The organism is Streptomyces sp. NPDC047869, from assembly GCF_040704065.1.
In the GTDB taxonomy this organism is placed as follows: domain Bacteria; phylum Actinomycetota; class Actinomycetes; order Streptomycetales; family Streptomycetaceae; genus Streptomyces.
Genome location: NZ_JBEYRK010000022.1, coordinates 1 through 54,981, shown reverse-complemented (window position 1 = coordinate 54,981; position 54,981 = coordinate 1). Strand labels below are relative to the sequence as shown.

Annotated in this window: 54 protein-coding genes and 3 pseudogenes; 26 read left to right on the top strand and 31 right to left on the bottom strand. The window is 73.4% G+C overall.

From position 1 onward, the window contains the following. Positions 1 to 32 precede the first annotated feature (32 nt). Entirely contained in the window at positions 33 to 866 is an 834-nt protein-coding gene (locus AB0924_RS25840) for a polysaccharide deacetylase family protein (protein ID WP_366912646.1), read from the top strand. Between the two features lie 27 nt (positions 867 to 893). On the opposite strand, the gene AB0924_RS25835 is transcribed toward AB0924_RS25840, so the two are convergent. Further along, on the bottom strand, positions 894 to 1,577 hold the full coding sequence (locus AB0924_RS25835) for a class F sortase (protein WP_358936998.1): 684 nt from the start codon (positions 1,575 to 1,577) through the stop codon (positions 894 to 896). 332 nt (positions 1,578 to 1,909) lie between these two features. Between AB0924_RS25835 and AB0924_RS25830 the strand changes: the two genes are divergently transcribed. Continuing rightward, complete coding sequence (locus AB0924_RS25830) at positions 1,910 to 2,629, top strand: hypothetical protein (RefSeq protein ID WP_366912671.1); 720 nt, start codon at positions 1,910 to 1,912, stop codon at positions 2,627 to 2,629. Positions 2,630 to 2,743: 114 nt separating this feature from the next. Here AB0924_RS25830 and AB0924_RS25825 read toward each other — a convergent pair whose 3' ends face one another. Together AB0924_RS25825 and AB0924_RS25820 are read right to left on the bottom strand one after the other, a co-directional pair. Beyond that, on the bottom strand, positions 2,744 to 3,508 hold the full coding sequence (locus tag AB0924_RS25825; RefSeq protein WP_358936996.1) for a hypothetical protein: 765 nt from the start codon (positions 3,506 to 3,508) through the stop codon (positions 2,744 to 2,746). Positions 3,509 to 3,538: 30 nt separating this feature from the next. Next, complete coding sequence (locus AB0924_RS25820) at positions 3,539 to 3,667, bottom strand: hypothetical protein (protein WP_358936994.1); 129 nt, start codon at positions 3,665 to 3,667, stop codon at positions 3,539 to 3,541. Positions 3,668 to 4,423: 756 nt separating this feature from the next. On the opposite strand from AB0924_RS25820, the gene AB0924_RS25815 reads away from it, so the two are divergent. The 3 genes from AB0924_RS25815 (at position 4,424) to AB0924_RS25805 (ending at position 8,615) form a co-directional block, all read left to right on the top strand. Then, positions 4,424 to 5,380: an SCO0930 family lipoprotein gene (locus AB0924_RS25815; RefSeq protein ID WP_366912645.1), complete on the top strand. Its 957-nt coding sequence runs from the start codon at positions 4,424 to 4,426 to the stop codon at positions 5,378 to 5,380. A 281-nt stretch (positions 5,381 to 5,661) separates the two neighbouring features. Then, on the top strand, positions 5,662 to 6,474 hold the full coding sequence (locus AB0924_RS25810) for an SAM-dependent methyltransferase (protein WP_358936990.1): 813 nt from the start codon (positions 5,662 to 5,664) through the stop codon (positions 6,472 to 6,474). Further along, the gene (locus AB0924_RS25805) at positions 6,471 to 8,615 is read left to right on the top strand and encodes an EAL domain-containing protein (RefSeq protein WP_358936988.1); all 2,145 of its coding nucleotides are present in this window, start codon (positions 6,471 to 6,473) and stop codon (positions 8,613 to 8,615) included. The genes AB0924_RS25810 and AB0924_RS25805 overlap by 4 nt, the downstream gene beginning before the upstream one ends. A gap of 74 nt (positions 8,616 to 8,689) precedes the next feature. On the opposite strand, the gene AB0924_RS25800 is transcribed toward AB0924_RS25805, so the two are convergent. Beyond that, positions 8,690 to 9,574 (bottom strand): LysR substrate-binding domain-containing protein, encoded by an 885-nt coding sequence (locus AB0924_RS25800; protein WP_358936986.1) that lies wholly within the window; start codon positions 9,572 to 9,574, stop codon positions 8,690 to 8,692. 120 nt (positions 9,575 to 9,694) lie between these two features. On the opposite strand from AB0924_RS25800, the gene AB0924_RS25795 reads away from it, so the two are divergent. The 5 genes from AB0924_RS25795 to AB0924_RS25775 all read left to right on the top strand — a co-directional run bounded on the left by AB0924_RS25795 (position 9,695) and on the right by AB0924_RS25775 (position 14,916). After that, positions 9,695 to 10,366, top strand: a complete 672-nt coding sequence (locus tag AB0924_RS25795; RefSeq protein ID WP_358937051.1) for a succinate dehydrogenase — start codon at positions 9,695 to 9,697, stop codon at positions 10,364 to 10,366. A gap of 2 nt (positions 10,367 to 10,368) precedes the next feature. After that, entirely contained in the window at positions 10,369 to 12,318 is a 1,950-nt protein-coding gene (locus AB0924_RS25790; RefSeq protein WP_358936984.1) for a fumarate reductase/succinate dehydrogenase flavoprotein subunit, read from the top strand. Beyond that, entirely contained in the window at positions 12,315 to 13,064 is a 750-nt protein-coding gene (locus AB0924_RS25785; protein ID WP_366912644.1) for a succinate dehydrogenase/fumarate reductase iron-sulfur subunit, read from the top strand. Before AB0924_RS25790 ends, AB0924_RS25785 begins: the two co-directional genes overlap by 4 nt. A 236-nt stretch (positions 13,065 to 13,300) precedes the next feature. Next, positions 13,301 to 14,071 carry a GNAT family N-acyltransferase gene (locus AB0924_RS25780; RefSeq protein ID WP_366912642.1) on the top strand — a complete coding sequence of 257 codons (771 nt, stop codon included), beginning with the start codon at positions 13,301 to 13,303 and terminating at the stop codon, positions 14,069 to 14,071. Continuing rightward, on the top strand, positions 14,071 to 14,916 hold the full coding sequence (locus AB0924_RS25775) for a lysophospholipid acyltransferase family protein (protein ID WP_366912641.1): 846 nt from the start codon (positions 14,071 to 14,073) through the stop codon (positions 14,914 to 14,916). The genes AB0924_RS25780 and AB0924_RS25775 overlap by 1 nt, the downstream gene beginning before the upstream one ends. 18 nt (positions 14,917 to 14,934) lie before the next feature. Here the strand turns inward: AB0924_RS25775 and AB0924_RS25770 are convergent, their stop codons facing one another. Then, positions 14,935 to 17,280: an excinuclease ABC subunit UvrA gene (locus tag AB0924_RS25770; RefSeq protein WP_358936976.1), complete on the bottom strand. Its 2,346-nt coding sequence runs from the start codon at positions 17,278 to 17,280 to the stop codon at positions 14,935 to 14,937. 27 nt (positions 17,281 to 17,307) lie between these two features. After that, on the bottom strand, positions 17,308 to 17,496 hold the full coding sequence (locus AB0924_RS25765) for an antitoxin (RefSeq protein WP_358936974.1): 189 nt from the start codon (positions 17,494 to 17,496) through the stop codon (positions 17,308 to 17,310). Positions 17,497 to 17,648: 152 nt separating this feature from the next. On the opposite strand from AB0924_RS25765, the gene AB0924_RS25760 reads away from it, so the two are divergent. Continuing rightward, the gene (locus AB0924_RS25760) at positions 17,649 to 20,135 is read left to right on the top strand and encodes an AAA family ATPase (protein ID WP_366912640.1); all 2,487 of its coding nucleotides are present in this window, start codon (positions 17,649 to 17,651) and stop codon (positions 20,133 to 20,135) included. Positions 20,136 to 20,139: 4 nt separating this feature from the next. Here AB0924_RS25760 and AB0924_RS25755 read toward each other — a convergent pair whose 3' ends face one another. Together AB0924_RS25755 and AB0924_RS25750 are read right to left on the bottom strand one after the other, a co-directional pair. Continuing rightward, positions 20,140 to 21,144 carry an MsnO8 family LLM class oxidoreductase gene (locus AB0924_RS25755; RefSeq protein ID WP_358936970.1) on the bottom strand — a complete coding sequence of 335 codons (1,005 nt, stop codon included), beginning with the start codon at positions 21,142 to 21,144 and terminating at the stop codon, positions 20,140 to 20,142. Positions 21,145 to 21,203: 59 nt separating this feature from the next. Continuing rightward, positions 21,204 to 21,599, bottom strand: a complete 396-nt coding sequence (locus tag AB0924_RS25750) for a (2Fe-2S) ferredoxin domain-containing protein (protein WP_358936968.1) — start codon at positions 21,597 to 21,599, stop codon at positions 21,204 to 21,206. Positions 21,600 to 21,659: 60 nt separating this feature from the next. Here AB0924_RS25750 and AB0924_RS25745 point away from each other — a divergent pair, with 60 nt between their 5' ends. Continuing rightward, entirely contained in the window at positions 21,660 to 22,151 is a 492-nt protein-coding gene (locus tag AB0924_RS25745; protein ID WP_358936966.1) for a hypothetical protein, read from the top strand. A gap of 34 nt (positions 22,152 to 22,185) precedes the next feature. Here the strand turns inward: AB0924_RS25745 and AB0924_RS25740 are convergent, their stop codons facing one another. Beyond that, positions 22,186 to 22,404, bottom strand: coding sequence for a dodecin (locus AB0924_RS25740; protein WP_358936964.1), 219 nt, complete (start codon positions 22,402 to 22,404; stop codon positions 22,186 to 22,188). Positions 22,405 to 22,666: 262 nt separating this feature from the next. Here AB0924_RS25740 and AB0924_RS25735 point away from each other — a divergent pair, with 262 nt between their 5' ends. Continuing rightward, a complete protein-coding gene (locus tag AB0924_RS25735) occupies positions 22,667 to 23,920 on the top strand; it encodes an extracellular solute-binding protein (RefSeq protein WP_358936962.1) in 1,254 nt (417 codons plus the stop codon). A gap of 1 nt (position 23,921) precedes the next feature. Here the strand turns inward: AB0924_RS25735 and egtD are convergent, their stop codons facing one another. Genes egtD through egtA form a run of 4 tightly spaced genes read right to left on the bottom strand, consistent with a single transcriptional unit; the run spans position 23,922 to position 28,307 of the window. After that, complete coding sequence (gene egtD, locus AB0924_RS25730) at positions 23,922 to 24,884, bottom strand: L-histidine N(alpha)-methyltransferase (RefSeq protein WP_366912639.1); 963 nt, start codon at positions 24,882 to 24,884, stop codon at positions 23,922 to 23,924. Further along, entirely contained in the window at positions 24,881 to 25,657 is a 777-nt protein-coding gene (egtC, locus tag AB0924_RS25725; protein ID WP_358936958.1) for an ergothioneine biosynthesis protein EgtC, read from the bottom strand. The genes egtD and egtC overlap by 4 nt, the downstream gene beginning before the upstream one ends. Continuing rightward, positions 25,657 to 26,994 (bottom strand): ergothioneine biosynthesis protein EgtB, encoded by a 1,338-nt coding sequence (gene egtB / locus AB0924_RS25720; RefSeq protein ID WP_366912638.1) that lies wholly within the window; start codon positions 26,992 to 26,994, stop codon positions 25,657 to 25,659. Before egtB ends, egtC begins: the two co-directional genes overlap by 1 nt. Continuing rightward, positions 26,991 to 28,307, bottom strand: a complete 1,317-nt coding sequence (gene egtA, locus AB0924_RS25715; RefSeq protein ID WP_366912637.1) for an ergothioneine biosynthesis glutamate--cysteine ligase EgtA — start codon at positions 28,305 to 28,307, stop codon at positions 26,991 to 26,993. Before egtA ends, egtB begins: the two co-directional genes overlap by 4 nt. Before the next feature lie 274 nt (positions 28,308 to 28,581). Between egtA and AB0924_RS25710 the strand changes: the two genes are divergently transcribed. Then, positions 28,582 to 29,451: a TIGR02452 family protein gene (locus AB0924_RS25710; protein ID WP_366912636.1), complete on the top strand. Its 870-nt coding sequence runs from the start codon at positions 28,582 to 28,584 to the stop codon at positions 29,449 to 29,451. Positions 29,452 to 29,457: 6 nt separating this feature from the next. On the opposite strand, the gene AB0924_RS25705 is transcribed toward AB0924_RS25710, so the two are convergent. Both AB0924_RS25705 and AB0924_RS25700 read right to left on the bottom strand, forming a co-directional pair. Continuing rightward, entirely contained in the window at positions 29,458 to 29,904 is a 447-nt protein-coding gene (locus tag AB0924_RS25705; RefSeq protein WP_366912635.1) for a type II toxin-antitoxin system PemK/MazF family toxin, read from the bottom strand. Positions 29,905 to 30,055: 151 nt separating this feature from the next. After that, positions 30,056 to 30,475, bottom strand: a complete 420-nt coding sequence (locus AB0924_RS25700; RefSeq protein ID WP_366912634.1) for a hypothetical protein — start codon at positions 30,473 to 30,475, stop codon at positions 30,056 to 30,058. Positions 30,476 to 30,571: 96 nt separating this feature from the next. Here AB0924_RS25700 and AB0924_RS25695 point away from each other — a divergent pair, with 96 nt between their 5' ends. Both AB0924_RS25695 and AB0924_RS25690 read left to right on the top strand, forming a co-directional pair. Continuing rightward, positions 30,572 to 31,267: a helix-turn-helix domain-containing protein gene (locus AB0924_RS25695; protein ID WP_366912632.1), complete on the top strand. Its 696-nt coding sequence runs from the start codon at positions 30,572 to 30,574 to the stop codon at positions 31,265 to 31,267. Further along, positions 31,264 to 31,692 carry a hypothetical protein gene (locus tag AB0924_RS25690; RefSeq protein WP_358936944.1) on the top strand — a complete coding sequence of 143 codons (429 nt, stop codon included), beginning with the start codon at positions 31,264 to 31,266 and terminating at the stop codon, positions 31,690 to 31,692. Before AB0924_RS25695 ends, AB0924_RS25690 begins: the two co-directional genes overlap by 4 nt. Before the next feature lie 86 nt (positions 31,693 to 31,778). Here the strand turns inward: AB0924_RS25690 and AB0924_RS25685 are convergent, their stop codons facing one another. The 5 genes from AB0924_RS25685 to AB0924_RS25665 form a co-directional block, all read right to left on the bottom strand. After that, on the bottom strand, positions 31,779 to 33,266 hold the full coding sequence (locus AB0924_RS25685; RefSeq protein ID WP_358936942.1) for an SPFH domain-containing protein: 1,488 nt from the start codon (positions 33,264 to 33,266) through the stop codon (positions 31,779 to 31,781). 133 nt (positions 33,267 to 33,399) lie between these two features. Continuing rightward, positions 33,400 to 33,618, bottom strand: coding sequence for a hypothetical protein (locus AB0924_RS25680; protein ID WP_358936940.1), 219 nt, complete (start codon positions 33,616 to 33,618; stop codon positions 33,400 to 33,402). Positions 33,619 to 33,699: 81 nt separating this feature from the next. After that, positions 33,700 to 35,121 (bottom strand): amidase, encoded by a 1,422-nt coding sequence (locus tag AB0924_RS25675; RefSeq protein ID WP_366912631.1) that lies wholly within the window; start codon positions 35,119 to 35,121, stop codon positions 33,700 to 33,702. A gap of 141 nt (positions 35,122 to 35,262) precedes the next feature. Next, a complete protein-coding gene (locus AB0924_RS25670) occupies positions 35,263 to 36,249 on the bottom strand; it encodes an alpha/beta hydrolase (protein ID WP_366912630.1) in 987 nt (328 codons plus the stop codon). Positions 36,250 to 36,428: 179 nt separating this feature from the next. Further along, on the bottom strand, positions 36,429 to 36,992 hold the full coding sequence (locus AB0924_RS25665) for an NADPH-dependent FMN reductase (RefSeq protein WP_358936934.1): 564 nt from the start codon (positions 36,990 to 36,992) through the stop codon (positions 36,429 to 36,431). Between the two features lie 107 nt (positions 36,993 to 37,099). Between AB0924_RS25665 and AB0924_RS25660 the strand changes: the two genes are divergently transcribed. Next, complete coding sequence (locus AB0924_RS25660; RefSeq protein WP_366912629.1) at positions 37,100 to 37,780, top strand: helix-turn-helix domain-containing protein; 681 nt, start codon at positions 37,100 to 37,102, stop codon at positions 37,778 to 37,780. 37 nt (positions 37,781 to 37,817) lie between these two features. On the opposite strand, the pseudogene AB0924_RS25655 reads toward AB0924_RS25660, so the two are convergent. Further along, positions 37,818 to 38,181, bottom strand: a pseudogene (locus AB0924_RS25655) (FAD-dependent monooxygenase); the annotation flags it as partial. A gap of 189 nt (positions 38,182 to 38,370) precedes the next feature. Here AB0924_RS25655 and AB0924_RS25650 point away from each other — a divergent pair. Further along, positions 38,371 to 39,417 carry a LacI family DNA-binding transcriptional regulator gene (locus tag AB0924_RS25650; protein WP_358936930.1) on the top strand — a complete coding sequence of 349 codons (1,047 nt, stop codon included), beginning with the start codon at positions 38,371 to 38,373 and terminating at the stop codon, positions 39,415 to 39,417. Between the two features lie 94 nt (positions 39,418 to 39,511). On the opposite strand, the gene trxA is transcribed toward AB0924_RS25650, so the two are convergent. Then, positions 39,512 to 39,886, bottom strand: a complete 375-nt coding sequence (gene trxA / locus AB0924_RS25645; protein ID WP_366912628.1) for a thioredoxin — start codon at positions 39,884 to 39,886, stop codon at positions 39,512 to 39,514. 150 nt (positions 39,887 to 40,036) lie between these two features. Here trxA and AB0924_RS25640 point away from each other — a divergent pair, with 150 nt between their 5' ends. Continuing rightward, a complete protein-coding gene (locus AB0924_RS25640) occupies positions 40,037 to 41,467 on the top strand; it encodes an NAD(P)/FAD-dependent oxidoreductase (protein WP_366912627.1) in 1,431 nt (476 codons plus the stop codon). Between the two features lie 8 nt (positions 41,468 to 41,475). Here AB0924_RS25640 and AB0924_RS25635 read toward each other — a convergent pair whose 3' ends face one another. Continuing rightward, on the bottom strand, positions 41,476 to 42,120 hold the full coding sequence (locus AB0924_RS25635; RefSeq protein WP_358936924.1) for a peptide deformylase: 645 nt from the start codon (positions 42,118 to 42,120) through the stop codon (positions 41,476 to 41,478). 131 nt (positions 42,121 to 42,251) lie between these two features. Between AB0924_RS25635 and AB0924_RS25630 the strand changes: the two genes are divergently transcribed. Further along, positions 42,252 to 43,655 carry a PepSY domain-containing protein gene (locus AB0924_RS25630; protein ID WP_366912626.1) on the top strand — a complete coding sequence of 468 codons (1,404 nt, stop codon included), beginning with the start codon at positions 42,252 to 42,254 and terminating at the stop codon, positions 43,653 to 43,655. Between the two features lie 48 nt (positions 43,656 to 43,703). On the opposite strand, the gene AB0924_RS25625 is transcribed toward AB0924_RS25630, so the two are convergent. From AB0924_RS25625 to AB0924_RS25600, 6 genes are all read right to left on the bottom strand, one after another. Beyond that, positions 43,704 to 44,051, bottom strand: a complete 348-nt coding sequence (locus AB0924_RS25625; protein WP_366912670.1) for a tetratricopeptide repeat protein — start codon at positions 44,049 to 44,051, stop codon at positions 43,704 to 43,706. Positions 44,052 to 44,192: 141 nt separating this feature from the next. Further along, entirely contained in the window at positions 44,193 to 44,489 is a 297-nt protein-coding gene (locus AB0924_RS25620) for a hypothetical protein (protein ID WP_358936920.1), read from the bottom strand. Between the two features lie 108 nt (positions 44,490 to 44,597). Next, entirely contained in the window at positions 44,598 to 45,467 is an 870-nt protein-coding gene (locus tag AB0924_RS25615) for a carbohydrate ABC transporter permease (protein WP_366912625.1), read from the bottom strand. Then, positions 45,464 to 46,429, bottom strand: coding sequence for a sugar ABC transporter permease (locus AB0924_RS25610; protein ID WP_358936916.1), 966 nt, complete (start codon positions 46,427 to 46,429; stop codon positions 45,464 to 45,466). The genes AB0924_RS25615 and AB0924_RS25610 overlap by 4 nt, the downstream gene beginning before the upstream one ends. Then, positions 46,423 to 47,775 carry an ABC transporter substrate-binding protein gene (locus AB0924_RS25605; RefSeq protein WP_366912624.1) on the bottom strand — a complete coding sequence of 451 codons (1,353 nt, stop codon included), beginning with the start codon at positions 47,773 to 47,775 and terminating at the stop codon, positions 46,423 to 46,425. Before AB0924_RS25605 ends, AB0924_RS25610 begins: the two co-directional genes overlap by 7 nt. Continuing rightward, on the bottom strand, positions 47,772 to 48,752 hold the full coding sequence (locus AB0924_RS25600; RefSeq protein ID WP_358936912.1) for a GNAT family N-acetyltransferase: 981 nt from the start codon (positions 48,750 to 48,752) through the stop codon (positions 47,772 to 47,774). The genes AB0924_RS25605 and AB0924_RS25600 overlap by 4 nt, the downstream gene beginning before the upstream one ends. A gap of 455 nt (positions 48,753 to 49,207) precedes the next feature. Between AB0924_RS25600 and AB0924_RS25595 the strand changes: the two are divergent. From AB0924_RS25595 to AB0924_RS25585, 3 genes and pseudogenes are all read left to right on the top strand, one after another. Beyond that, positions 49,208 to 49,339: pseudogene (locus AB0924_RS25595) on the top strand (glycine radical domain-containing protein); the annotation flags it as partial. Positions 49,340 to 49,411: 72 nt separating this feature from the next. Continuing rightward, positions 49,412 to 49,540 (top strand): annotated as a pseudogene (locus AB0924_RS25590) (pyruvate formate-lyase 1-activating enzyme); the annotation flags it as partial. 166 nt (positions 49,541 to 49,706) lie between these two features. Then, positions 49,707 to 50,552, top strand: a complete 846-nt coding sequence (locus tag AB0924_RS25585; protein WP_366912623.1) for a universal stress protein — start codon at positions 49,707 to 49,709, stop codon at positions 50,550 to 50,552. A gap of 93 nt (positions 50,553 to 50,645) precedes the next feature. Here AB0924_RS25585 and AB0924_RS25580 read toward each other — a convergent pair whose 3' ends face one another. Continuing rightward, positions 50,646 to 51,125, bottom strand: a complete 480-nt coding sequence (locus AB0924_RS25580; RefSeq protein WP_358937047.1) for a pyridoxamine 5'-phosphate oxidase family protein — start codon at positions 51,123 to 51,125, stop codon at positions 50,646 to 50,648. A gap of 617 nt (positions 51,126 to 51,742) precedes the next feature. Between AB0924_RS25580 and AB0924_RS25575 the strand changes: the two genes are divergently transcribed. The 3 genes from AB0924_RS25575 (at position 51,743) to AB0924_RS25565 (ending at position 54,551) form a co-directional block, all read left to right on the top strand. Next, a complete protein-coding gene (locus AB0924_RS25575) occupies positions 51,743 to 52,687 on the top strand; it encodes a universal stress protein (RefSeq protein WP_358937045.1) in 945 nt (314 codons plus the stop codon). A gap of 94 nt (positions 52,688 to 52,781) precedes the next feature. Beyond that, complete coding sequence (locus AB0924_RS25570) at positions 52,782 to 53,507, top strand: CBS domain-containing protein (RefSeq protein ID WP_358936908.1); 726 nt, start codon at positions 52,782 to 52,784, stop codon at positions 53,505 to 53,507. A 129-nt stretch (positions 53,508 to 53,636) separates the two neighbouring features. Beyond that, the gene (locus AB0924_RS25565) at positions 53,637 to 54,551 is read left to right on the top strand and encodes a universal stress protein (RefSeq protein ID WP_358936906.1); all 915 of its coding nucleotides are present in this window, start codon (positions 53,637 to 53,639) and stop codon (positions 54,549 to 54,551) included. Between the two features lie 49 nt (positions 54,552 to 54,600). Here the strand turns inward: AB0924_RS25565 and AB0924_RS25560 are convergent. Beyond that, positions 54,601 to 54,981 (bottom strand): C40 family peptidase (locus tag AB0924_RS25560; protein WP_358936904.1); only part of this gene is annotated, 381 nt, incomplete at its 5' end.

The following is a 54,981-nucleotide window of genomic DNA, read 5'->3' as shown; positions in this document are numbered from 1 at the left end:
GCGGCGGCGGGGTGCCGGGCGACTGATGAGTCATGCAGAAGGATCAGTTGTTCACACGGCGCCGCATGCTGCTCGCCGGGACCGCCGCGCTGGGCGCCGCGGGCACCGCGGGAATCGTCCTGGCCGGCGGTGGGGAGCCGGCCCGCACCGCCGCACCCGTCGCCGGTCCGCAGGCCCGCCAGCAGCTCAAGTCCTCGGCCTTCCGGCTCCAGCCGCTCACCGGATACGGCCCGCCGCGTGCGGCGCCGCGCAAGCCCAAGGTCCGGCACGAGCCCATCCTGCGCATCTCCGGACGCGGCCGGCAGATGATGCTCACGTTCGACGACGGCCCCAACCCGGCCTACACCCCGCACATCCTGGACACCCTCGCAAAGTACGACGTACGGGCGATGTTCTTCGTCTGCGGGGAATGCGTCGTGGACAACCGCGAACTGCTGGCCCGAATGGCCGACGAGGGGCACGTCGTCGGCAACCACACCTGGACGCACCCCCTGCTGACCAGCCTCAACCGCAAGGAGATCCGCTCCGAGATGGAGCGGACCAGCGATGTCATCGAGGACAGCTACGGCGAGCGCCCCCAGTGGTTCCGCGCGCCCTACGGCGCCTGGAACCGCGCCGCCTTCCAGATCGGTTCCGACCTGGGCATGGAGCCGATGGCTTGGACGGTCGACACGACCGACTGGGAGACACCCGGCACCGGCACCATCATCGAGCGGGTGAAGGACGGCGCCGCCCCCGGCGTCGTGGTGCTCTCCCACGACGCCGGGGGCGACCGTTCGCAGAGCGTCAAGGCGATCCGGGAGTACCTGCCCCATCTGCTCGACTCCGGTTACCACCTCACCGTTCCGCCCCGGCGCCTCACCTGAGGGGGCGTCCGCCCGCCCGGCGGCGGCTCACTCGACCGCGACCAGGCGGGCGAAGACGACGACGTTGCCGTCGTAGCCGTGCTGCTTGGTGAAACCGCCGCCGCAGGTGATCACCCGCAGCTCCGGGGAGCCCTTCGAGCCGTACACCCGGTTGCCGGGAAAGCTGCTCTTCGCGAAGACCTCCACGCCGTAGATCTCGAACACGGGGGTCTTCCCGTCCTGGCGCCGGACCTCGATCCGATTGCCCTTCTTCAGGGCCCCGAGCCCGTAGAACACGGCGGGGCCCTGCTGGTTGTCGACGTGCCCGACGATCACCGCGGTGCCCTTCTCCCCGGGGGACACGGCGCCGGTGAACCAGCCCGCCAGGTTGGGGTTCTCCGGCGGCGGGGCGCCGACCCAGCCCTGGGTGTCCAGGCCCACGGGCTGGACGGGAGCGTCGACGTGGATCGCCGGGATCCGGACCTGGTCGGCCGGGGAGAACGCCAGCGGGGTGACGGCGGCCGCCGCCGCGGCCGGGTCCTGCTCCGGCGTGGCACGGCTGTCCGCGGCCGCCGCCGACGCGGGCTGCGGCGGTCCGACGTCGAACTCACCCGAGCCATTGCGGATGAGCGCCAGACCGGTCAGCAGAACAAGCGCTATCACGCCCCAGGGGGCACGCTTGCGCCGCCGCTCCTCCTCTTCGGCCAGCTCGGCCAGCTCGGACGCAGACATTCGCCATCCCCTCTCGACGCGGCGGTCACCACGCCTTCGCGCATGGGAAAACGCTAAGTCCCGCGCGAGGGGCGGGCGACGGGGCGACGGGCGAACGGGTGGCCCGTCACCTCGCCGGTGCGCCATCCGAGTTGCAGCGGAAAGGATTTTTCTGATGGGCCGTGACCTGCATGAATATCTGGTTGTGTGGTTTTCCGTCGGCGTGTCCGATCACCAGAACGGACCATTCTCGATGTGCGGGCGTGTTCCGGGCGACTGAGGGTCTTGTCGGGAGGTGCTTTCTCGCCGATCGCCCGGGAACCGGACCCGGGGTGCCTCCCGCGGAGGATCACATGCGAAACCAACGTGCCCTGGGGGCCGCGTGCGCTGCGGTCGCCGTACTCGGGCTTGCCACCGCCCCCGTGGCCGTCGCGGACGGTGTGGGCAACGGGGGCGGCCCGTCGGACACCACCGGGACCGGGAACACCGGGGCGGTGGTGGTCCCTGGAAACGGAAACAACGGAGTCCTCCCGGGGAACGGGGTCTTCCCGGGGAACGGGCTCCTCCCGGGGAACGGGGTCTTCCCGGGGAACGGGTTCCTCCCGGGGAACGGGAACTTCCCCGGCAACGGCAACTTCCCAGGGAATGGGAACTTCCCCGGCAACGGCAACTTCCCAGGGAATGGCAACTTCAACGGCAGCCTGAACGGCAACTTCAACGGCAATTTCAGCGGCCACGTCAACGGCCGCATCGGTGATGGCCGGGGCAACTTCAACAACGGCAACGGCCCGTTCAACAACAACCCGTTCAACAACGGCAACAGGCCCTTCAACAACGGTCTCGGCAACAACAGCAACTTGAGCAACACCCCCTTCGGCAGCAACAACGCCGGCCAGGGCGACCCACGCCCCAACAGGTGGCCCTCCGGCGGCGTCAGGGCAGGCCTCGGTGGCAGCAGCTCCACCGGTGCCACCCCGACCGACATCGCCATCGGCGGCGGGCTGGTGGCCGCCGTCACGGTGTTCGGGGGCGGCACGTTCTGGCTGCGCCGCCGGCCCGGCAAGCGCGTCTGACCGGCCCCTGCTCCCGCCCCGCCGGAGCCCGGCCCCCGGACGGCCCCCTCCTCGCCCCGGTCCCGTCGGTGACCGGGGCGAAGTCCCGCGGTGGCCCCTTCCGGACGGGAGACCCTAGTTCCCGGCCCCCGGGATCAGGGTGAGGAACGGCTCGGCCGTCGCCGCGATACCCCGGCTGTAGGGGGCGTCGAAGTCCCAGATGAGGAAGAGCATGAAGGCGATGGTCGCGGAGAACAGCCCGGCCAGTACCAGCTCACGCGCGGTGCGCCGGATCTGCAGGGCGAAGACCATGCCGATGGTGATCACCGCCCCGCTGAGGAGACCCCACCACACCACGGGCGGCATGGTCGGGCCGGTCGAGTCGGCGCGCGCGTTGCGCGCCTGGTCGGCGGCGGCCATCTGGTCCAGCACCGGCTGGTACGCCTGCGCCTCGAAGTCGTTCGCGGGCTTGTAGTCGGTCACGTCGTGGCGGACCCGCGCCAGCAGCGCGCCGCCCCGCTCGGTGACCTGGCCGCGCTCGGTCATCGACCGCCACTCGGTGGTCACCACGTACCGGGCGTACGCGTCGACGTCGGTCCGGATGCGGTCGCGGACGTCCGGCGGGTAGACGCGGACCCGCTCGGAGATCTCGTGCAGCGCCTGGGCCTCGGCCTGCACATGGTCCTGGGCGGCGCTGCGCGCCTCCCACACGCCCGCGATGGCCAGGCCCAGGACGATCGCGTACACCACGCCGATCCACATCGTCATGTACTCGATGACGTCCGGGGTCTCACTGGGGTCCTCGTCCTCGGGAGCCCTCTTGTGCCGTACGAGCGTGATGACGACCACGACGGCACAGGCCCCCAGCATGGCGAGGACAAGAACAAGCCAATCCGACAACGGTGCCTCCAGAGGTGAGCGGCCGGCGCTTCAGCGCGGGCGCAGCGCCGCGACGGCGACGATCGCGGGCACGGTGATGAGCAGGACGTAGGTGACCGGTGAGGTGGGGGAGGGGGCTGTGTGGCGGGCCGGCCGCGGGCGGTACGCCGGGTAGCTCACCGGCGTCGCGGAGGGCCGTGGGGCGGGCTCGGCGGACGGGGTGGGCCGCGGCGCCGGTGGCGGGGCGGGCGGGGGAGTGGGCCTGAACCTGGGCGGGGGTGCGGGCACCGCCGGGGCGGGCCCGGCGGGCGGCCGCGGCTTCGGCGGAGGCTTGGGCACCGGTGTCGGCGTCGGTGTGGGCGTGGGCTGGGGCGGAGGGGTCGGCGTAGGTGTGGGTGTGGGCGTGGGCGTGGGCGTGGGCGTCGGAGTGGGGGTCGGCGGGCATGGGGGCGTCGGTTCCGGGCACGGCGGGACGGCGGGCCAGTGGCCGCCGCTTCCCGCCACGGCCACCGCCACCGTGCCGTCCGGGCCCGCCGAGGCGTACGCACAGGCGTCGGCCGACGCCGTCCCGGCCGGGCAGCCCACCAGGGTCCAGGTCAGTGCCACCAGGGCCAACACCCGTGTGACGGGCGCGCATCGGGTCGCTTCGGGTCCTTGCACGACGAAGATCATGAGGCGCGGAGCGGGACCGTAGTCCGCAGTGCCCGGGGATTGATCCGAAGGGATGACAAAACACCATCAATGGTTTGACGGGATGAAACGCCTCGACTGGCTGGTTCGAGCGGCTTCGCGTCCCCCGCTCCGGGGCCCTCGTCACAGGTAGCGAAAAGAATTTCGCGCCCGGGTTGAACACTCCCGCCCCTTCGCCGCGTACCCATGGCCGTGCGGCGGCGCAGCAGAGCGCTGCAATATCCAGGCGAATTATGGGAGTTGACGATGAGGACCTCCTGGCGGACCGCCTCACTGGTGGCTATGGCCGCTTCGGTGCTGGCACTGACGACGGCGTGCGGTCAGGACAACACCACGACCCCCGCGTCGGCGGCCCAGAACGTGGGCGCCACGGCGGCGGCGGGCGACTACGGCAGCCCGGCCGGCACGGGCGCGGGCAACGGGTACGGTGCCGACGGCAATCAGAGCTCCGGTTCCCCGAGCCCGGCGGCCCCCGCGGGCAAGCTGACCGTGGCCGCCAACCCCGATCTGGGGAATGTGCTGACGGACGGATCCGGCCTCACCCTCTACCGGTTCGACAAGGACACCGCCAACCCGCCCAAGTCGAACTGCGCCGGCGACTGCGCCACCACGTGGCCGCCGGTGCCCGCGGACGACGCCACCGCCGGCGCCGGGATCGACAAGGCGCTGCTGGGCGAGGTCACCCGGGCCGACGGCAGCAAGCAGCTCACCGTGGGCGGCTGGCCCGCTTACCGCTACGCCAAGGACGTCAACTCCGGGGACGTCAACGGCCAAGGTGTCGGCGGCAAGTGGTTCGCCCTCGCCCCCGACGGCAAGAAGGTCAAGGTGTCCGACCTGCCCGGTCTGTCCGTGCGCAAGGACCCCAAGCTGGGCGATGTCGTCGTGGACAAGAACGGCATGACGGTCTACCGCTTCCTGAAGGACCAGGCCTGGCCGAAGTCCGTCTCGAACTGCACCGGCGCCTGCCTGGAGAAGTGGCCGGCCGTCGGCCCGGTGAAGGCCGACGACACCGAGGGCGTGAAGAAGAAGGGGCTCATGCCCTTCACCCGGCCCGACGGCGTCAAGCAGATGTCGGTCAACTGCTGGCCCATCTACACCTTCTCCGGTGACAAGGCCCCCGGAGACACCAACGGTCAGGGCGTGGGCGGCACGTGGTACGCCGTCTCGCCCGACGGCAAGCCGGTCGGCGCGCCGGGCAAGTAAAGGATCACCTCCCCAGGGTCGATCGCCCCGCCCACCGGCGCCTGACCGAAGGTCCGTCCCCTCCGCACCGCACGGAGGGGGCGGACCGTTCGTATGCCGTACGAATCACCGGAGCCGGCCGGAGCGTCGTGACACAGCGGGGTCGCACGGGCACTTGCCGCAGGCAGTGACCGGGAACGGATGGTCAATTTCCGGTTCGGCTCGCTCCGTTGGCGGGCGATCAGTAGCCTCTGCTCGAACACCGGATCGCCTTCCCCGTCAGCCACCCCTGGGAGAGATACATGGAGCGTCCCGCCTGGGCACCCCGGAGCATCGACATCTCGGTGCCGAGCGTTTCGCGTATCTACGACTTCTACCTGGGTGGATCGCACAACTTCGAGGTCGACCGGGAAGCGGCCCGCAGGGCGATGGAGTTCATGCCGGGCCTGCCGAAGACCATGCAGGCCAACAGGGCGTTCATGCGCCGCGCGGTGCGCTTCGCGGCGGGCGAGGGCATCACCCAGTTCCTGGACATCGGTTCCGGCATCCCGACCTACGGCAACGTCCACGAGGTGGCCCGGTCGGCGGCGCCGGGCGCCCGGGTGATGTACGTCGACCACGACCCGGTCGCGGTGGCGCACAGCCGAGCCGTGCTTCAGGGCGACGACGGCACGGACGTGATCGCCGCCGACCTGCGCAAGCCCCGGGAAATCCTCACGAGCCCCCAACTGAGCCGTCTCATCGACCTGAATCGGCCAGTGGCGCTGCTTCTCGTTGCGATACTTCACTTCGTGGAAGACGTGGACGACCCCTACGACGCGGTGGCAGAGCTGCGCGAGGCACTCGCGCCCGGCAGCCTGCTCATCCTCACCCATGCGTCGTACGAGGGAATCCCCCTGACGGCGGAGCGGGCCGAGGGCACGGTGGACGTGTACAGGGACATTCGCAACCCGCTGATCATGCGCTCGCCGGACGACATCGCGCGGTTCTTCGAGGGGTACGACATGGTGGAACCCGGAGTGGTGCCGATGCCGCTGTGGCGGCCGGAGTCGGCGCCCGAGGACGAGGACCCCTATGCCTTCTCCGGGTTCGCCGGCGTGGGGCGCAAGGCGTGAGCGCGGAGCCGGACGGGCCGGAGGACAGACTGCGCCGGTTCGCGACGATCTGGAGCCGGGCGGTCTTCCCGGTCACCTCCACCTCGCTGACCCGCGCCGAGTTCGAGCAGCGGCTCCTGCCTCTCGCGGGCCGGCTGCGCGACCTGCTGCACACCCGCGGCTTCGCCGCCGAGGAGGCGAAGGCCGTCGGCTCCGCGCTGGTCGCGGCGCACTGCACCGACCCCGAGGCGCTCGCCCGCACCCTGGACTGCGTCGACGCCTATCTGGTGCTCTACTGCGGCGACGACAGCCCGCAGGACGAACTGCGCGCGCGCTCCTCGCGGTTGCAGCACGCGATGGCCGCCGGATACGCGCAGGCGCTGCGCCAGCGCACCCTCGCCGAACAGGAGGCCATCGCCCAGGCCGCGCTGCGGGCCCAAGGCGTGGTGGCGCAGGCGCTGCACGCGAGCGAGGCCCGGTTCCGGGCCGTGTTCGAGGGCGCGGCCATAGGAATCGGCATCGCCGACCTGGACGGCAACATCCTCCAGGTCAACAAGGCGCTGTTGCGCATGTTCGGCCTCACCGAACCGGGCCTGCGCGGCCGCCGGGTGCTGGAGTGGGCCCACCCGGAGGACGCGCCGCAGACTTGGAGGCTCTACGAGGAGCTGGTCCGCGGCGAGCGCGAGCACTACCACGTCGAGAAGGCCTTCAACCGCCCCGACGGCACGGCGCTGTGGACCAATCTGACGGTCTCCCTGCTCCGGGACGCCGACGGCGAGCCGCAGTACCAGCTCGCCCTCATGGAGGACACCACCGAACGCCGCCTGCTCAACCTGCGGCTGCGCTACGAGGCCACGCACGACGCCCTCACCGGCCTGCCCAACCGCACGCTGTTCTTCGAGCGCCTGGAGAAGGCCCTCGGCGCGGGCGAGGGCCAGCGCTTCGGCCTGTGCTACCTCGACCTGGACGGCTTCAAGACCATCAACGACAGCCTCGGCCACGCGGCCGGCGACCGGCTGCTGGTGGAGGTCGCCGACCGGCTCCAGTCCTGCGCCACCGCGCCCGGCGAGATGGTCGCCCGGCTCGGCGGCGACGAGTTCGTGGCGCTGACCACCGGCACGGACACCGAGCGCGAGGTCGACGAACTCGCCGAGCGCATCATGAGCGCGCTGGTCACCCCCATCAGCATCGACGGCCGGGACCTCCTGGTGCGCGGCAGCCTCGGCATCGTGGAGGGCCCGGCGGGTGAGCGCACCGCGGCGGAGGTGCTGCGCAGCGCGGACATCACCATGTACCGGGCCAAGTCGGCGGGCGGCAACCGCTCCGAGCTGGCCGACCCGGAGGCGGACGCCCGCGCCATCACCCGCCACGGCCTCACCACCGCCCTGCCGACGGCCCTGGAGCGCGGCGAGTTCTTCATCGAGTACCAGCCGCTGGTCCACCTCGGCGACGGCAGTGTCCGCGGCGCCGAGGCCCTGGTCCGCTGGCTGCACCCGCAGCACGGCGTGCTCGGCCCCGACCGGTTCATCCCGCTCGCCGAGCACACCGGCCTGATCGTGCCGCTCGGCCGCTGGGTCCTGGAGCAGTCCATCCGCCAGGCCCGCGAATGGCGCGAACGGTACGCCGGCCAGGACGCCGCGGGCCCGCTGCGCATCAACGTCAACCTCTCCCCGTGCCAGCTCGGCCATCCCGGCCTGGTCCAGGACACGGTCGACATCCTCGAACGCGCGGGCGTCACCCCGGACGCCCTCTGCCTGGAGGTCACCGAGTCGGCCCTCATCGGCGCCGACGACGACCTGCTCAAACCGCTGCGCCGGCTCGCCGAGATGGGCGTCGACATCGCCCTGGACGACTTCGGCACCGGCTACTCCAACCTCGCCAACCTGCGCCGGCTGCCGGTGAGCGTCCTGAAACTGGACCGCTCCTTCACCCGGGGCATGCAGCAGTTCCCGGCCGACCCGGTCGACCTGAAGATCGTCGAGGGCATCGTCTCCCTGGCGCACAGCCTCGACCTCGCGGTCACGGTCGAGGGCGTGGAGACCGGCGCCCAGGCCGAGCAACTGCGCATCCTGGGCTGCGACACGGCCCAGGGCTGGTACTACGCCAGGCCGGGCCCGCCGGAGAGGCTGCACGAACTGGCACTCGTGGACGCGACCGGCTGACGGCCGTCCCGACCCGCTGGGCGGCCCATCCGCTCTCCGGCGCCTGAGCACCAGCGCCCCCACTGCTTCAACGCTCACCGCTCCAGCAGCATCCGCTGGAGCTCCCGGGCCGCCCGGGGCGGGGCGACGTCGCTGCGGTGGGCAAGCGCGATGGTCCGGTGCAGGCCCGGACGGGCCAGCGGGGTGACCCGCAGCCCCCGTCCGGCCCGGGTGGCGACCATCCGGGGCACCACGGCCACCCCCAGCCCGGCCCGCACGAATCCCAGCACCGCGTCCATCTCGCCGCCCTCCACGGCGAAGTCCGGCTCGAAACCGGCGGAGCGGCACGCCGCGACGGTCAGCTCCCGCAGGTCGTACCCGTGCCGGAACATCACCAGCCGCTCGCCCTCCAGACCGGCGATGTCGACGACCCGCGCGCCCCGGCCGGGCGGCCGCGCGTCCGGCGAGGACACCACCACCAGGTCCTCCCGCAGCAGCTCCACCGTGGTCAGGGCGGGCGACGGCGTGGGCAGCGGCAGCACGACCAGGGCGAGATCCAGGGCGCCACGGGCGAGCTGCCGCACCAGGTCGTGCGAGCCGCCCTCCTCGATCAGCAGCTGAATCCCCGGGTACCGGTCGTGAAAGGCGCGCAGCACGTCCGGCAGCAGTCCGGTGCACAGGCTCGGCGTCGCGCCCAGCCGCACCCGTCCCCGGCGCAGCTGCACCAGCTCCTGCACCTCGTGCCGGGCCGTGTCCGCGTCGGCGAGGATCCGCCGGGCCAGCGGCAGCAGTGCCTCACCGGCGTCGGTCAGCGTGATGTTGCCCCGGGCGCGCAGGAACAGGTCCGCGCCCAGCTCCCGCTCCAGCGCCTTGATCTGCTGGGACAGCGACGGCTGGGCGACGTGGACCAGCTCGGCGGCCCGGGTGAAGTGCCGGGTCTCGGCGACCGCCACGAAGTACTGGAGCTGCTGGAACTGCATGGCTCCAGGATAGCTGTTGCCTATGGAATCAAACCGGACCATGTCTTGGACCGATCGGCTCCTTCGGCCCTAGCGTTTCGGAACATGGCTCTGGCAACGCGGACGGACCGACGGCCGTCCATGGCGCGCACGATGTGGGACAGCACGGTCGGCAAGAAGACGGTCATGGCCGTCAGCGGTCTGATCATGCTGCTCTACCTGGTCGCGCACATGATCGGCAACCTGAAGATCTACTTCGGGGCGGGCGAGTTCAACCACTACGCCCACTGGCTGCGCACCGTCGGCGAACCCTTCATGCACTACGAGTGGACGCTCTGGCTCGTCCGCGTCGTCCTGGTCGTCGCCGTGGCCGCCCACGCCACCTCCGCCTACCAGCTCAGCCGCCGGGACATCAAGGCGCGGCCCGTGAAGTACGCGCACAGCAGGCCGCGGGCCAGTTACGCCACCCGCACGATGCGCTGGGGCGGGATCATCCTCGGCCTGTTCATCGTCTGGCACCTGCTGGACCTAACCACCGGCACCGTGCACTCCGGCGGCTTCCAGCAGGGGCACCCGTACCAGAACGTCGTGGACACCTTCTCCACCTGGTACGGCGACGTCGTCTACATCGTCGCGATGCTCGCGCTCGGCCTGCACATCCGGCACGGCTTCTGGAGTGCGGCCCAGACCCTCGGCGTCGGCAGCCGCTCCCGCGACCGCGCCCTGAAGACCCTCGCGAACGTCCTCGCGCTGCTGCTCACGGCCGGCTTCATCGCCGTACCCGTGGGCGTGATGACCGGAGTGGTGAGCTGATCATGACCTCGTACACCGACTACACGACCGGCGAACCGGCCGTAGACACCAAGGCGCCCGCCGGCCCGATCCACGAGCGCTGGGACAAGCGCCGCTTCGAGGCCAAGCTGGTCAACCCCGCCAACCGGCGCAAGCACACGGTCATCGTCGTGGGCACCGGTCTGGCCGGCGGCTCCGCGGGCGCCACCCTCGCCGAACAGGGCTACCACGTCGTCCAGTTCTGCTACCAGGACTCTCCGCGCCGCGCCCACTCCATCGCCGCGCAGGGCGGCATCAACGCGGCGAAGAACTACCGCAACGACGGCGACTCGGTCCACCGCCTGTTCTACGACACCGTCAAGGGCGGCGACTTCCGGGCCCGCGAGTCCAACGTGCACCGCCTCGCCCAGGTCTCCGTCGAGATCATCGACCAGTGCGTGGCCCAGGGGGTGCCGTTCGCCCGCGAGTACGGCGGCCTGCTGGACACCCGCTCGTTCGGCGGCGTGCAGGTGTCCCGGACGTTCTACGCCCGCGGCCAGACGGGCCAGCAACTGCTGCTGGGCGCCTACCAGGCGCTGTCCCGGCAGATCGCGGCCGGGAACGTGGAGATGCATCCGCGCACCGAGATGCTCGACCTGATCGTCGTCGACGGGCGGGCCCGGGGCATCGTCGCCCGGGACCTGATCACCGGGAAGATCTCCACGTACTTCGCGGACGCCGTCGTCCTGGCGAGCGGCGGCTACGGCAACGTCTTCTACCTGTCGACGAACGCCATGAACTCCAACGCCACCGCGGTCTGGCGGGCCCACCGGCGCGGCGCCCACTTCGCCAACCCCTGCTTCACTCAGATCCACCCCACCTGCATCCCGCGCACCGGCGACCACCAGTCCAAGCTGACGCTGATGAGCGAGTCGCTGCGCAACGACGGCCGGATCTGGGTGCCGAAGGCCAAGGGCGACGACCGTCCTCCGAACCGGATCCCCGAGGACGAGCGCGACTACTACCTGGAGCGCATCTACCCGTCCTTCGGCAATCTGGTCCCGCGCGACATCGCCTCCCGCGCCGCGAAGAACGTCTGCGACGAGGGCCGCGGCGTCGGCCCCGGCGGACAGGGCGTGTACCTCGACTTCGCCGACGCCATCGAGCGCATGGGCCGGGCGGCGGTCGAGGCCAAGTACGGCAACCTCTTCGACATGTACCAGCGGATCACCGACGAGGATCCGTACGAGGTGCCGATGCGCATCTACCCCGCCGTGCACTACACGATGGGCGGCCTCTGGGTCGACTACGACCTGCAGACCACCGTCCCCGGCCTGTTCGCCGTCGGCGAGGCCAACTTCTCCGACCACGGAGCCAACCGGCTCGGCGCCTCGGCGCTGATGCAGGGCCTGGCCGACGGCTACTTCGTGCTCCCGGCCACCATCAACGACTACCTGGCGCGCAACCCGCACCAGGACCCGGTGACCGGCGAACACCCCGTGGTGCAGGAGGTGCTGGCCGAGACGGAGGACCGGCTCAACCTGCTCCTCGCCGTCGACGGCGACCGCACCCCCGACTCCTTCCACCGCGAACTCGGCGAACTGATGTGGGAGTTCTGCGGAATGGCGCGCACCGACTCCGGTCTGCGCAAGGCCCTGGAACGCATCCCGCAGATCCGTGACGAGTTCTGGCGGCGCATCAAGGTGCCCGGCACAGGCGAGGAGTTCAACCAGTCGCTGGAGAAGGCCAACCGGATCGTCGACTACCTGGAGCTCGCCGAGCTGATGTGCCTCGACGCGCTGCACCGCGCCGAGTCCTGCGGCGGCCACTTCCGTGAGGAGTCGCAGACCGCCGACGGCGAAGCGGCGCGCAGGGACGACGAGTTCGGCTACGCGGCCGCCTGGGAGTTCACGGGCACCGGCTCGGCTCCCGTCCTGCACAAGGAAGACCTGGTCTTCGAATACGTCCACCCCACCCAGCGGAGCTACGCATGAAGCTCATCCTGCGCGTCTGGCGGCAGGCGAACGCCGACGCCGACGGCGCGATGTCCACGTACGAGGTGGACGGCATCTCCCCGGACATGTCCTTCCTGGAGATGCTCGACACCCTCAACGAGGAGCTCATCCTCAAGGGCGAGGACCCGGTCGCCTTCGACCACGACTGCCGCGAGGGCATCTGCGGCGCGTGCTCGCTCGTCATCAACGGCGACGCGCACGGCCCGGAGCGCACCACCACCTGCCAGCTCCACATGCGGTCCTTCAAGGACGGCGACGTGATCGACATCGAGCCCTGGCGGGCCTCGGCCTTCCCGGTGATCAAGGACCTGGTCGTCGACCGGTCCGCGTTCGACCGGATCATCCAGGCCGGCGGCTACGTCACGGCACCCACGGGCTCGGCGCCGGAGGCCCACGCCACCCCGGTGCCCAAGCCGGACGCCGACCTCGCCTTCGAGCACGCGGAGTGCATCGGCTGCGGGGCCTGCGTGGCCGCGTGCCCCAACGGCGCGGCGATGCTGTTCACCTCCGCCAAGGTCAACCACCTGGGCGTCCTGCCGCAGGGCGCGCCCGAGCGGGAGACCCGGGTGCTGGACATGGTGGCCCAGATGGACGCCGAGGGCTTCGGCGGCTGCACGCTCACCGGTGAGTGCGCGACGGCCTGCCCGAAGGGCATTCCGCTGATGTCCATCACCGGCATGAACAAGGAGTGGCTGCGCGCCACCCGCAGGGCGGCCAAGCGGTAGCGCGCACCACGGGACGTTCGCCGCACAGGGGCGGACGGGCGGGGCCGGGGACGGTGCTCATCCCGGCCCCGTCTGGCTTTCCCGGCCGGACGCTCCACCGCGCCGTTCAGCAACCCCACACCCGCGCTCCCGCCACCGGTCACACACACGCCAACCGGCATCGGAAGAACAGGAGCGGCAGCCCGGAACGCCGGACTGCCCTGCTGCCGACCCGGCCCGTGACCAGGGAGTGAGCCATGACCGGCGTCACCACGCTCGACCGTCCTTCGCAGCCCGCGGCCCCCACCCGCTACACCGTCACCCTCGCCCGCGACGAGGACGACGTCCGCGCCGCCCAGCGGCTGCGGCACGAGGTGTTCGCCGGGGAGCTCGGCGCCCTGCTGACCAGCCCGCAACCGGACCTCGACGTCGACCCGTTCGACGCGTACTGCGACCACCTGCTCGTCAACGACACGGTCACCGGCCAGGTCGTCGGCACCTACCGGCTGCTGCCGCCGGAACGGGCCGCGGTCGCCGGACGGCTTTACTCCGAGGGCGAGTTCGACCTGACCGCGCTCGACGGACTGCGGCCCGGGCTGGTGGAGGTCGGCCGCTCCTGCGTGCACCCCGACCACCGCGACGGCACGGTCATCGGCCTGATCTGGGCCGGGATAGCCCGCTACATGGTCGACCGGGGCCACGAGTGGCTGGCGGGCTGCTGCTCCGTACCGCTCGCCGACGGCGGCACGCAGGCCGCCGCCACCTGGGAGCGGGTGCGCGCCAAGCACCTGGCGCCCGAGGAGTACCGGGTACGCCCGCTGCTGCCGTGGGTGCCGGCCGCCGCGGCGCCGGCCGGCCGCGGCGAACTGCCCGCCCTGCTGCGCGGCTACCTCCGGCTCGGCGCCTGGGTGTGCGGTGAGCCCGCGGACGACCCGGACTTCGGGGTCGCCGATCTGTACGTGCTGCTGTCGATGCGCCGGGTCAATCCGCGATACCTGCGGCACTTCCTCTCTCTCGTGCCGGCCTGATGAGCGCCTGGCTGCCCACCGCGCCCTGCACCCCGGCCGCCTGCCTGGAGCCGGCCGGGCCCACCGTGGCCGCGCCCCGGGCCGTCCTGCGGCTCGCCGCGCTCGCCGCCCTGCTGCTCGCGGGGATCGCGCTGTCCCCGCTCGGCGGCCGGTTCCCGGCCTGCTGGGTCAGGAGCTGGTGCCGGGCGGTCGTACGGGCCGCGGGCGTCCGGATCCGGCTCACCGGTTCCGCGCCCGCCGAGGGCGGCGTCCTCCTGGTCGCCAACCACATCTCCTGGCTGGACATCCCGCTGCTCGCGGCGGTGCGTCCGGCCCGGATGCTCGCCAAGTCCGAGATACGGCGGTGGCCCGTGGCGGGCCGGCTGGCCGCGCGGGGCGGGGCCCTGTTCATCGAGCGGGACCGGCTGCGCGCCCTGCCGGAGACCGTCGCCCGGATCGGCGCGGCACTGCGGGCCGGTGCGGCCGTCGCGGTGTTCCCGGAGGGCAGTACCTGGTGCGGCGGCGCCCGGGGACACTTCCGCCGGGCCGTCTTCCAGGCGGCGCTCGACGCCCGCGTGCCCGTGCAGCCGGTGCGCCTGAGCTATCGGGACGCCGGGGGAGGGGCGGCCACGGCGGCGGCGTTCGTCGGCGAGGACACCCTGTTCGCCTCGCTGTGGCGGGTGGCATCCGCGCGTGGCCTGGTCGCCGAGGTGGAGGTGCGCCCGCTCATCCCGGCCGGCCGTCACCACGACCGGCGGGCCCTCGCCAGGGCCGCCGAACCCCGGCCGGCCACCGGACCTCGGCCCTCCCTTCTTCAACCGCCTGCTCAGCACCTGACGTTCGGCCCTCGGCCGCTCAGCACCTGACACCCGGCGACCGGCCGCTCAGTGCCCCGTGTCCCCGCCCAGCGCCCGGGCCAGATGGGCGGCCGTCGCGCTGCCCTCGGTCCGGGCCACCTCGGCCGGGGTCCCGGACGCCACGACGCGCCCGCCCCGGTCGCCGCCGCCCGGCCCCAGGTCGATCACCCAGTCGGCGCCCGCGACGACCGTCATGTCGTGCTCGACCACGACCACCGTGTGGCCCGCGTCGACGAGCCCGTGCAGCCGGCCCATCAGCACCTCGACATCGGCCGGGTGCAGTCCGGTCGTCGGCTCGTCCAGCAGGTACAGGGTGTGGGCGCGGCGGCCGCGCTGCAGCTCGTTCGCCAGCTTGATCCGCTGGGCCTCTCCGCCGGACAGCTCAGTGGCCGGCTGCCCCAGGCGCAGATAGCCGAGCCCCACGTCGAGCAGCGTGCCGAGACTGCGGGCGGCGGCCGGGGTGTCCGCGAAGAAGTCCGCGGCGCTCTCCACCGTCAGGTCCAGCACCTCGGCGATGTTCCGCCCCCGGTAGTCCACTCGCAGCGTCTGCGGGTTGTAGCGGGCGCCCGCGCAGTCCGGGCAGGGCGCGTACGTGCTCGGCAGGAACAGCAGCTCGACACTGACGAACCCCTCGCCCTGGCAGGTCTCGCAGCGGCCGCCGGCCACGTTGAATGAGAACCGGCCCACCCCGTACCCGCGGGCCCGGGCCTCGTCGGTGGCCGCGAACACCTTCCGTACGACGTCGAACAGGCCCGTGTACGTGGCCAGGTTGGAGCGCGGAGTGCGCCCGATCGGCTTCTGGTCCACCCGGACGAGCCGGCCGACCGCGTCCTGTTCCTCCGTGAACTCGCCGACCAGTGTCGACTTCCCCGACCCCGACACACCGGTGACGGCGGTGAACGCGCCGAGCGGGAAGGCGGCCGTCACCCCGCGCAGGTTGTGCCGGGTCACCGGGCCCAGCGTCAGCCAGCCGCGGGGCTCGCGGACCGCACGCGCCGGACCGGGCGGCCCGGCGAACAGGTACCGGGCCGTCGCCGAGTCGGCCACCGGGGCGAGGCCCGCCACCGGGCCGCTGTACAGCACCCGCCCGCCGTGCTCACCCGCGCCGGGTCCCACGTCCACCAGCCAGTCGGCGCCCCGCACCACCTCCAGGTGATGCTCCACCACGAACACCGAGTTCCCGGCCGCCTTGAGCCGCTCCAGCACCGTGATCAGCGCCTCGGTGTCCGCCGGGTGCAGCCCGGCCGAGGGCTCGTCCAGCACGTACACCACCCCGAACAGCCCGGACCGGAGCTGGGTGGCCAGCCGGAGCCGCTGCAGCTCGCCCGCGGAGAGGGTGGGCGTGGCCCGGTCCAGGCTGAGGTAGCCGAGGCCCAGCTCGACCACCGGCGCGATCCGGGAGTTCAGGTCCTCGGTGAGCACGCGGGCGGTCTCGGTGCCGTCGTGCGGCAGCCCGCACAGGTCGGTCAGCGGCAGTGCCGCCAGTTCGGCGATGGTCCGGCCGGCGAAGGCCACCGCCAGCGCCTCGGGCCGCAGCCTGCTGCCCCCGCACGCCGGGCAGGGGGCGCTGGTCAGGAACCGCTCCGCCTTGGCCCGCAGGGTCGCGGACCTGGTGTCGGAGAACGTCTTCATGACGTACCGGCGGGCACTGGTGTACGTGCCCTGGTACGGCCGCTGGATCCGGTCGGCGTCCCGCACCGGGTGGACGGTGACGACCGGCTGCTCGTCGGTGAAGAGGATCCACTCCCGGTCCCCGGCGGGCAGCTCGCGCCAGGGCCGGTCGACGTCGTACCCGAGGGCGTCGAGGATGTCGCGCAGGTTCTTGCCCTGCCAGGCGCCCGGCCAGGCGGCGATCGCGCCCTCGCGGACGGACAGCGAGGGGTCGGGGACCAGCAGCTCCTCGGTGGTGCGGTGCACCCGGCCGAGGCCGTGGCACTCCGGGCAGGCGCCCGCCGCCGTGTTGGGCGAGAAGGCGTCGGAGTCGAGCCGCCCGGCGCCGGGCGGATACCGCCCGGCGCGCGAGAACAGCATGCGCAGCGAGTTGGAGAGGTTGGTGACTGTGCCCACGGAGGAGCGTGAGGACGGGGCCGAGCGGCGCTGCTGGAGCGAGACCGCCGGCGGCAGCCCCGTGATCTCGGCGACCCGGGGTGCCCCGACCTGGTGGATCAGTCGCCGTGCGTACGGCGCGACCGACTCGAAGTAGCGCCGCTGCGCCTCGGCATAGACGGTGCCGAACGCCAGGGACGACTTTCCCGAGCCGGACACGCCGGTGAACACGGCCAGCACGTCCCGGGGGATGTCCACGTCGACACCCTTGAGATTGTGCTCGCGGGCACCGCGGACGCGGACGTGGGGATCATGGGGGCTGTGCATCGGGGCGATGTTAGTCCGCCCCGTTCGTCAGGTCTGCGGGGGCCGGTCCTGAGGCTTGCCGAACTCGTCCCGCATCTTGTCCTGGGCGGTGTCGACCTGGGACTGGTACTTGTTCCCGGTCCGCTGGTCGATGTAGTCGCCGCCCTTGTCGACGCCCTTGCTGGCCGTGTCCTCGTGGCCCTTGAGCATCCCCTTGATCTTGTCCATGAAGGACATGTCGGCACTCCTTGTCGTCGAGGCTTCCTCCCCAAGCCTTACCGGCGCGGCCCGGTAACGCATCTCGGGGCGTCTTCACCCCATATCGTGCATACCTGAAGCATATATGCGATTTTGAGGCATATGTCTGCCCGTCGCGGAAAGGGCCGCCCATGAGCACCCCCGGTTTCGGTTTCGGACGCAGTCCGTTCGAGGAGTTCGACGGGCTGATGTCCCGCTTCTTCCCCGGGACCGGCGGGCCCGGCGGTCCGGCGGCGTCCGGCCGCCGGCCCCAGCGCGTCGACATCGGCAGCCTGCTGTCCGAGCGGGCACGGGACCTGGTGGCCGGAGCCAGGGACATCGCCGCCGCCGAGGGCAGCGACGAACTCGACGCCCGCCACCTGCTGGCCGCCGCCACCGAGCACGACTCCACCCGCCGGCTGCTCACCGCCGCGGGCGCCGACCCCGACCGAATTCGCGAACGGCTCGCCGCCCCCGCCGCGAGCGCGAAGAGCGAGCCCGCCACCCTGACCCCGGCCGCCAAGCGCGCCCTGCTCGACGCCTACCGCGTCTCCCGCGCTGAGGGAGCCTCCTACATCGGCCCCGAGCACCTGCTGCGCGCCCTCGCCGCCCACCCGGAGTCGGCGGCCGGGCAGGCCCTCGGCGAGGGCGGCTGGGAACCGGCCCGGGTGCCCGCCGAGAGCGCGGCCGAGCGCAAGGAGCCGAGCAGCACGCCCACCGTCGACGAGTACGGCCGGGACCTCACCGAGGACGCCCGCGACGGCCGCCTCGACCCGGTGATCGGACGGGACGAGGAGGTCGAGCAGACCATCGAGGTGCTCTCCCGGCGCAGCAAGAACAACCCGGTCCTGATCGGAGACCCCGGCGTCGGCAAGACCGCGGTGGTCGAGGGCATCGCGCAGCGCATCGTCGCCGGTGACGTGCCGAAGACCCTCGCCGGCAAGCGGCTGATCTCGCTGGACCTGGCCGGCATGGTGGCCGGTACCAAGTACCGGGGCGAGTTCGAGGAACGGCTGAAGAAGCTCCTCGGCGAGGTCGGCCGGCACAGCGACGAACTGGTGCTGTTCCTGGACGAGTTGCACACCGTCGTCGGAGCCGGCGGCGGGGGCGAGGGTGCCATGGACGCCGGCAACATGCTGAAACCGGCCTTGGCACGCGGGGAGTTGCACCTGATCGGCGCGACCACCGTGGACGAGTACCGCAGGCACATCGAGAAGGACGCCGCACTGGAACGCCGGTTCGCGCCCATCCTGGTCGGCGAGCCGAGCGTGGACGACACCATCGAGATCCTGCGCGGACTGCGCGACCGCTACGAGGCCCACCACCAGGTGCGCATCACCGACGAGGCGGTCGTCGCCGCGGCCGAGCTGTCCGACCGCTACATCACCTCCCGCTTCCTGCCCGACAAGGCCATCGACCTGATGGACCAGGCCGCCGCCCGGGTACGGCTGCGGGCCAGGACCTCGCTCGCGGACACCCGGGCGGCCGAGGACCGGCTCGCGGCACTGAACCGGGAGAAGGACCAGGCGGTCGCCGACGAGGAGTACGAGCGGGCCAGGGACCTGCACGACCGGATCAAGGAGACCGAGGCCGAGCTGGCCGACGCGAACAAGGCGGAGGAGCAGGCCCCGAAGGTCACCGCGGAGGACATCGCCCAGGTCGTCTCGCGCACCACCGGCATCCCGGTCGCCCAGCTCACCGAGGAGGAGCGGGAGCGGCTGATGAGGCTGGAGGAGCACCTGCACCAGCGGGTCGTCGGCCAGGACGAGGCGATCACCGCCGTCGCCCGCGCGGTACGGCGGGCCCGGGCCGGCATGAGCGACCCGAACCGGCCCGTCGGCAGCTTCCTGTTCCTCGGCCCGACCGGTGTCGGCAAGACCGAGCTGGCCCGCGCCCTCGCCACCGCCCTGTTCGGCGACGAGGGCCGCATGATCCGCCTCGACATGAGCGAGTTCCAGGAGCGGCACACCGTCTCCCGCCTGGTCGGCGCCCCGCCCGGATACGTAGGCCACGAGGAGGCCGGCCAGCTCACCGAGGCCGTGCGCAGGCAGCCGTACGCCGTGCTGCTCCTGGACGAGGTGGAGAAGGCGCACCCCGACGTCTTCAACACCCTGCTCCAGCTCCTGGACGACGGCCGGCTCACCGACTCCCAGGGCCGCACCGTCGACTTCAAGAACACCGTGGTCATCATGACGTCGAACATCGGCGCCGACCGCATCCTGGCCGCCGGCACCGAGGACGACGCCAAGGTGCGCGGGGCGGTCATGCCGGTGCTCCAGCAGCACTTCCGGCCCGAGTTCCTCAACCGCATCGACGAGATCATCGTCTTCCGCGGCCTGGAACGCACCGAGCTGCGCCAGGTCGTGGACCTGCTGCTGGAGCACACCCGGCGCCGGCTGCACGCCCAGGACGTCACCATGGAGGTCACCGACGCGGCCGCGGAGCAGCTGGCGAACCTCGGGCACCAGCCGGACTTCGGCGCCCGCCCGCTGCGCCGCACCATCCAGCGCGAGGTGGACGACCGCCTCGCCGACCTGCTGCTCTCCGGCGGTCTGACCGCGGGCGACCGGGCGGTGGTGGACGCGGCCGACGGGTCGGTGGTGATCCGCGCGGAACGCCCGGCCCCGGCGGGGGACTGAGCCCTCAGCGGCCGGGCGCGAACAGGGCGGCGAGCCGCCGGTAGGAGTCCAGCAGGGCGGCACGGTCGTACGTGCTGGTGGTGACGAGGACCTCGGCGGCGCCCGTCTCCTTCAGCACCGTCTCCAGCTCGTCGGCGACCTGGTCGGCGGTGCCGGCCAGGTGACCGGCGAGCGCCGACTCGTAGAGGTCCCGTTCCTTCGCGGTCATCACGCGCGCTTCGGTCTCCCCGGCCGGGGCCAGCGGCGGGAAGCTGCCGTGGGTCCGCGAGTACGCCGTGGCCCAGGCCTCCGGGACCAGCAGCCGCCGCGCCTCCTCGGCGGTCCCGGCGACCGCGACGGTCCCGGAGATCACGACGTGGGGCTCGGACGCCCAGGGCGAGGGTCGGAACAGCGAGCGGTACTCGTCGATGCCGCGCATCATCCGCTTGCGGCGCCGCAGGTCCCCGATGACCATCGGCAGCCCGGCGCGGGCCGCGATCCGCGCGCCCTCGCCCATGGCCAGTACGAACGGCGGGACCCGCAGCCCCTCGGCCGGGCGGGCGCGCACCCCGGTGGGGGAGGTCCCCGCGAACCAGCCGAGCAGTTCGCCGAGCTGAGCGGCGAAGTCCCCGGCGGCGTCCTTGTCCCGGCCGAGCGCCCGGCGGACCCCGTCCGTGAAGCCGACGGAACGGCCGAGCCCCATGTCGATCCGGCCCGGGAACAGCGCCTCCAGCACGCCGAACTGCTCCGCCACGACGAGGGGCCGGTGATTGGGCAGCATCACCCCGCCGGTGCCGACCCGGACGGTGCGCGTCGCGGCGGCCACCGCGGCGGCGAGCACGGTCGGCGCGGAGCCCGCGACGCCGGGCACGCCGTGGTGCTCCGACACCCAGAAACGGTGGTAGCCGAGCGCCTCCGCCTCCCGTGCCAGCGCGACGGTGTCCCGCAGCGCCTCGGCGGGCGGACGCCCCGCGCGGATGCGGGAGCGGTCGAGGACGGAGAACCTGGTCCGGGCGATCACTGCACTCACGCAGGGTTCAACACCGCCGGGGCGCCAGGATTCCCGGCCCGGCTCTCACCGTGCGGGTCTCACCGTCCCGTCCGGGCCCGCGCGCCCCGGGGGGCGCGGATCATCTGCAACTCCAGTGCGAGCGGCGGCTCGGCCGCACCGGGACCGCCCGCCCGCGCCCACTCGGCCACCTCGGCCGTGCAGTCGTCATCCAGGGCGAAGCCGATCCACACCGGCCCGCCACCGGCCCGCCGGCCCTCCGCCGACGGCCGCACGACCATGACGTTCGCCTGGTCGCACGGCCCGAGGCAGTCGCTCGTGCGCACCTCGAAGCCGCCCTCGGCGGCCGCGGCCCGCAACCGGTCGAGCTGACCGACCGGATCGGTGCCGGGCTGCTTGGCCGGATCGCCGCAGCAGCAGCCCCGGCAGACGACGACGGTGCAGGGGCGGGCGAAGAGGCGGGGCGAGGAAGGCATGGGAGAAGCATGCGGCCCTCGGTCCAAGGCAGTTGACGCCGGGGTGGCTAAGGTGACCGGGTGACAGACAGCAGCACGCGCCCGGTCGCCGTGTTCGACCTCGACAACACCCTGGCCGACACCGCCCACCGCCAGCACTTCCTGGAGGGCCGCCCGCGCGACTGGGACGCCTTCTTCGCCGCCGCGTCCGCGGACCCGCCGCTCGCCGAGGGTGTGACGCTCGCGCTGGAGACGGCTCGCCAGTGCGAGATCGTCTACCTCACCGGGCGGCCCGAGCGGTGCCGGCGCGACACCCTGGACTGGCTCGCGGCCCACGGGCTGCCCGAGGGCCGCGTGCACATGCGGAGCAACTCCGACCGCAGGCCCGCCCGGTTCACCAAGCTGGAGATCCTGCGCCGGCTCGCCAGGGACCGGCGGATCCGGGTCCTCGTCGACGACGACGAGCTGGTGTGCGACGACGCCGAGCGCGCCGGGTTCACCGTCGTGCGGGCCGGCTGGGCCGACCGGTCCGCGGCGCTGGAGGACGCCCAGGAGCGCGAGGGACGTACCTGAGGGACCGTGAGGGGGTCGCGGAAGGTCCTGATGGCTACTCGGCGCCGTCCTCGATGCGGAAGCCCACCTTCAGGCCCACCTGGTAGTGCTCGACCTGCCCGTTCTCGATCTGGCCGCGGACCTGGGTCACCTCGAACCAGTCGAGGTTGCGCAGGGTCTGGTCGGCGCGCGCGATGGCGTTGCGGATGGCCTGGTCGAGGCCCTCGTGCGAGGTGCCGACGATCTCGGTGACCCGGTAGATGTGGTTCGACATACGGGGGGCTCCTCTCCGCCGTGAGGAGCCGCGCGGCGGCGTGCCTCACGTCCGGCGCGACCGGTGTGCCACGCCGTACTCCACCGTGCCGTATCCCCGCCCGGCGCGCGAGGCGTCGCCTCCGTACGCCCCGTAGCGCTTGACCTATGCATTGGTCCATACCAAAATCCAGCACACCCGTGCGAACGCGTGCGTTCGTCCCCCCACGTCGGGCCCCTTCCCCTGTCCGCAACCGCGCAGGCCAGACAGAACAGGACCCCTCGTGAGACGTCGTCTGCTCGCCCTCCTCTGCGTCACCGGCTCCCTCGTCAGCGCCTGCGGCGTCCTGCCCGGGCACGACCGGCAGACGGTCACCGTGTGGCTGATGAAGGACAGCGCCTCCGAGGACTTCCTGCGGCGCTTCACCGAGGACTTCGAACGCACCCACGACGACCTGCGGCTCGACATCCGCATCCAGGAGTGGACCGGCATCGTGGAGAAGGTCCGCAAGGCGCTGAGGGGCGACGCGCAGGACGGTCCCGACGTCATCGAGGTGGGCAACACCCAGGTCCCGCTCTACGTCGAGGACGGCCGGCTGACCGACCTGACCCTGGAGTCGATGCGCGACTGGGGCAAGGAGCACTGGCTGCCCGGCCTCGCCGAACCCGGTAAGGACGGCAACAACCAGTACGGCGTGCCCTGGTACGCGGCCAACCGGGTGGTCGTCTACCGCAAGGACCTCTTCGAGCGGGCCGGCATCACCTCCCCGCCGAAGACCCGCGACGAGTGGCTCGCCGACACCCGGAAGCTCGACTCGGGCGGAAACCAGGGCATCTACCTGGCCGGGCAGGACTGGTACACCCTCTCCGGCTTCATCTGGGACGAGGGCGGTGAACTCGCCGAGAAGAAGGACTACGAATGGCGGGGCACCCTGAACACCCCCGCCGCGCTGCGCGGCATGGACTTCTACCGCCGGCTCCAGGCGCTCGGCGAGGGGCCCGTGGACTCCGACGAGGAACACCCGCCCCAGGCCGGAGTGTTCGCGGGCGGCAAGGTCGCCCAGATCATCGCGGTGCCGGGGCTCGCCCAGTCGATCGTGCGGGAGAACCCCGGACTGAAGGGCAAGCTCGGCTTCTTCCCGGTGCCCGGCAGGACCGCCGCCCGGCCCGGTGTCGTCTTCACCGGCGGCTCCGACCTCGTCGTACCGCGCAACACCGGCGACCAGTTCGCCGCCACCGCGGTCGTCGGGGCGCTCACCGGCGCCAAGTGGGACACCGAACTCGCCCGCACCATGAACTACGTGCCCAACAAGACCACCCTGGTGGACGCGGTGGCCGGCGAGGAAGGGGTCGCCGCCATGGCGGCGGGCGCCGCGCACGGCAGGGCGACCCCCAACACCCCTCAGTGGGCCTCGGTCGAGGCCGACAACCCGATCAAGGGGTACATGACCCGGGTGCTCGGCGGGGCCGACCCGGCGAGCGAGGCCCGCCGGGCCGACCGCGGGATCACCGAGGCCCTGGCCGACAACCTGGGCTGACCTACCGCACCACGCTCAGCGACAGCGCGAACCGGTCCTCGGCATCCGTCCACCAGTGGGTCAGCTCGAGACCGGTGGCCGCGAGCTCCGCGGCGATGCCGTCCCGGCGGAACTTCGCCGACACCTCGGTGCGCATCTCCTCGCCCGCCGCGAAGTCCACGGCCAGGTCCAGCGCGGGCACCTTGACGGTCTGCGCGGTCCGCGAGCGCAGCCGCATCTCGATCCACTCCTGTTCCCGGTCCCACACGGCCACGTGCTCGAAGGCGTCCGGCTCGAAGTCCGCGCCCAGTTCACGGTTGACGACCGCCAGGACGTTCTTGTTGAACGCGGCCGTCACCCCGGCCGCGTCGTCGTACGCCCGTACCAGCACCCGCTCGTCCTTGACCAGGTCCGTGCCGAGCAGCAGACCGTCGCCCGGGGCGAGCATGGAGCGGACGAGCGCGAGGAACTTCGCCCTCTCGGCGGGCAGCAGGTTGCCGATCGTGCCGCCGAGGAAGGCCACGAGCCGGGGGCCGGGTGTCCGGGGCAGTTCCAGCGGGGCGGTGAAGTCGGCGATCAGCGCGTGCACGTCGAGTCCGGGCCGCTCCGCGATGAGCGCCTGCCCGGCCTGGGTGAGGGCGCTCTCGCTGACGTCGACCGGGACGTACGCCTCCAGCGAGGTGAGCGCGTCGATGAGGTAGCGGGTCTTCTCCGATGAACCGGAGCCCAGTTCGACCAGGGTGCGGGCGCGGCTCGCGGCGGCGATCTCACCGCTGCGGGCGACGAGGATCTCGCGCTCCGCACGTGTGGGGTAGTACTCGGGCAGATCGGTGATCCGCTCGAACAGCTCGCTGCCCAGGGCGTCGTAGAACCACTTCGGGGGCAGCGTCTTGGGGGTGACGGTGAGGCCGTGCCGGACGTCGGCGCGCAGCGCGGCGCCGGTCGCGTCCTCGGGGAGTGTGCGGGTGACGTGCAGGGGACTCAACGGCAGGGCTCCTTCAGGGATGACGCCGGATCCTCGAGTGGGGCGAGGAGCACGCCGGCGCGGCTCGCGGTGAGCACGGTGCGGTCGGGGACCTCCCGCCAGAGCGGGTCGTCGTCGTACGGCTCCGACGCGACGACCGTGCCCTGGCCGGGCTCCGTGCGGTACCAGAGGCTGTCGCCCCAGGCGGTGGCGGCGATGGTCTCGCCGTCGGTGAGCAGCAGATTGAGGCGGGACGCGGGTGCCGCCGCGGCGAACCGGCGGACGGTGTCACCAAGGGCCTCCGCGGGGTCGTCGCCGGAGCGCAGCCGGTGCAGGACCAGCGCCCAGACGAACGCCGAGTCGGTGCGCGCCTGGAGCGAAAGCAGCTCGACCGGGGGCAGCCCGGACACCAGGTGCGCGGCCGAGTCGGGCCAGCCGGCGATCGCGCCGTTGTGGCTGAACAGCCAGCGTCCGGCGGCGAAGGGCGCGGCCGCCGCCTCGGCGTCCGCGCCCGCGAGGGTGGCGTCGCGCACAGCGGCGAGCACCGCGCCGGCGCGCACCACCCGGGCCAGGTCGGCGAAGGACAGGTCCGCCCAGATCGGCCCGGCCCGCCGGTAGCGGGCCGGGGCGGGATCGTCCGGGGCGTACCAGCCCACCCCGAAGCCGTCGGCGTTGACCGTGCCGTACCGCTGCCGGCGCGGCTCCCACGACTGCCGGTACAGGCTGTGCGGGGGCTCCACCAGGAGTCGTCCGAGCGGCTGTTCCGGCCCCAGGTAGGCCAGGTGACGGCACATCAGACGGCCTCCGGGCGGGCGGTGCGGAACCCGGAGAAGATCTGCCGCCGGATCGGGTAGTCCCAGTTGCGGAACGTGCCCCGGCAGGCGACCTTGTCCACGGCGAACGAGCCGCCGCGCAGCACCTTGTACTCGGCGCCGAAGAACACCTCCGAGTACTCCTTGTACGGGAACGCCGTGAAACCCGGGTAGGGCAGGAAGTCGCTCGACGTCCACTCCCAGACGTCACCGATCAACTGCCGCACCCCGAGCGGGGATTCGCCGTCCGGGTAGCTGCCGGCGGGGGCGGGCCGCAGGTGGCGCTGGCCCAGGTTGGCGTGCTCGGGGGCCGGGTCGGCGTCGCCCCACGGGTAGCGCCGGGAGCGGCCGGTGGCCGGGTCGAAGCGGGCGGCCTTCTCCCACTCCGCCTCGGTCGGCAGCCGGCGCCCGGCCCAGCGGGCGTAGGCGTCCGCCTCGTACCAGCACACGTGCAGCACCGGCTCGTCGTCCGGCACCGCCTCGGTGACGCCGAAGCGCCGCCGCAGCCACTGGCCGCCGTCCCGCCGCCAGAACAGCGGGGCGGTGAGGCCGTGCCGCCGGATGTGCGCCCAGCCCTCCGGGGTCCACCAGCGCTCGGTGCCGTAGCCGCCGTCCTCGATGAACGCCTGGTACGACGCGTTCGTGACCGGGGTCGTGTCGATCCAGAAGGGCGCCACGTCCACCGGGTGCGCCGGGCGCTCGTTGTCCAGCGCCCAGGGCTCGGCGGAGGTTCCCATGGTGAACGGGCCGCCGGGAACCAGGACCTCGGCCGGACCGGTCAACAGCGGGGCCGGCCCGGGATCCGGTGCGGTCAGGACCGCCGGGCCCGCGCGGAGCTGATGGGTGATCAGCATCGTCTCGTCGTGCTGCTGTTCGTGCTGCGCGATCATGCCGAAGGCGAAGCCGGCCTCGGTCAGCCGGCTGCCGTGGAAGTCCGCGGCCTCCAGCAGGTCGAGAGCCCGCCCGCGTACGTCGGACGCGTATCCGCGGGCCTCGGCGGGCGGCAGCAGCGGCAGTGAGGGGCGTTCGGCGCGCGAGTGCTCGAAGGCGTCGTACAGGCCGTCGATCTCGGGCCGCAGCGCCTCCCGGCCGCCGACCGCCCGCAGCAGCCACAGCTCCTCCTGGTTGCCGATGTGGGCGAGGTCCCACACCAGGGGCGACATCAGCGGCGAGTGCTGGGTGGTGAGGTCCGGTTCCTCGACGCAGTCCGTCAGCAGTTCGGTGCGGGCGCGGGCGGCGGTGAGCGAGGCGACCGCGCGCTCGCGCAGCGCCGCGGTGTCCGCCTCGGTGGCCGTGGCCTCGGTCTCGGGGGCGGTCATGTGCGGATGTCCTTCCTCCCGTGGGCCGCGCGGCGGTCGGTGCCGCGCAGACGGTCCAGCAGGTCGTCGGCCGGGCAGCGGCCCCGCGCGACATGGCGGTCCAGATACGCGGCGACGGCGTCCACGACCGCCGGCGCGGCGCCGAGCCGGGGCAGGGCCAGGAGCGCCGCCGAGAAACAGGCGACGGCGGCCTCGCGCAGCTCGGGATCGGTGAGCCCGTCCCGCGCCGCGTCGAGCCACAGCGGATTGTGCGGGGCCGGCAGGTTCATGGCCCGCTCGGCCAGCGGTTTGACCGCCTGGTGCGCGGACTCGGCGGCCTCGGGATCGTCGAACAGCGCCGCGGTCACCGCGAGCGGCACGATCCAGCCGTCGTCGCCCGGCTGCGCGTCGATCATGCGCAGCTCCAGGTGGCCGCGCGGCCGGACCGGCGGGAACAGCGTGGTCAGGTGGTAGTCGAGATCCGCCCGGGTGGGCGGCCTGGGGTTCCGCGCACGGGTCCACTCACGGAAGGTGAGGCCCTCGGGGACCTCCCACGGGCCGCTGTCGCGGCGGACGCACATCACCGGGGAGTCCAGCACGTGCCGGGCCCAGGCGCCCCTTGGTTCCCCGTTCGGCGGGGGAGCGCCCGCGCGGCCCGCGCCGATCTCCGTCCAGTGCAGCTGCCGGGTGGACCGCCAGCCGGTGGGCCGCCGTCCGACCAGCGGGGAGTTGGCGAACGCGGCCACCAGGACCGCGCCGAGCTGGTGGGCCAGCCACCAGCGCTGTCCGAGGCCCATGACGCCCGGGTCGTCGTGCCCGGCGTCCACGCACACCTGGACGGAGGCCGAGGCGCACATCATGTGCCGGCCGGCCGTGCCGGTGCGGTCGAGACAGGCCTCCATGGCGTCGTAGCGCGGTTCGCGCAGGAACCGGCGGGGTGGGCGCCAGGGGTCGTGGCCGACGCCGAGGAGCCCGAGTCCGTCCTTCGCGAGGACGGCACGCACGGTCTTCAGATCGGCGGAGACGGTGTCCACGCACTCCATCAGGGAGGCGGCGGGCGGCGAACTCAGCTCCAGCTGGCCGCCGGGCTCGATCGTGAGGGGCGAGCGCAGCGGCACGGTCCGCAGGGTGGCGTAGGCCGCTTCGAGTCGTTCGGATGTGACCGGGAGCTGCGGCTGCCGCAGCTCTTTGACGAGCCATTCCACTTCGACCCCGACGGCGCGGGGCGGTCCTGTCTTGAAGCAGATGCCCCTGACCAGGGCCTCCACCTCGGCTTCGGTGACGGCGTCGCGGCGCTCCGTACAGTCGCCGCAATCGCTCTTCGAGTCGGACATGTCGGGATCCTCCTGAGATTCCACCATGCCACCGGTCCGGCCCACGCTGGGCCCGGACAGGCACCCGTCCACCCAAAACCCTTGAGCCGATTCGCACAAGGGTGCCCATCGGGACGTTCCGGATCGGTAACCTCCGTTCCCTTCCTGGTTCCCCGGCCGTTCCGGGCCCGGGAAACTCCGTTGCACCGCATCCCAGCATCACCCAGGATGCGTGCATGAGCACGACGGGGGAGACCGCGCGGGCCGCGGTCGCGGCGCCCACGGGGGTGGCGCCGTGAGCGCGCGCCTGCGCGGTCTGGCCGCGGAGACCGAACGGATCGTGGCGGCGGGCGCGTACCGCGCGCCCGACGGCCGGGAGGTGAGGCTGGCGGCCGCCGTCGAGGCCGCCCGGGCGGGCACCCGGCTGTACGGACCCGGGCCGGTGCCGGTGGCCGCGGCCGCCGACGCGGAGCCAGTCTTCGAGGTCACGGGGGAGAGCAGCACGGAGGCCGCCCGCCGACTGGCCGACGCGCCGGTCGCCGTTCTCAACTTCGCCTCGGCCCGCAATCCGGGCGGCGGTTACCTCAACGGCGCCCAGGCCCAGGAGGAGGCCCTGTGCCGCGCCTCGGCGCTGTACACCTGCCTGCTCGAGGCCCGCGCCTTCTACGACCACCACCGCACCCACCGCGATCCGTTCTACACCGATCGGGTGATTCACTCCCCGGCCGTCCCGGTGTTCCGCGACGACCGGGGCGCGACACTCGCGCGGCCGTACCTCGCCGGGTTCCTCACGGCGGCGGCTCCGAACGCGGGTGTCGTGCGGCGTACGGCCCCCGAGCGAGCCGGTGAACTCCCGGCCGCCCTCGCCCGGCGGGCCGAGCGGGTCCTGGAGACCGCCACCGCGCAGGGCTACCGGCGGCTGGTGCTCGGTGCCTGGGGCTGCGGCGTGTTCCGGAACGACCCGGCACAGGTCGCCGAGGCCTTCCGGGCGTTGCTCGGACCCGGTGGGCGGTTCGCGCGGACGTTCGAGCACGTGGTGTTCGGCATCCTGGACCGCACCCCGGGGGCACTCGTGCGGGAGGCCTTCGCGCGAAGGTTCCCGGAAGGCGCGCGCTCGCTCACCGGCCAGGGTCCGTCCGGCCCGGTCGCCGGTCAGACGCCGTAGGGACCGTCAGGTCCAGCCGTACCGCTCGTGCAGCCGCTGCCGGACGAGGTTGAAGCGCATCCGGTCCAGCGCGCACGCCTCCCGGCGCATGCCGTCCTCGTGCAGCCGCAGCACGCGGTCCACGTCCACCCACGAGTCACGGCCCGACCGGTCCCAGGGGCCGCTGCCGATCGCCACCCACTCGCGGTCGCCGTCGTGCCGCTTGCTGGACAACTGGACCGCGAGGAAGGTGCCCGCCGGCTCGCGGGCGACCACCAGTACCGGCCGGTCCTTGCCGCGGCCGTCGTTCTCCTCGAACGGCACCCAGGTCCACACGATCTCGCCCGGGTCGGGGTCGCCGTCGTGGGCGGGGGAGTACTCGGTACGCACCCGGCCGGCCCCGCGCGGGTCGGCCTCGGTGGTGGCGTGGGGGCCGAAGCGGCCCGGGACGTTCTCATCGGTAGGCGTGCTCACGGAGAGCACCCTAGGCCTGTCGTGAGCACGTCGGGAGCGCGGGGGCTGCGCCGGGCGGGCGGTCGCACGGGCCATGGCGAACGGGATCGCGCGGCGGGGCAGTTCCCGGCCCGGGCAGCGGTAGCGGGCACGACTGCCCGCGCCCGGCCTGTCAGGCGGGCGCGCCGCCACGCGACTGGATCTGCATGCCGGGCCGGCGGCGGTGCACGGTCAGGTAGGCGAGGCCCGAGGCGCCGGCGGTGATGCTGCGCGTGGAGCCGTGCGGCAGCCACAGCAGCGTTCCCTCGGCGAGCGGCTCGGGTTCGTCCCGGGTGCCCTTGCCGACCACGCCGTCCCCGGAGACGACCAGGACCAGCACGTCCAGGTTCGGCTCGGTGTGCGTGTCGACGCGCCCGCCCGGGGCGAGCCGGACGACATTGGCGTCGAGCTGGCGTCCGCCCTCGGCCAGCTTCCACAGCACCCCCGACGGGACCGGTGGGCCGGCGGCCAGGGCGCGGGCGTCGCACAGAACGCGCGGATCCGGCCCCGCGCTCCAGCCGGCCTCGGCGCCGGTCTCGGACGGCGGCGTCATGCGCACCCCTCGTTGTCTTCGGCTTCCACGGCCCACCCTACAATTACTCCACGTAGGTTTCGTGAAAAACGCGCAGGTGGAAGTGGGTGATCGGCCGTGACCGCACGACAGAGCCCGCGCCGCCGGGAGGTGCTGGAGGTGCTGCGGACCGCCCCGGCACCGCTCGGGGTGGCGGCGGTGGCCGAGCGGATGGGCGTCCACCCCAACACCGTGCGGTTCCACCTGGACGCGCTGGTCGCCGAGGGACTGGTCGAGAGCGGCACCGAGGCGCCCTCGGGGCCCGGCCGGCCCCGTACCTCCTACAGCGCGCGGCCCGGCATGGACCGCGGCGGCGTCCGGGAGTATCCGCTGCTGGCGCGCATGCTGCTCAGCCGCTGGGCGTCCGCCGACCCCGCCGAGGCGCGCACGGAGGCGGTGGAGACCGGCCGGGCCTGGGGCCGGTTCCTGGTGGACCCGCTGCCGCCCTTCGAGCCGCCGACCGCCGAGCGCTCGGCGGCCCGGCTCGTCGGCCTGCTGGACGGCATGGGCTTCGCCCCGCGGCCGGAGGGAGCGCCCGGACCGGACGGGCCGCCGGCCCGGATCCGGTTGCGGCACTGCCCCTTCCTGGAACTCGCCGAGGAGTACGGCCGGTTGGTGTGCCCGCTCCATCTCGGCCTGATGCAGGGCGCGTTGGCGGGGCTCGGCGCGCCGCTGACCGCCACCGGCCTGGAACCCTTCGCCGAACCCGACTCCTGCCTCGCCCACCTGGGCGGGGCGGCCGCCGCAGAGCAGAAAGAGGCAACCCCCCGATGAACACCGCGTCGGCCGCCACCGCGAGTGCGGTGGTGTTCGTCTGGCTCGGAATGGTGCTGGCTATCTCCTTTCTGGAGGCGCCGCTCAAGTTCCGCGCGCCGGGCGTGACCATACCCATCGGCCTGGGCATCGGCCGGCTCGTCTTCCGGGCCCTGAACGCCGTCGAGACCGCCCTCGCCGTCGTGGTGGTCGCCGCCGTCGCCGTGGGCGGCGCCGCGGCCGGGACCGTGGGACTGACCGCGGCCGCCGCCGTACTGCTCGCCGCCCAGCTCGTCGTCGTCCGGCCGCGCCTCAACCGCAGGTCCGACCGGGTCCTCGCGGGCGAGGACCTGCCCCGCTCCCGCGGCCACCTCTGGTACGTGGCGCTGGAGCTGGCGAAGGTCGTGGCCCTGTTCGCCCTGGGCGTCGCGCTGCTCAGGGGATGACCAGGGATGGCAGGGGATGGGGGTGACGCGGCGGCCGGGGCCCCTGGTGAGGGACCCCGGCCGCCGGGCCGCCTCCGGCGGGACCGCTAACCCTCCTGCTCCACCGGCACCTTCTGCGGCGCGGGCGGTACCGCCCCGTTGAGCGACGGCGAAGAGCCCTGCGCGCCCGGCCCGTTGGGGTTCATCGCCCCGAGCAGCTGACGGGCGAGGCCGAGACCGGTGCCGCCCATGGTGAGCGCCTTGGCGAACAACTCGGCCATGCCGTCGGCGCCGTTGAGCAGCACCATGTTGTCCACGTTGCCGAACGCGGACGCGCCCGCCTGGACGATCTCCGGCCAGTTCTCGGCGAGCTGCTGAGCGACGACGGCCTCCTGGTTCTCCGCCAGGGCGGCGGCCCGCGCCTTGATGGCCTCCGCCTCGGCGAGGCCCTTCGCCCTGGTAGCCTCCGCCTCCGCGAGCCCCCTGGCCTGAGCGGCGGCGGCCTCCGCCTCACCGGTGGCCCGGGTCGCCGCGGCCGAGGCCGCGCCCCGGGTCTTGGTCGACTCGGCTTCGGCGCCCGCGGCCGCCTTGACCCGGGTGGCTTCCGCGGCCGCCGCGAGTTCCGTCTCCTTCGCCTTGGCCTGGGCCGCCGAGATCCGCGCGTCGCGCTCGGCCTCGGCCAGCGTCCGCTTCTCGTAGGCCCGGGCGTCGGCCGGCTTGCGGACGTCCGCCTGGAGCTGCTGCTCACGCCGGTGCGCCTCCAGCTCGGCGACCCGGGTCTCCTGGACGACGACCTCCTGCCGGGCGGCGGCCGCCGCGAGCGGACCGGCCTGCTGGGCCTTCGCCCCCGCCTTGTCCCGCTCGGCCTGGTAGCCGGCCTGCAGGATCTCGCTGTCCCGGGTGGCCTCCGCCATCCGGGCGAAGGACTGCTGCTCCGCCTCCGTGGCGAGCCGGTTCGCCTCGGCCTGCGCGATGCGCGCGTCCCGCTGCACGGCCGCCGCGTGCGGCATGGCCAGGTTCTGGATGTAGCCGGTCGGGTCCTCGATCTCGTGGATCTGCAGCGAGTCGACGATCAGGCCGAGCTTCTCCATCTCCGTACCGCACGCCGCCCGGGTCTGGCCGGTCAGCTTCTCCCGGTCGCGGATCATGTCCTCGACCGTCAACCCGCCCACGATGGACCGCAGATGACCGGCGAAGACGTTGTGCACCCGCTCCGACATCAGCCTCTGCTGGTCCAGGAACCGGCGGGCCGCGTTCGCGATCGACACGAAGTCGTCGCCCACCTTGAAGATGACCACGCCCCGCACCTTCAGCGGGATGCCCTGGTGGGTCACGCAGTCCACCTGCAGCTCGGTCTCGTTCAGATCCAGGGAGAGCTTGCGCACCGCCTGCACACCGGGCAGCACCAGCGTGCCCCGCCCGGTGACGATGCGGAACCCCATGCCCTCCTCGAGTCCCTCGGTACGGTGCTTGGACCCGGAGATGATGAGCGCCTCGTTCGGCTCGGCGACCCGCCACATCATCTTGAACAACCCGATCAGCACGAGAACGGCAACGACGACCGCCCCCGCAACGACGCCGACGACCATCGGCATTCGCCCCCTTTGCATGGTGCCCTTTCGGCACCGAACGAAGGGAGTGTGCGCCCGCCGCGACGCGCCGAGAAGTCATCGGCGCATCCTTGTCGCAATCTTGACGCATACGCCCCTCACCTGGGGCGCCGTGCGCTCAACTGTCGTAGGCGGCCGTGACGTACACCGTTCTCGGCGGCAGGTGCTCCACCACCATCACGACCGTTCCCCGCTCCAGACGTGCCGTGCCGTCGGCGGCGTACGCGAGGAAGTGCTCGGCGCCGCCGCGCACCCGGACGATCACCTCGCCGACCAGACCCGGCCCGATCGTCCCCGTCACCCGTCCCATGAGCCCCACCATCGACGCATCCTCCATGGCCACAGGGTACGGGCGCAACGCCCGTCCGCTCCCGGGCGGTTCGGGCCCGTACCCCCGGACCGCCCGCGCGCGGCGCCGTCAGACCACCCGGGCGTCCGGCTCCGCCACCGGCGGCCACAGCTCGTGCCAGCGCAGTTCCGACTCCAGCTGGGCGGCCACGGAGACCAGCAGCGGCTCGCCGGCGGCGGGCCCGAGCAACTGCGCGCCCACGGGCAGGCCCTCACCGACGAACCCGGCGGGCACGTTGACCCCGGGCCAGCCGAGGACGTTCCAGGGCCAGGCGTACGGACAGGCGGCGATCATGGCGCGGTCCGTGGCCAGGCCGCCGAGTCCGGACAGGGCGCCGATCGCGGGCGGGGGAGCGGCGGTCGTCGGGGTCAGCAGCACGTCGTACGAGTCGAAGAAGGCGCCGATCCGCCGGTGCAGGACCGCCTCCGCGCGCCGGGCGGCCCGCAGCGGGGCGCCGCCGAGCAGCCGGCCCAGCCGGGCCGCGCCCCGGGTGCGCGCATCGAGCAGCGCCAGGTCGGGAGCCTCGCGGACGTAGTCGGCGATACCGGCGGTGGCCCGCGGTACGAAGGTCAGCCCGATCTGCCCGTAGGGCGGATCGGCCTCCTCCACGGTGTGCCCCAACGCGGCCAGTCTCTCCGCGAGTTCGAGGACCCGGGTGCGGACCTCGGGGCGCAGGCGCGCTGGTACGGCGGTGAACGGGGGCTTCAGCGACAGGGCGACGCGCAGCCGGCCGGGGTCGCGGCCGACCGCCTCGGACACCGTGATCGCCGGCGGCCGGTGCGGGTCCCGGGCGTGGTTGCCGCCGGCCGCGTCCAGCAGCAGGGCCGCGTCGGCGACCGTGCGGGCGAGCGTGCCGTTCACCGTGATGCCGTGGAAGGCCTCGCCGCGCGGCCAGGTCGAGATGCGCCCGCGCTGTGGCTTGATCCCGATCAGATGGGTCCAGGCGGCCGGGATCCGCACCGACCCCGCGCCGTCGGAGCCGAGCGCGGCCGGGACCAGACCGGCGGCGACCGCGGCGGCCGAGCCGCCGGACGAGCCGCCGGGTGTGTGTCCGGTGTGCCACGGGTTGCGGGTCTCCCCGAACGCCGGTCCCTCGGTGAACGGCCACTGCCCCAGTTCGCAGGTGTTGGTCTTGCCGACGATCACCGCGCCGGCCGCCCGCAGCCGGCGTACCGCCTCCCCGTCCGCCGCGGCCGGCGGGAACTCGCCCCGGCAGCCGAAGGCGGTCGGTTCGCCCGCCACGTCCATGTCGTCCTTGACCGCCACCGGCACCCCGAGCAGCGGGCGGCGCACGCCGGCGGCCAACTCCCGGTCGGCGGCGTCCGCTTCGGCGAGCGCGGCCTCGGCGCGCACCACCCGGAAGGCGTTCAGGGTCGGCTGGGTGGCCTCGATCCGGGTCAGGGCCAGTTCCACCAGCGCGCGCGAGGTCACCTCCCCGGCGGCGAGCGCGCGGGCGGACTCCGCGAGTCCTGCGGCACGGTCGGGCGTCATTGCGGGGACCTCCGGGAGCCTCCGGGCACGATGTCTACCGAACGGTAACCTCGGCACCGGGGCGGTCGCACAGCTTTCGCACCGGTGACATCCGGTCATGTTCGAGCCGGCGCGACGCGCCCGCGTGCGGCGGGCGCGCGCTCATCCGGCCAGCAGCCTGCGCAGCCACACGAGCCGGGCCGCCCGCGCCGCCCGGGACAGGGACGCCTCCGGGGCGACTGCGTCGAAGCCGTGGAAGCCGCCGGGCCAGACGTGGAGTTCGGCGACCCCGCCGCAGCCCCAGATGCGGGAGGCGTAGTCGACGACCTCGTCGCGGAAGGTCTCCGCGGAGCCCACGTCGAGGAAGGCCGGGGGCAGGCCGGACAGGTCCGCCGCGCGGGCGGGGGCGGCGTAGGGGGACACGTCGGGGCCGCCCCGGCGGTCGCCGAGCAGCGCCGTCCACGCGGTGTCGTTGGCGGTGCGGTCCCAGACACCGACGCCCGCCATCTGGTGGCTGGAGACCGTGTCGTTGCGGTCGTCGAGCATCGGGTACATCAGGACCTGGCCGATGATCGGCGGGCCCTGGCGGTCGCGCAGCAGCAGGGCGAGCGCGGCGGTCAGGCCGCCGCCCGCGCTGGCCCCGGCGATCACGATCCGGTCCGGGTCGCCGCCGATCTCCTTGGCGTGCCCGGCCGTCCAGAGCAGACCCGCGTACACGTCCTCCACCGGGGCCGGGTGCGGGTTCTCGGGCGCGAGGCGGTACTCGACCGAGACGACGACGGCGCCCAGCTCCCGCGCCCAGCTCAGGGGGGCCTCCACCCCGGCCCGGTTGTGGCCGAGGATCATGCCTCCGCCGTGCACGTGGTAGATCACCGGCAGCGCGGTGGCGGGGGCGACGGCGGGGCGGCAGATGAGGAGAGAGACGTCCGGCGCGTCCCCGGGGCCCGGCACCGCAAGCTCCTCCACCTCGAAGGCGCCGTCCATCGTGACGTCGAACAACTCGGCCAGTTCCTTGCTCGCGCCCCGCCGGGCGGCGGGGATCTCGTCCGGTGTGAGGCCGGGCGGGACCGTGTCACCGGCCGGCTCCAGCGCGGCGGCGAGTTCCGGATCGAACGGGGGCGGCGGGGACGGGGACTGGACCGGCGGCATGACTTCTCCTCACCTGACGCGGCGGGACGCCTGCTGCGCGTCCCTGCGACACGTATGACCCGTACGCCTGTTTCGAGTCCTGGGTGTCCACCGGACGGCGGGTCCCCCTGCCGGGCCGCCCGGCCACGCCGAAGGGGCCGGAACCCAGCGGTTCCGGCCCCTTCGCGGGTGCGTACGGCTCAGGCGGCCGCGACCTCGCCCACGTTGCCGTGCAGGCGGGCGACGACCTCGGTGAGCTGCTCGGCGACCTCGGCGTCGTCGACCGGGTGGGTCTCGGCGAAGCGGGTCACGGAGCCGGGGATGGACAGCTTGATGTCCTCGATCACCTTGCCGCCTGCGATGCCCACGGCCTTGCGGGTGTCGTCCTGCGCCCACACGCCGCCGTACTGGCCGAACGCGGTGCCGATCACGGCGACGGGCTTGCCGCCGAAGGCGCCGGCGCCGAACGGGCGGGACAGCCAGTCGATCGCGTTCTTCAGGACGGCCGGCATCGTGCCGTTGTACTCGGGGGAGAAGAGCAGGAAGGCGTCGGCGGCACCGGCGGCCTCACGCAGCGCGGCGGCGGGCGCCGGGACGTTGCCCTCGACGTCGATGTCCTCGTTGTAGAAGGGGACCTCGGCCAGGCCCTCGAAGAGCACGACCTCGGCGCCCTCGGGGGCGAGCTTGACGGCCGCCTCGGCGAGCTGGCGGTTGTGCGAACCGGCGCGAAGGCTGCCGACGAGCGCGAGGATGCGAACAGACATGGGGGTACTCCAAAAAAGGGGACTGGAACATCGCCGTTACGATCCGGACCGAGGTCCGCTTAGCTTTTCTATCAGGCTAACCGGACCGCGGTCCAGTTTTGTTCCCCATGCTTTACGCTGTCTTCATGCCCGCCGCCCTGCCGCCCTTCCCGAAGCCCCAGGAGCCCCACGACACGCCTCAACTGCTGGAGGTCGAGTCGGGGCCCGGCGAGCCCTGCCTGCGCGCCGACGCGGCCCGCAACCGGGCCCGGCTGCTGGAGGCCGCCGCCCGGCTGATCGCCGAGCACGGGGTGGCCGGCGTGACCATGGAGGCCGTCGCGGCGGCGGCCCAGGTGGGCAAGGGCACGGTGTTCCGCCGCTTCGGCGACCGCACCGGACTGCTGACGGCACTGCTCGACCATTCAGGCCGGCAACTCCAGGCCGACTTCCTCTGCGGGCCCCCGCCGCTCGGGCCCGGCGCGCCGCCCCTCGACCGGCTGCGGGCGTTCGGTGTGGCGGTGCTGTACCGCTCGGCCGAGCAGCTCGACCTCCAGCTCGCCGCCCAGCCGGAGCCGTGCCGCCGGTTCTCCCACCCCGCCGTCCAGGCGCTGCGCACGCACGTCACGATGCTGCTGCGGCAACTCGTGCCGGGCGCCGACTGCGATCTGCTCTGCCTGACCCTGCTGGCGTACCTCGATCCCGCCCAGATCCACCATCTGACCCGGCAGTGCGGGATGCCCATGGAGCGGCTGGAGGCAGGCTGGCTCGACCTCGTGGCCCGGGTGACGGGCACGGAGCGGCCCGCCTGAGGCACGGTCCGGGCCGGCCCCTCCCGGCCCGGCGGGATCAGTCGTCGTGGCCGGCGAACATCCGCAGCAGTCCGTGCGGCGCGTCCGCACGGAAACAGCGTCGCGCCGCTGCGCGCCGACTGCGCCGCCGACGCCTCGGCGCGCGGGAACATCCGCTCCTCGTAGGCGGTGACCGCGCCCTCGGTGTCCCCGGGGTGCGCGGCGACGGCGAGGCCCAGCTCGGCGCCGTCGGCCAGTGCGAGGTTGGCGCCCTCCCCGGCGAACGGCGACATGAGGTGCGCGCCGTCGCCGGGCAGGGTGACCCCGGGCGTCCGGGTCCAGCGGTGACCGGCCGGCAGGGCGTGGATCCGCCGCGGCACCAGCGGCCCGTCCGCCTCCGCCACGAGCGCCCGCAGGCTCTCGTGCAGTAACGAACATGTTCGGCACGAACAAGTTCGTGGCGAACATGTTCGTCGATCTCCGCCGTGCCGTACGTCGTTCGCCTGCCGTACGTCGGTTCGTAGTCCCGTGCGTCGGTTCGCTGCCCTGCGTTGGTCGAACGATGAACCACGTTCCCCCGCCCGCACCCCCGCCCCGGCCCCTCTGCCAAGATGCGGTCTGTCATGGTGCAGATACCGAACACGCCGCCGTCCGCGGTGCCCGCGCCGCACTCCGTTCCGACGAGTGCCGATGTGGCCCGGCTGGCGGGCGTCTCGCGCGCGACCGTCTCCTACGTCCTCAACAACACCAGTGCCGTACGGATCAGCGAGCCGACGCGCCGCCGCGTCCACGAGGCCGCCCGGGAACTGGGCTACGTGCCCCACGCGGCCGCCCGCAGCCTGCGAGCCGGCCACAGCCGCATGGTCCTCATGCCCGCCCCGACGATCCCGGTGGGTCCCCTCTACAGCCGCTTCCTCACCGAACTGCAGTCCGCCCTCGGCCGACTCGACTACACGGTCGTCCAGTACGGCACCGTCGGCCTCCAGGGCGACGAAGCCGCCCGCGCCTGGGCCGAGTTGCGCCCCGTCGCCGTCCTGGTGCCCGGCGCTGGGCTCGGCCCGCGGGGCGTCGCCGTGCTCCGGCGTTCCGGTGCCCGGGCCGTGGTGACCCTCGGCCCCGAGCGCGTCGAGGGCGCCCACGCCCTGCTCATGGACCACGAGGCCGTCGGCCACTGCGCCGGCGCCCATCTGCTCGCCCGCGGGCGCCGCCGGATCGGCGTGATCGTGCCCGAGGAAACCGGCCTCGAGGCGTTCTCCAGGCCCAGGCTCGCCGGTGTCCGCCAGGCACTGCGAGGCACGGACGCCACCGTGACCGCGCTGCCGCTCGCGTACACGGAGCAGGCCGCCGCCCGACTGGCCGCCCGCTGGCGCGAGTCCGGCCTCGACGCGGTGTTCGCCTACAACGACGAGTACGCGATGCTGCTGATGCGCGCCCTCCAGGACGAGGGCGTCCGCATCCCCGAGGACGTGGCCGTGGTCGGCGCCGACGACCTGATGCTCGGCCGGCTGCTGCGCCCGCGGCTCAGCACCGTCCACGTCGAGCTGCCCTCCGGCCGGGAACTGGCGGAACTCGTCGACCGCGCGGTCCGCGAACCCGGTGGCGAGCCCGAGGTGCGCAGGGTGCTGGGCGCCTCCCTCGTCCCCCGCGAGTCCGGCTGACCGCGCCGTCGGCCCGGCCGCCCGCCCGTACGGACGCGTACGGCCCGCGGCGCGTCAAGCGCCACGGGCCGTACCGGTGCCGGCTGCCGGGGGACTACTCGCCCTGCCGCTCCTGGGCGGCGATGCTCTTGCGCACCTCGTCCATGTCCAGCTTCCGGGCCTGCCCGATGACGTCCGTGAGGGCGGCCTCCGGCAGGGCGCCCGGCTGGGCGAAGACCGCGACCTGGTCCCGGACGATCATCAGCGTCGGGATCGACTGGATACCGAACGCCTCCGCCAGCTCGGGCTGGGCCTCGGTGTCGACCTTGGCGAAGACCAGGTCCGGGTTCTCCTCGGCGGCCTTCTCGTACACCGGCGCGAACTGACGGCACGGCCCGCACCAGGACGCCCAGAAGTCGATGAGGACGAACTCGTTCTCGGTGACGGTCTGGTCGAAGTTCTCCTTGGTCAGCTCCACAGTGCTGCTCATGGCCGATTCCCTCTTCCTGGTGTGGGGTGTGCCGACGGCAAGAACACGGCGGTCCAGTCGCGTATTCCACGCGTGTTCCGTGCCGACACGCGCGTGTCCCGCGCGCCTACCCGTGTGGCCCGCGTACCAACCACCCACCAGACTGACCCCATGACGGAAACGGAATCCATCGCGTACGACGTCGTGGTGCTCGGGGCCGGGCCCGTGGGGGAGAACGTCGCCGACCGCACCCGTGCGGCCGGCCTCACCACCGCGGTCGTGGAGAGCGAACTGGTCGGCGGCGAGTGTTCGTACTGGGCGTGCATGCCCAGCAAGGCCCTGCTCAGGCCGGTGATCGCCCAGGCGGACGCACGTCGCCTGCCCGGCCTGGAGCAGTCGGTCCAGGGCCCCCTCGACACCCCCGCCGTCCTCGCCCGGCGGGACGACTACACCTCGCACTGGCAGGACGACGGCCAGATCCGCTGGCTGGAGGGCACCGGCGCCGAGCTGTACCGCGGCCAGGGCCGGCTGGCCGGCCCCCGCACGGTCACCGTGACCGGCCCCGACGGCACGGTCACCACGCTCACCGCCCGGCACGCCGTCGCCGTCTGCACCGGCACCAGCGCCCGGCTGCCCGGCTTGCCGGGACTGGACGGGGTCAAGCCGTGGACCAGCCGCGAGGCCACCAGCGCCAAGGCGGCGCCCGGCCGGCTGATCGTCGTCGGTGGCGGGGTCGTCGCCACCGAGATGGCCACCGCCTGGCAGGCCCTCGGCTCCCGGGTCACCCTGCTGGTGCGGGGCAAGGGCCTGCTGAGCCGGATGGAGCCGTTCGCCGGGGAACTGGTCGCCGACGCCCTCACCGAGGCGGGCGTGGACGTCCGCACCGGCACCTCCGTCGAGTCCGTCTCCCGCGAGAACGGCACCGTCGTTGTCGTCACCGGCGCCGGGGACCGCGTCGAGTCCGACGAGATCCTCTTCGCCACCGGGCGCGCCCCGCGGACCGAGGACATCGGGCTGGACACCGTCGGCCTGGAACCCGGCTCCTGGCTCGACGTGGACGACAGCCTGCGGGTCACCGGCACCGACTGGCTGTACGCGGTCGGCGACGTCAACCACCGTGCCCTCCTCACCCACCAGGGCAAGTACCAGGCCCGGATCGCGGGCGCCGCGATCGCCGCGCGCGCCGCCGGCGCGGAACCGCCGGACGAGCCCTGGGGCGCGCACGCGGCAACCGCCGACCACCACGCCGTACCCCAGGTCGTCTTCACCGACCCGGAGGCCGCCGCCGTCGGGCTCTCCCTGGCCGAGGCCGAACAGGCCGGCCACCGCGTCCGCGCCGTCGACGTCGAGTTCTCCTCGGTCGCGGGCGCCGGCCTGTACGGCGACGGCTACAAGGGCCGCGCCCGGATGGTCGTCGACGTGGAGGAGGAGATCCTGCGCGGGGTCACCTTCGTCGGTCCCGGCGTCGGCGAGCTGATCCACTCCGCGACCGTCGCGGTCGCCGGCCGGGTCCCGGTCGGCCGGCTCTGGCACGCCGTCCCGTCGTACCCGACGCTGAGCGAGGTGTGGCTGCGGCTGCTGGAGGCATACCGGGACAACTGAGCCACGGCTTACGGCAGTTCGAAGCCGAGCGCCTCGGCCGCCGTCTGCGGTGTCGGCTGCGCCCACAGGGCCGCGACCGCCTCGTTCGTGGAGAGCGAGCGCGGCTGCGCCCGGTCGAGATAGAGGACGCCGTCGAGGTGGTCCGTCTCGTGCTGGACGATTCTGGCGGGCCAGCCGGTGAACACCTCGTCCAGCGCGGAGCCGTGCTCGTCCTCGCCGCGCAGCCGCACCTCGGCGTGCCGGGCCACCACGGCCTGCCAGCCCGGCACGCTCAGGCAGCCCTCGAAGAACGCGGCACGGGCGCTGCCCACCGGCTCGTACGACGGGTTGACCAGGACGCGGAACGGCTGCGGTACGCGCCCCCGGATCCGCGCCACCTCCTCCGGCACCGGCGCCGGGTCCTCGATGACCGCGATCCGCAGCGGAATCCCGACCTGCGGCGCGGCCAGGCCCACGCCCGGCGCCGCGTGCATGGTCAGTCGCAGCGCCTCGACGAGGCGGGCCAGCAGGGCGGGGCCGAGCTGGCCGTCGTAAGCCTCGGTGCCGCGCCTGAGGACCGGCCGTCCGGCCGCGACGATGGGCAAGGGGCCGCCCGCGGCGAGGAGTTCCTCGACCCGTTCGGCGAGCGGTGCCTGATCACTGGGAGGTGCCATCGCGTCAGAATGCCATGACCGTCCGCCTGTCGTGTGGCACAGGTCACCAACACCCCGGGGAACTCGGTGCTCTTCCGGCCCGACTACTGGACCGTCACCGCTGGAGAACCCGCACCGAAAGAAGCCCGCCGATGTCCACCGCTCCCTCGCCCACCAAGGACGAGGCGCCCGCCCCGGCCCCCGCCCCGGGCCGCTGGGCCCCGCTGCGTCCGCTCGTGCTGCGCCTGCACTTCTACGCCGGACTGCTCGTCGCCCCGTTCCTGCTGGCCGCCGCCGTCACCGGGCTGCTCTACGCGGGCTCCTTCCAGGCCGAGGAGATCGTGTACCGCCATGAGCTGACGGTGCCGGCCGGCGAGCGGGAACTGCCCGTCTCCGCCCAGGTCGCCGCCGCCCGCGAGGCCCACCCCGAGGGCACCGTCGCGGCGGTACGGCCCGCGCCCGAGGCCGGTTCGACCACCCGGGTGCTGCTCTCCGGAGTCGAGGGCGTGGACCCCGACCGCACCCTGGCCGTGTTCGTGAACCCGTACACCGGCGAGATCCGCGGCGCGCTCGAACAGTACGGCTCGACCGGCGCCCTGCCGCTGCGCACCTGGGTCGACGAGCTCCACCGCGACCTGCACCTGGGCGGCACCGGCCGGCTGTACAGCGAACTCGCGGCGAGCTGGCTGTGGGTGATCGCGGGCGGCGGGCTGGTGCTCTGGTTCTCCCGGCGGCGGGCGCTGCGCAGGCTGCGCGGCACCGGCGGCCGGCGCCGCACCCTCGGCCTGCACGGCACGGTCGGCGCCTGGACCGCCGCCGGGTTCCTGTTCCTGTCGGCGACCGGCCTGACCTGGTCGACGTACGCCGGTGGCCACATCGGCGACCTGCGCACCTCGCTCGGCCAGGCGACGCCCACGCTGTCGGCGGCCGTGAGCGGCGGCGAGCACGCGGGCCACGGAGCGGCGGCCGGCGCCGGCGGCACCGGGGAGCACGGCGTGGGCCTGGACCGGGTGCTCGCGACGGCCCGGGCCGAGGGGCTGGGCGGCCCGGTGGAGATCGTTCCGCCGGCCGGCGAAGACAGCGGGTACGTCGTCAAGCAGGTGCGGCGCGAGTGGCCCGAGAAGCAGGACGCCGTCGCCGTCGATCCCGCCAGCGGCGAGGTCACCGGCGAACTGCGCTTCGCCGACTACCCGGTGCTCGCCAAGCTGACCCGCTGGGGCATCGACCTGCACACCGGCGTCCTCTTCGGACTCGCCAACCAGATCGCCCTCGCCCTCCTCGCCCTCGCCCTGATCCTGCTGATCGTGTGGGGCTACCGCATGTGGTGGCAGCGGGGCCGCGGCTCCGCCTTCGGCCGTCCGGTGCCGCGCGGCGCCTGGGCCCAGGTGCCGCCGTACCTCCTGGTGCCGGCGCTGGCCGCAATCGCCGTCCTCGGCTGGTTCGTGCCGCTGCTCGGCATCCCGCTGGCCGCCTTCGTCGCCGTGGACGTGGTCCTCGGTGAGATCGCGTACCGGCGTGGACGGCGCACGTACCGGAGCGCGCCCGGCGCGAGATAGCGCGAAGGGCCCGGTTCCCGCACGGAACCGGGCCCATGGCCGGCGCTCTCACTCCTCGGGGAAGTCGCCCGCGAGCGCCGCGGCGATGCGCAGATGCGGGGTCGCCTCGTCGTGCCGGGCCTGCCGCTGGAGGGTACGGCCCAGCATCAGCCGGGCGTAGTGCTCCACCGGGTCCCGCTCCACGATGATCCGCAGCTCGGCCTCCGCCCGGCGCAACTGGGCCGAGTGGTAGTAGGCGCGCGCCAGCAGCAGCCGGGGCCCGCTCTGCTCCGGCACCTCCTCGACCAGCCGCGCCAGCACCCGCGCCGCGCCGGCGTAGTCCTTGGCGTCGAAGAACAGCCGCGCGCGCTCCCAGCGCTCGCCCGGGGTGCCGTGGTCGTAGTACGTGGTCTCCACTCGCGTCTCCACTGATGACCTCCTTCGGGGGCCACAACGGAACGCGATAGTTCAATATTCCACTATCTGGCCGCCGACGGCCGCCGGACCGGCTCCTCGGCGTGGCCGACACCCGGCGGAGGGCGGCGCGGCCCCCTTCGCTCAGGGCCGTGCCCACTGCCGGTCGTAGCGCGGGACCGTGGCGCCGCCGCCGGCCCGGACGGCCTCGACCACCGCCTGGTGCAGGTCCCGGCTCTCGGGCTGCGAGGAGCAGGGCACCGGGCTGCCGGTCAGCGTGTAGCACTGGGAGGTGCCGGTGTACTGGACCTGGACGACGGCCTGCTTGGCGTCCCAGGTGGTGTGCACGGTCAGGTCGCCGGTGACGATCCCGGCCTCGTCGGTACGGACGCCTCCCGGCCCCGTGAAGACGCCCTGCGTCGTCCAAGATGTCTGGACCATGATTCCGGCCTCCCTCGTGAACGCGGGCGCGGCTCCTCCTCGGGCGGCCCGCCTCCGCACGGATCCAGTGTGTGCCCAGTCCCGGCGGACGGCCTGTCGGGAGGCCGGTCACTTGAGGCCGCTGAGCATGACGCCGCGGACGTAGTACTTCTGCAGCAACAGGAAGACGATCAGCACCGGCAGGATGCTCAGCACCAGACCGGCCATGACGATGGGCATCGTGCGGGACGGGTCGACGTAGTCCTGCAGCAGCTGGATGCCGACCGGCAGGGTCATCACGTCCGGGTCGGCGGTCGAGACGAGCAGCGCCCAGATGTACTCGTTCCAGGCGTCGACGAAGGTCAGCAGCCCGAGCGTCACCACGACCGGCTTGGTCTGCGGCACCACGATCCGCCACCACACCGCGAACTCACCGGCCCCGTCGATGCGCGCGGCCTCCAGCACCTCGTCCGGGATCGAGACCATGAACTGGCGCATCAGGAAGATCCCGAAGCCGTTGACGAGGAACGGCATGGTGAGCGCCACGATGCTGACGGTCAGGCCCGCGCCGCCGCGCCCGAGCAGGTCGTTGCCGCCCGCCAGCGGCCAGTGCACAAGGATCAGCAAGTGCGGGACGAAGAAGAGGAACGGCGGGAACATCATCGTCGACAGCACCAGACGGAAGACGAAGTCCCGTCCGGGAAAGCGGAGTTTGGCGAGCGCGTACCCGGCGAGCGACGAGGTGACCAGCACCGACCCGGTGATCACGGCGGTCGCGACGACACTGTTGCGGAAGAGCACCGGCAGGTCGAGCTGGTCGACCGCCGCCCGGTAGTTGGACAGGTCGAACGCCTTCGGCAGGAACCGGTACGGCAGCGTGCCGGACTCGCCCGGTCCCTTGAAGGACGTCATCACCATGTCCAGGAACGGCACCATGGTGAGCACCGCGCCGCTCACCACCAGCAGGTACGACAGCCACGGCAAACGGCGGCGGATCACGCGTCCTCCCCCTTGCGCCGGAACAGCGGCAGCTGCAGCAGGGTGACCACGAGGACCACCAGGAACAGCACGAAGGCGGCGGCGCTCGCGGTGCCCCAGTCGCCGTAGCTGAAGGCCTGCCGGTACATCTCCAGCGCGGCGACGGCGGTCGCGTCGCCCGGCCCGCCCTTCGTCATCACGATGATCAGAGCGAACGACTGCAGACCGGTCAGGAACTGGGTCACGCACACGAACAGCAGGGACGGCCGCAGCAGCGGCAGGGTGATTTGGAGGAACACGGTGACGGGCCCGGCTCCGTCGAGCGCGGCGGCCTCGTAGTACGAGCCGGGGATGGACTTCAGCCCGGCGGTCAGGACGAGGATCGCGGTGCCGACCGAGGCCCAGGCCTGGACGACCACCACCGAGGGCAGCGCGGTGCCGGGGTCCTGCAGAAACGCCACCGAACCGATCCCGAGGGCGTTGAGCACACCGTTGACCAGGCCGCCCGGCTCGTACATGTACTTCCACACGTTGCCGACGGCGACGACGGTCGTCACGATCGGCAGGAAGTACAGGGTGCGCCACAGCCCCTGGAACCGAAGCTTGTCGATGCAGGTGGCGACGAGCACGGAACCGGTGAGCGCGAGCGCCACGGTGCCCAGCGCGTACAGCAGCGTGTTGGTGAGGACCGGCGTCAGGAACGTCGATCCGTCCGTGAAGAGGCCGGCGAAGTTGTCCAGGCCCACCGGCTCGATGTCGCCGAGGTCGAACCCGGTCCAGCGGGACATCGACAGCAGCAGCGCGAAACCGAGCGGCAGGAACAGGAAGACGGCGAAGAACAGCAGCGTCGGCGCCAGGAACAGATAGGCGACGGCGGTCTGACGGCGCCGGGCCCGCCCCGGGCGGCCGGCGGCGGTGGGCCGTGCGTACCGGGTGCCCCGGTCCGCCTGCCCGGCCGCCTCCGGCGCCAGCGTGTTCACCATGAGCGCGACACCTCCTGGTCGACCTGCCGGCGGGTGGTGCGCAGCGCCTCGTCGACCGACCGCTGACCGCTCCACAGCGCCTCGATGTTCTTGCGCAGCAGCGACTTGGCCGCTTGCGCGCCCGGCACGTTCGGCTCGGGCACCGCGTACGCCAGCGCGTCCAGGAACGGGCGCAGATTCGGGTCGCCGCCCCGGCCCAGCAGGGTCCGCATGTCGTCGGCGCGGCCGGTCAGGGAGCCGACCGACACCTGCAGGGCGCTCATCCGGGTCGCCACCGCGCCGCTGGGGGCCCCTTTCACGCCCACCTTCTCGGTGTTCAGCCAGCGCAGGAACTCCCAGGCCTCGCGGGGGTGTTCACTGGCCGCGTTGACCCCCAGCATGAAGCCGGTGGAGAGGGTGGCGCGCCTGCCGTCCGCCTCCGGCAGCGGCACGGGCGCGACGCCGACGTCCCGGTAACCGGCGCCCATCAGCTCCTTCAGGCTCCCGGTCCACCAGCCGGCGCTGATCACCATGGCCACCTGTCCGGAGGGGAACGCCTTGTAGACGTTGACGCCGGGTGCGCTGGCGCCCGCGGCGACGAGCCGGTGCTCCAGGTCGAACACGGCCCGGCCGGCCGCCGAGTCGATGGCGGTGCTCCGGCCGTCCGCGGAGACGAACCTGCCCCCGGCGGCGTTGAGCAGGGCGAGGGTCTGGCCGACGGTGGTGGAGTCGTCGTAGGTCGACAGGCCGAACCCCTGCGCCAGCGTGTTGCCGTACCGGTCCCGCCGGGCGGTGCGGTGGGCCGCCTCCTCCAGCTCCCGCCAGGTGCGCGGCGGTCCGTCGAGCCCGGCCGCGCGCAGCAGCCGCTTGTTGTAGTAGAGCGCGTAGGTCTGCGCCTCGGTGGGATAGCCGTAGACCCGGCCGCCCACCGAGGCGGCGCGGACCGCCGCCTCGCCGTAGCCGCGGCCGATCTCGTCGGCGTGCTCGGGCGGGGCGGGCCGCAGGACGCCGGCCCGGACGAGCTGGCCGTTCCACAGGCAGTACGGGTGGAGGATGTCAGCGCTCTGGCCCGCGGCCTGCCGGACCATGAACGTGGTCAGCAGATCGGTGAACTCCACGGCTTCCGTACGGACCTTGACCCGGTCGTGCGTGGCGTTCCACTCGTCGACCGGGCCCTGCAGGGCCTGCTTCAGCTCGCCGCTCGCGTAGTGGGAGAGCAGGGTCAGCTCGATCGGGTCCCCGGGCCGGCCGGTGCCCCGGTGCGGCGCCGCGCATCCGGAGGCGAGCAGCGCCGAGGGGAGTGCGAGGGCGAAGTGACGGCGGCTCAGCCCGCCCGCTGCCCCGGAGCCGCGGCGGGCGGGCGTCACAGGGCGGCCTCCCGGCGCAGCACCCGGAACACCCGGGTGCTGCTGAAGCCCGCCTTGCGGTACATGTGGCCCGCCGGGGAACGGGCGCCGGTCCACAGGAACCACGCGGAGTGCGCGCGGCGCGCCCGCATCCGCTCCAGGACCAGGTGCAGCAGGACCTCGCCGAGTCCGGTGCCGCGCATCTCCTCCCGGACACCGATCGGGCCGAAGCGCTCGTCCACCCCGTCGAACGCCCCGTGCATCGCCCAGCCGGACATGCGCCCGGCGGGGTCCCGGGCGACGACGATCCGGTCGAGCGGCGTGCCCGCGGTCAGACACGCCCGGATCGTGCACGCCCAGTCCGGGCCGAAGTGGCCGCCGGCGAGCGCGAGGAGGTCCACAAGGTCGTCGTCGGACGGAGTGGTGAACCGGTGGCCGCGGGCCGCCAGCTCGCCCAGCCGGCGGGCGACGCCGTCGGGGAGGTGGTAGCCGACCAGGCCCCGGTGCATCGCCGTCGCCTCGTACAGCGTGCGGAAGCCCAGGGATTCGAGCAGTGCGGCGGCCTGTGGATAGGCCTCGGCGTCCAGGCCGGGGAGGACGTAGTCGGGGGTGTACGAGGAGAAGTCCACCCGGGTGCGTCCGTGGCCGTGCAGCCAGTCGAGGGCGTCGGTCAGCAGCCGGCGGCCCAGACCTCGCCCGCGGGCGTCCGGGTCGACGAAGAAGAACGGGATCCACCCCTGCTCCGGCTCCAGATCGGTGCCGGCCAGCGGCGTCAGCCGGCGCACCGCGTAGGCGGCGCCCACGACACGTTCGCCGTCGACGGCGACCCGGAGACCCTCCGGGTCGAAGTTGGCGTCGAGCAGCACCAGGGAGCGGAAGCGGTCCGCGGTGACGGCGTCAGTGGGCGCGCTCCGGCGCCACGTCTCCACCAGCGGTGGTCCGTCACCGGCGCGAAAGCCCCGGATCGCGGTCCGTGAGGTCGTGGTGAGATCGGTCATCGACGGGGTCGTCCTTCCCGGTGTCACGGTGGTTCCGGGTGCCAGGGGTGGAGCGGCACGTCGTCGCCGGCCCACCGGCCCGGTTCCGTGCTCGTCCCTGGGCCCCGTCCGCCGGTGACATCTCGAAACGATTGCCCGAAATCTACTGGTATGCCGTGGAAATTAGCAATGATCTGCCACCGGGTCGCGCCGTCCCGTCCACGCGGTCCCGCCTGTCGGGCCGCGCTGTTCCCCGACAGGGCCGTTGGGGCATCCCTGTCTCCCATGGTCGGAGGGGGAGGACGGGGGCACGGGCACGGAGGAGCGGACGGCGGCGGGGAGTCCCGGCCCGGTTGTCCCGCCGCGCATGGACGCGCTGCTGAGTGAGCTTCGGGAACATGACGAGCGGGTACGCGGGGGTCGGTGACCGCGTGCAGACCGTGCTCGACGCGGTGATGGCGATCGGCAGCGACCTCGACGCCATGGAACCCCCGGAGAAATAACCGGAGCTGACGATCCGGGTCTCCGGATACGCCGTCGACTTCGTCCGCCTGACCCGCGAGCAGCGGCTCGACGTGATCAGCCGCACCTTCCACGGCTCGCTGTGAACCCGGCGACGGTCCCGGCCGCGCGGCAGCCGGGCCGGCCGGAACGGCTCACCGGCCGGGTGCACTCCTGGGAGGCTCGGCGCCCACAAGTACGACGCCCTCGGCATCGGTTTCCCGCTGCGCGACACCCCCGTCCCCGCCCCGGAGCTGACGGAACGGACGCGGCGGCAGTTCCGGGAGCACGGCCTCCGGGCCCTGTGACCCGCTCGTACATCCGCTCAGGCGGCCCGCGTTGGAGACGAGGCCGCCGGGGTACCCACGCGTCCGGCGCCGGGGCCGCCCGGCCCGGACGGCGGGACCAGTGGCCCCTGCGGCCCCGGGCGCCGCACCGCGAGACTCGGGTCCGCATCCGAGAAGGAGGTCGAGCATGCCCCGTACCATCACCGTCGGCGTGGGCGGTTCCCCCGGCTCACTGGCCGCGGCGGACTGGGCCGCCCATGAGGCCCACCGCCGGGACGTCCCGCTGCGTCTCGTCCATGCCACTCAGCGCGCCGCCGCGGAGGACGGCGCGCTGACCGAGGCCGTGGCGCGGATCACCCGCCGCCACCCCGACCTCTCCGTCGACGCCGGCCGGGTCGCCGCCGAGCCGGTCTCCGCGCTGCTCAGGGCGGCCGAGGACGCCGAGCTGGTCGTACTCGGCCCACCCGGTGCGGGCGGCATCGGCGGCCTGCCGGGCGGATCCGTCGCGCTCGCCGTCGTGACGCGGAGCCGGCGTCCCGTCGTCCTCGTCCCGGGCGGACACCGGCCGGACGAGGACCGGGCCGGCGCCCGTGGCGCGACCACGACCGCCGAGGTCGTCGTGGGCCTGGAGCTGACGGACCCGCACGACGCGGTGCTGGAGTTCGCGTTCGACGCCGCCGACCGCCGCGCCACGGGGCTGCGGGTCGTCCACGGCCGGCGGGAACCGGACGCCCACGACCCGGGCGCCGACGCCGGCGCCGTGCCGGGGGCCGAGATGACCGCGGTGCCGGGCGGGCACGTCCTGCCGGACGTACTGCGCACCTGGCAGGAGAAGTTCCCCGGGGTCGAGGTCGCCGAGCAGGCCGTGATCGGCACGGCCGGGACCCACCTGGCCGAGGCCTCCGGTGACGCGTCCCTGGTCGTGGTGGGCCACGCCGGACGCCGGACGCCCCTCGGCAGGGCCGTCGGGCCGGTCACCCGGGCGCTGCTGCACCACGGCTCGGCCCCGGTCGGGGTGGTCCCGCACGGCTGAGCCCACGAGGGAAGGGCCCGCCGGTTTCGGCCGGCGGGCCCTTCCCCTGCCCGGGCGGACGGCCGGGGCGCTCCCGGGCGTCCTGGGGCGCTCTCATGCGCCGTCCGCGTCACCGGCGGTGAGAGGGCCGTCGGCCGTGAGCCGGACACCGGTGACGAGATCGGGGCTGATGCGCACGGCGTGGTCCATGGTGTGCCCCGTCCAGGGCACCAGCAGTTCCTGGTAGCGGGCCAGTTCGGCGGGATCGGTCACCAGCCGGGCGTATCCGGTGGCCACCACGCTCCAGCCGAGGTGGGTGTCCGGGTCGATGACGTCGGCCTCGTAGGCGACGACGACACCGGCGCCGTCGGCCTTCTGGGCGCGCGCGGTCAGGGCCGCGCCGTCGTGGGTGCGGATGACGATGTCGCCGCCGTCCAGGACGTGGTTCACCGGACGCACCGTCGGCAGCGCGTGCCGGGTGAAGACGATCCGGCCGAAGGGGACGCTGCCCAGCAGCCGCAGGGCCTCGTCGCGGTCCAGCTCGATGCTCCGGCGCGCCCCCGGAGGAAGGGAGGGGGCCTCGCCGGCGGTCATGGCGGGCTTCCGTGCGGTCTCGTTGGTCACTGCCGTCTGTCTCTGGTCGAGGGCCGGGAGGTGAACGGGCGGCCGTCCGCGGCGGACGCCGGAGCGCACGCCGCGGACGGATGCCATCACCTCATTGGACTCGTGCGGGAACCGCTCACGCCAGGGCCGTTCGGCCCCCGTCCGCCTCCGGTCGGCCCTGCCCGCCGCAGTCGGACCCAGGGGGCTGGGCTGTCGAGTCGGGTCCAGTCCCCCCGGGGCGGGCCGAAGGTCCCGTCGCCTCGGGCCGGCGGGGCGGGGCACCGGGTGGCTGCCGTGACCGGGCCGGGCGCGGGAGGCTGGGGGAGGGCCGGGCCCCGCGGTCCCGGCCCGCGACGACGCGGTACCCGCGACCACAGAAGGCGACTGGGCCGGCTGTGCGCCCGGCTCCCCGTCGTCCACGACCACACCTGGCTGCGCTGACCCCCGTGCCGGGACGGCCCCCTCGCGAGGCCGCCCCGGCCACCGGCCGCCAGGGCCCATCGGCCCGCCCGAGGGACCGGCGGCCCCTGCCACGACAGACCTGCTCGGACGACGCTGGAACCGGGACCGGAGGGTCCCCGATTCAGGAAGTGGAGAAGACCATGCCCCTGCCCCGCACCATCACCGTAGGGCTCGACGGCTCGCCCGAGAGCCGCGCCGCCGCGGAGTGGGCCGCCCGCGAGGCGAACCCGCGCGGACTGCCGGTGAAGCTGGTCCACGTGTGGCAGCCGCTGCCCGAGCCCATGGCCCAGGCCCCGCTGCTGGGCGCCGAGACCCGCCAGTACTGGACCGGCCAGGACGAGAGCGGGGCCTCCCAGGCGGAGGGCTGGGGGAACATGCTGCGGGAGGCGGCCGAGGGCCTGCGGCTGCGCCACCCCGGCCTCGAGGTGGGCACCGAACAGCTCACCGGTCGGCCCGCCGAGGTACTGGCCGGCATCGCGGAGGACGCGGAGACCCTCGTACTCGGCTCACGCGGCCTGGGCGGCGTCGGCGGCTTCCTGGTCGGTTCGGTCGGCCTCGCGGTCCTGACGCACACCGAGCGGCCCGTGGTCCTGGTCCGCGCCGGCGAACAGGCCGCGGACGAACACGAACAGGATCCTGCGGGCATCCCCTCCGCGGCCACCCCGTTCCGGCCGGTCCTGCTCGGCCTGGACACCGCCGGCCCGGACGCGGCACCGATCGAGTTCGCTTTCGAGACCGCCGCGCGCCGCGGCGTACCGCTGCGCGTGCTGCACGGCTGGAACCCGCCCCGCTACCACCCCTACGGCCTGGCGCCCGACCCCGAGGTCACCGCGATGGTGGCGCGGAGCGACGCCGCAGCCCTGGCCGAGGCGCTGGAACCCTGGCAGCGGAAGTACCCGGACGTCGAGGTCGTCGCCGAGTCCCGTGGCGAGAGCCCCTCGGCCGTCCTCGTCGAAGCCGCCCGCGACGCCTCCCTGGTCGTCGTCGGCCGGCGCATCCGTCGCTCGGGCGTGGGTACCCACATCGGTCCGGTGACCCACGCCGTACTGCACCACGCGACCGCCCCCGTCGCCGTCGTGGCCCACGACTGAGCGCACCGGAAGCGGAACCGGAGGGGAGAACGGATCATGAGGGCAGCGGTCGTACGGGCCCGCTGGGCGCAGGTGAGCTGAGGGAGGGAACACCATGAAGCACGACAAGGTCGGCTCCGTGATGACCACCGAGGTCGTCCGGGCGGCGTACGGCACCCCGTTCAAAGAAGTGGCACGGCTGCTCGCCGAACACCGGATCAGCGGACTGCCGGTGGTCGACGAGGACGAGAAGGTCGTCGGCGTCCTGTCCGAGGCCGACCTGGTGGCCCGTCAGGCCGAGCCACCCGAGCCCGCCCGGCGCCGTCTGCCCGCCCTGGCGCTGACCGGCGCCGCCCGGCGCCGCGCCGCCAAGGACCGGGCCCGCACGGCCGGCCGGCTGATGACCGAGCCGCCCGTCACCGTGGGCGCCGGGGCCACCGTCGCCGAGGCCGCCCGGACCATGACCGAGCGGGGCGTGGAACGGCTGCCCGTCGTGGACGAGGAGGACCGGCTGGTCGGCATCGTCACCCGGCGCGACCTGCTCCAGGTCTTCCTCAAGCCGGACCGGGGCATCCGCGACGAGGTGATCGAGGAGATCCTGCGGCGCGCGCTGTGGCTGCCGCCGCGGAGCGTCGACGTCTCCGTGGTGGAGGGCGTGGTGACCCTCGCCGGCCGGATGGAGCGCAAGAGCGACACGGAGATCGCCGTGTCGATGACCCGCCGGATCGACGGCGTCGTGGCCGTGGTCGACCGGCTCACCTACCGGCTGGACGACTCCCACCTGCGGCCCGCCCGGCATCAGCCGCACGGCGTCACCGAGGACTGGCTGCGCAGCCTGTGAGAAGCGCTGGACGGCGACGCCCGCCAGGGCGCCGGCCGCTCCACGCGCGAACGCGCGACGCCGGCGCCTGCCGCCGGGGGCCGCGCGAACCGGCACCAACGAGCAGAACCCGTACAGGAGGTGGGCACCATGCCCGCACCCGAGTCCGCACCCGTCATCGCCGGAGTCGACGGATCACCCGAAAGCCTCGCCGCCGCCGAGTGGGCGGCCCGCGAGGCGGCGCGGCGCGACCGGCCACTGCGCCTGATCCACGCCAGGGAGTGGCATCCGGCCGGGCCGGACGGCGAGCCCGTGAACGCCACGCGGCGGCAGCCGGCGCCACCGGCGCTGCGCCGGGCGGAGGAACGGATCCACGGCGCGGTCCCCGCCGCGCGCGTCACCGACGAGGAGATGGAGGGCCCGGCGACCGCCGCCCTGCTGAAGGCGGCCGAACGGGCGGAGTTGCTCGTCCTGGGCTCGCGCGGGCTGACCGGTCTCGCCGGGTTCCTGGTGGGGTCCGTGGCGCTGGGGGTGGTCGGGCAGGCCACCGGACCCGTCGTCCTGGTCAGGGCGGGCGAGGACGCCGCGGACGAGCACCTGCCGGCCGCGGGTGGCAGCGCCTCGACCCGCACCGGTTACCGCGACGTGGTGCTGGCTCTCGACGTCAAGGACCCGTGCGACGAGGTCATCGAGTTCGCCTTCGAGGCGGCCCGGCTGCGGCGGGCCCGGCTGCGCGCGGTGCACGCCTGGCAGTCGCCGCCCGCCTTCGGCCTCGGCCCCGGTGACATCGCCCTGGTGGACGGCCCCTGCCGGGCGGAGGAGTGGCAGGGCTTCGTCTCCGCCGTCCTCCAGGTCTGGCGGGACAAGTGCCCCGACGTGGACGTCCTGGAGACGGTCGTACGGGAGAAGCCGGCCACCGCGCTGGTGCGGGCCGCGTCCGGCGCGAGCCTGCTCGTGGTGGGCCGCCGTCTCACCGGCCGGCCGGCGCTGGTGCGTACGGGCCCCGTCACCCACGCCGCGATACGTCACGTCGGCTGCCCCGTGGCCGTCGTACCGCACCACTGAGCGGGCGGCCGGTCACCAGGGTGCCGCCGCGGTCACCGCGTGAAGAGGGTCAGACGCGGACGCCGAACATGAACGGCCCGCCGATGGTGTCCATCGACTCGTACCGCACGACCGTGCCGGTGCGAGGGGCGTGCAGTACCTGGCCGTTGCCGGCGTAGAGGCCGACGTGGTGCAGGTCGTTGAAGAAGAAGACCAGGTCGCCGACCTGGAGCTGGCTGCGGGTGAGGCGAGTGCCGATGCCGGACTGGGCCTCGGAGGTGCGGGGTATGGAGACGCCGGCCTGGGCGTAGGCCCAGGAGGTCAGGCCCGAGCAGTCGAAGGAGGAGGGGCCGGTCGCGCCGTAGACGTACGGGGTGCCGATCTTGCTCTGCGCGGCGGAGAACGCCGCGGCGGCCCGGCCGGAGGCGGAGGAGTCGTTGCCGAGGTCCAC

Bases quoted from the DNA above. Each gene is read 5' to 3' on its own strand.
- AB0924_RS25800 (WP_358936986.1), bottom strand. From the start codon at position 9,574: ATGCAGTTCCAGCAGCTCCAGTACTTCGTGGCGGTCGCCGAGACCCGG.
- trxA (WP_366912628.1), bottom strand. From the start codon at position 39,886: ATGAGCAGCACTGTGGAGCTGACCAAGGAGAACTTCGACCAGACCGTC.
- AB0924_RS25580 (WP_358937047.1), bottom strand. From the start codon at position 51,125: ATGACCGCCGGCGAGGCCCCCTCCCTTCCTCCGGGGGCGCGCCGGAGC.
- AB0924_RS25660 (WP_366912629.1), top strand. From the start codon at position 37,100: ATGCTTTACGCTGTCTTCATGCCCGCCGCCCTGCCGCCCTTCCCGAAG.
- AB0924_RS25700 (WP_366912634.1), bottom strand. From the start codon at position 30,475: ATGACGCCGCCGTCCGAGACCGGCGCCGAGGCCGGCTGGAGCGCGGGG.
- AB0924_RS25665 (WP_358936934.1), bottom strand. From the start codon at position 36,992: ATGTCTGTTCGCATCCTCGCGCTCGTCGGCAGCCTTCGCGCCGGTTCG.
- AB0924_RS25680 (WP_358936940.1), bottom strand. From the start codon at position 33,618: ATGGAGGATGCGTCGATGGTGGGGCTCATGGGACGGGTGACGGGGACG.
- AB0924_RS25565 (WP_358936906.1), top strand. From the start codon at position 53,637: ATGCCCGCACCCGAGTCCGCACCCGTCATCGCCGGAGTCGACGGATCA.
- AB0924_RS25840 (WP_366912646.1), top strand. From the start codon at position 33: ATGCAGAAGGATCAGTTGTTCACACGGCGCCGCATGCTGCTCGCCGGG.
- egtB (WP_366912638.1), bottom strand. From the start codon at position 26,994: ATGACCGCCCCCGAGACCGAGGCCACGGCCACCGAGGCGGACACCGCG.
- AB0924_RS25685 (WP_358936942.1), bottom strand. From the start codon at position 33,266: ATGCCGATGGTCGTCGGCGTCGTTGCGGGGGCGGTCGTCGTTGCCGTT.
- AB0924_RS25670 (WP_366912630.1), bottom strand. From the start codon at position 36,249: ATGCCGCCGGTCCAGTCCCCGTCCCCGCCGCCCCCGTTCGATCCGGAA.
- AB0924_RS25785 (WP_366912644.1), top strand. From the start codon at position 12,315: ATGAAGCTCATCCTGCGCGTCTGGCGGCAGGCGAACGCCGACGCCGAC.
- egtC (WP_358936958.1), bottom strand. From the start codon at position 25,657: ATGTGCCGTCACCTGGCCTACCTGGGGCCGGAACAGCCGCTCGGACGA.
- AB0924_RS25815 (WP_366912645.1), top strand. From the start codon at position 4,424: ATGAGGACCTCCTGGCGGACCGCCTCACTGGTGGCTATGGCCGCTTCG.
- AB0924_RS25570 (WP_358936908.1), top strand. From the start codon at position 52,782: ATGAAGCACGACAAGGTCGGCTCCGTGATGACCACCGAGGTCGTCCGG.
- AB0924_RS25810 (WP_358936990.1), top strand. From the start codon at position 5,662: ATGGAGCGTCCCGCCTGGGCACCCCGGAGCATCGACATCTCGGTGCCG.
- AB0924_RS25795 (WP_358937051.1), top strand. From the start codon at position 9,695: ATGGCGCGCACGATGTGGGACAGCACGGTCGGCAAGAAGACGGTCATG.
- AB0924_RS25675 (WP_366912631.1), bottom strand. From the start codon at position 35,121: ATGACGCCCGACCGTGCCGCAGGACTCGCGGAGTCCGCCCGCGCGCTC.
- AB0924_RS25835 (WP_358936998.1), bottom strand. From the start codon at position 1,577: ATGTCTGCGTCCGAGCTGGCCGAGCTGGCCGAAGAGGAGGAGCGGCGG.
- AB0924_RS25640 (WP_366912627.1), top strand. From the start codon at position 40,037: ATGACGGAAACGGAATCCATCGCGTACGACGTCGTGGTGCTCGGGGCC.
- AB0924_RS25770 (WP_358936976.1), bottom strand. From the start codon at position 17,280: ATGCACAGCCCCCATGATCCCCACGTCCGCGTCCGCGGTGCCCGCGAG.
- AB0924_RS25690 (WP_358936944.1), top strand. From the start codon at position 31,264: ATGAACACCGCGTCGGCCGCCACCGCGAGTGCGGTGGTGTTCGTCTGG.
- AB0924_RS25775 (WP_366912641.1), top strand. From the start codon at position 14,071: ATGAGCGCCTGGCTGCCCACCGCGCCCTGCACCCCGGCCGCCTGCCTG.
- egtA (WP_366912637.1), bottom strand. From the start codon at position 28,307: ATGTCCGACTCGAAGAGCGATTGCGGCGACTGTACGGAGCGCCGCGAC.
- AB0924_RS25600 (WP_358936912.1), bottom strand. From the start codon at position 48,752: ATGACCGATCTCACCACGACCTCACGGACCGCGATCCGGGGCTTTCGC.
- AB0924_RS25765 (WP_358936974.1), bottom strand. From the start codon at position 17,496: ATGTCCTTCATGGACAAGATCAAGGGGATGCTCAAGGGCCACGAGGAC.
- AB0924_RS25585 (WP_366912623.1), top strand. From the start codon at position 49,707: ATGCCCCGTACCATCACCGTCGGCGTGGGCGGTTCCCCCGGCTCACTG.
- AB0924_RS25790 (WP_358936984.1), top strand. From the start codon at position 10,369: ATGACCTCGTACACCGACTACACGACCGGCGAACCGGCCGTAGACACC.
- AB0924_RS25780 (WP_366912642.1), top strand. From the start codon at position 13,301: ATGACCGGCGTCACCACGCTCGACCGTCCTTCGCAGCCCGCGGCCCCC.
- AB0924_RS25830 (WP_366912671.1), top strand. From the start codon at position 1,910: ATGCGAAACCAACGTGCCCTGGGGGCCGCGTGCGCTGCGGTCGCCGTA.
- AB0924_RS25750 (WP_358936968.1), bottom strand. From the start codon at position 21,599: ATGCCTTCCTCGCCCCGCCTCTTCGCCCGCCCCTGCACCGTCGTCGTC.
- AB0924_RS25650 (WP_358936930.1), top strand. From the start codon at position 38,371: ATGCGGTCTGTCATGGTGCAGATACCGAACACGCCGCCGTCCGCGGTG.
- AB0924_RS25635 (WP_358936924.1), bottom strand. From the start codon at position 42,120: ATGGCACCTCCCAGTGATCAGGCACCGCTCGCCGAACGGGTCGAGGAA.
- AB0924_RS25760 (WP_366912640.1), top strand. From the start codon at position 17,649: ATGAGCACCCCCGGTTTCGGTTTCGGACGCAGTCCGTTCGAGGAGTTC.
- AB0924_RS25610 (WP_358936916.1), bottom strand. From the start codon at position 46,429: ATGGTGAACACGCTGGCGCCGGAGGCGGCCGGGCAGGCGGACCGGGGC.
- AB0924_RS25630 (WP_366912626.1), top strand. From the start codon at position 42,252: ATGTCCACCGCTCCCTCGCCCACCAAGGACGAGGCGCCCGCCCCGGCC.
- AB0924_RS25740 (WP_358936964.1), bottom strand. From the start codon at position 22,404: ATGTCGAACCACATCTACCGGGTCACCGAGATCGTCGGCACCTCGCAC.
- AB0924_RS25620 (WP_358936920.1), bottom strand. From the start codon at position 44,489: ATGGTCCAGACATCTTGGACGACGCAGGGCGTCTTCACGGGGCCGGGA.